Source organism: Leucobacter tardus (genome assembly GCF_017583045.1).
Classification (GTDB): domain Bacteria; phylum Actinomycetota; class Actinomycetes; order Actinomycetales; family Microbacteriaceae; genus Leucobacter; species Leucobacter tardus.
This window is the reverse complement of record NZ_JAGFBF010000001.1, coordinates 905997-963281: the sequence shown is the minus strand read 5'-3', so window position 1 is coordinate 963281 and position 57285 is coordinate 905997. Positions and strand designations below refer to the sequence as shown.

The window sequence follows — 57285 nt, the reverse complement described above, 5'->3', positions numbered from 1 at the left end:
CTTCTTCAATCGGCGACGATTCGCGTTCGACATCTCTTCGCCGCCCCGCGGCGCGTTCGCGGCGATGACCTCGTTGAGCGAGCGGTCGTAGACCTCGGGCACGAAGCGGTCGAGCGTCTCCCGGACTCCCATGAGCAGCCGCAAGTACACGCCGAGTTCGGAGATCGTCTCATAGGGGCGCATCGAGGTCTGCTCGATCACGTCGTTCGCGATGGAGACGAGGCGCGGCAGCTGCGATTCGGCCAGGTCGACCGCGAGCGCGTACGCGGCCTTCGCCTGCTCAGTCGTCGAGAAGCTCACGCCGTACCAGGGCGAGTCCTCCGGTCCGAACTGGAACTGGCCGAGGCGCGCGACCTCGGTGAGCTGCTCGGCGACCGCCGAACGGTCGAGCGTGAGGTGCCCGAGCGCGTGGTCGTCGAAGCGCACCGTCGTCGATGGGGCATCATCGGAGAGCACGAGGCGAGTGAGCGCCCGCAGCGCCTCCGTCGGCGAGACGCCGTACCGCTCGTCCGCGCGATCCATCGCCTGCTGGTAGTCGAGCAGCACCTTGCGGAGTCGCACGAGCGCATCGTCGACGTCGCGCATCTGCTCGGCCTGCGCCGCTTCGTTGCGCCCGATCGCCTCGACCAGGTGCCGGCGGAGCACCCGCGGTGAGACCGAGAGACCGCGGAGGCCGACCCGGGTCAGGCGATGCGAGATGCCGTCGAGCGTCGCCCGTCGCGGGGAGACGACGAGCACCCGCTTCCCGGCGCGCACGAGGCCGCCGATCGCATTCACGACCGTCTGCGTGCCGCCGGTTCCCGGCAGCGTGCGCACGACGAGGGAGTGCCCCGCCTCGATCTGCGCGATGACGTCATCCTGTTCGGCGTCGGCGTCGTACAGGTTGCGATCCGTATCGGTCGAACGCGTGTTGGGGTCGGGCGCCGTCACGGGGCGGTACGAGGATCGCAGCTGCGACCGCGCACTCTCGTCACCGCAGACGGCGCGCAGCACCGTCGTGTCGAGGTCGCGCGCGTCCTCGAGCGTGCGCTGCGCGATGCTGTGGAAGGTCGACACGACCAGCCGCGGCTGCACCGTGAACCCGGGAACGCCCGCAGCCATCTGCCGCAGGCGGTCGATCACCGGCTGCGGCTTGAAGACGCCCTCCGACTGCGAGAGCTCGACGAGCATGCGCGAGTCCACCCGGATGCCGAACTGCCGACGCAGCGCGGCCACCAGCTCGGGGTTCACCGTGGGGTTCTGCTTGAGCTTCAGCTCGAAGTCGCGCCCGTAGCGCCGGATCGCGAGCGGTCGCAGCAGCACGGGGGCGCAGAAGTCTTCGCCCTCGAAGCTCCACTTCGCCATGCCGATCGCGAGGTGCACCGTCTCGAGTCCGCGCACCGAGCGCATCTCGATCGACTTGTCGGTGACGCGGCCGGCGGCGAAACGGGCCTGACGCAGTGCGAGATCATCGCGGATCAGCGCGGACAGATGAATCTTCTGGCCGGTGATGAACTGCGGCAGCCCGCCGGGATGCGTCGTCGACAGCTCGATCCGATTCGCCGGTCCATCGTCGAAGAACAGCAACGGACTGCGCCCGCCGAGCTGCGCGAGCTCGGCCCGCCACTGCGCGAACTCGGCGTCGAAGGCGGCGGTGGCGTCAGCGGCGCCTGCCCCCTGCGTCGACGCCGCGGAGGCGTCGGCGGAGCCTGCGGAGACGTCCGCTGGCGGCGTGACGGGCGCGCCCGATCCGGTCGTCCCGGCTCCGCGCTCACCGCTCGCGGCGCCCGCGAACGGCGTCACGGGACGCGTCGGCTGCGCCTCCGTCACGTTCAGGTCTTCGGCGTCGGGACCCGACCCGGCCTGACGCGCAGAACCGGCAGCAGCGCCCGCTGACGGGGCGTCGTTCTCGCCACTCGTCTTTCCGCCGGACCGCCGGCGCCGCTCCACACTCCACACATCGCCAACCCTAAGCGGTGGCTCTGGAATTCACCCGAACCGCTGCGGAGTTTCGCGCGCTTCACCGCCGCCCGTCACCACGGGGTCCGCGAGTTCGGGCTCGCCGCCCCCGCGCAGTCGCGCGACCAGGCTCATGCCGTGGTAGACGGCGATCGCCGCGATCGTGCCGAGGGCGATGCCGTTGAAGACGACGGTGCCGAGTTCGAGCACGAAGTCGGCGATGCCGACGATGAGGGCGACCGCGGCCGTGAACTGGTTGATCGGCTTGCTGAAGTCGACACGGTTGTCGATCCAGATCTTCACGCCGATGAGACCGATCAGGCCGTACAGGGCAACGGTGACCCCGGCCAGCACGCCCGCGGGGATCGTGTTGATGACCGCGCCGATCTTCGGCGAGAAGCTCAGCAGGATCGCGATCGCCCCCGCCACCCAGTACGCCGCCGTCGAGTAGACCCGCGTCGCGGCCATGACCCCGATGTTCTCACCGTACGTGGTCGTTCCCGATCCGCCGCCGAATCCGGCGAGGATCGTCGAGACGCCGTCGGCGAGGAGAGCGCGCCCGGTCACGGGGTCGAGATCGCGGTCGATCATGAGGCCGACGCTCTTCACGTGGCCGACGTTCTCGGCGATGAGCACCAGGACCACGGGCAGGAAGGCGGGCAGCAGCCCCCAGAGCGTGGGGTCCCCGAACGGGTTGCCGACCGCATGGAAGTCGGGGAGTCCGACCCAGGACGCGTCGCGGACCGGGGCGAAGTCGACCTCTCCCATGCCGATCGCGGCGACGTAGCCCACAGCGACGCCGAGCACGATCGACAGGCGTCCGATGAGCCCGCGGAAGAGCACGGTGATGAGTAGCATCGCGCCCAACGTGACGAGAGCGACCCACCCCGAGAGTTCCGTGGCGTTCCAGTTGTTCTTCACGGCCGGCGCGAGGTTGAATCCGATGAGGGCGACGATGGCACCCATGACGACGGGCGGCATGAGGGCGTTGATCCAGCCCGTGCCCCACTGGTTGACGACGATGCCGACGATCGCCATGAGGATCCCGATCGCCAGGATGCCGAAGGAGGCCCGGGCGAGGCCCTCAGGCCCGCTGTCTGCGCCGGCGGTCGCGGCGGTGATCGGTGCGATGAAGGCGAACGACGAGCCGAGGTAACTCGGCAGGCGGTTGCCGGTGATCAGCAGGAAGAGCAGTGTGCCGAGCCCCGAGAAGAAGAGCGTGGCGGTGGGGCTGAACCCCGTGATGAGCGGCACCAGGAACGTCGCCCCGAACATCGCCACCACGTGCTGCGAGCCGAACCCGATGGTGCGGGGCCAGGCCATCCGCTCCTCCGGAAGCACGACCGCGTCGGGCGCCACCCGCTTTCCGTCTCCGTGCAGCTTCCAGGGCAGGGACATGTCGTTCTCCTCGCGATCGTGCGGTCCCCGTCGACACCCGGATCGGCGCCGCGCGGCCAACGTCAGAGTCTAGTCGCCCCGCGAGGCTCGCCGACGCTCACTCCCCCGAGAAGAAGGCCGCCGTCACCCGCGCGAGCCCGTGCAGGTCGTCGATGTGCGCGAGTTCGCGGGCCGAGTGCATGGACAGCAGGGGCACCCCCACGTCGACGGTACGGATGCCGAGTCGGGTCGCGGTGAGCGGCCCGATCGTCGACCCGCACGGCACCGTATTGTTGGACACGAACTCCTGCCCGGAGACGCCGGACGCGTCGCACAGGCGGCGCCACAGCGCGGCACCGTGCGCGTCCGTCGCGTACCGCTGATTCGCGTTGATCTTCAGGATCGGCCCGGCGCCCGGCCGGGGCCGCACCCGCGGATCGTGCTTCTCGGGGTAGTTGGGGTGCGCTGCGTGACCCGCATCGGCCGACAGGCACCAGGACTCGGCGAAGGCGCGCGCCGCAGCGTCGACGGCTTCGCGCGCATCGAGATCCGATGTGAGACCTGAGCGGAGTCGGGTCAGTACGTCGGCGAGGAGCGGCCCGCTGGCCCCGGAGCGGGTCTCCGACCCGAGCTCCTCGTGATCGAACGCCGCGAGCACCGACACGGTGCCGGGCGCCGGCTCCGTCGCCGTCAGCGCGACGAGACCGGCCGCCAGCGAACTCAGATTGTCGAGCCGTCCCGAGGCGAGCAGCTCGCGATTCGCGCCGATCCTGGCGGGCGGCTGCGTGTCGCTCAGGCGCACATCGATTCCGGCGATGTCGACGGTGGCGACGCCGGCTCCGCGCGCCAGCAGTTCGACGATGGAGGGCGTGTCGATGCCGTTCACGTCGGGCGCCGCGACGCCGATGATGGGCTGCACGTGCCGCTGCCGGTCCAGGGCGAGGCCCGAATTCACGTCGCGGTCGAGGTGGATGGCGAGCTGCGGGATGCGCGCCACCGGCCCCGTACGGGTCAGGTGCTCCATGCCGTCGGTCGTGACCAGGCGTCCGGCGAACTCGAGATCACGGTCGAGCCAGGAGTTCAGCAGCGGTCCGCCGTAAATCTCGACGCCGGCCTGCGCCCACCCCTCGGCACTGAAGTCGGGCTGCGGCTTCAGTGCGAAGCCGGGCGAGTCGGTGTGGCATCCGAGCACGCGGACGGGACTGTCGGGCGCGAGGTCCGCTCCGGCTCGCCACGCGATGAGCGCACCGTCGCGAATGATGAAGGCGCCCTCGCCTGCTGCGGGTGCCGGCCAGGGCGACCCCTCTTCGAGAAAGGCGAACCCGGAGGCGACGAGCACTTCCGCGGCTGTCAGCACCGCGTGATACGAACTCGGCGACGCTTCGACGAACCCGGAGAGGAACGCGGCGTAGTCGCCGCGATCCTCGAGGGCGAAGGAGGATTCGCTTCGTGGCATCATTCGGCTGTCTCCTGTCTCGGCATCCGCAAGGTGCCCGTCTCGGTCTCTTCGATCGCGGTGGAGTCGGATCCGATCGTGACTCCGGTGCGCAGTTCCGCGAGCCGGGCGAGGATCGCCGCGACGCCCTCCGGATCGTCGACGCGGTACTCGGCGACCGACTCGGCCGAACCGACGCGCACGCCGAGGTCGCCGGGTCCGAGCGTGCGCATGGCGTCCTCGTCCGTGACGTCGTCGCCGACGAACAGCACCGGCGCCTCCGGCAGGGCCTCCCGGATCTGCCGCAGCACGGTGCCCTTGTCTGCGGCGCGCACCGAGAATTCGAGCACCTGCTTGCCGCTTCGGGTGCGCACCTTCGGGCCCTTCGGGTCCAGTGTCTTCACCTCGGCGACGAGGTCGAGCAGGAGCCGCTCGGCGGCTTGCGGGTCCTCGGCCTGTCGCACGTGCACTGCGCTGCCGAGCGGCTTCTCCTCGAGCCACGCGCCTGGAACCGAGCGGACGCGACGGGAGAGCAGTGCGCGCAGGTAGTTGAGCTGCTGCCGTTCAGCCGCGGACGGCGGCGCCGGCTTGACCGCGTCGGGCAGCCCCATGAGCTCGGCGCCGTGCGAACCGGCGACGACGCGGCCTTCGGTCCGGATTCCCGTCGCGGCGAGGCTCTCCACCGCGCGGCCGGAGATGAGGGCGATCGAGACGCCGGGCGAGTCCTGCAGCACCGACAGCGCCTGTTCCGCTCGCTGCAGGATCCGCGCGTCCTCGGGACGCGAGACGATCGGGGCGAGCGTCCCGTCGAAGTCGCACGCGATGGTGAGCTGCTGCTCGGCGGCCAGTCGACGGAGCACCGCATCGATGCCGGTGGGAAGGAAGATCGGTGTCGTCAGCGTCGCGTTCTCGCCGTCGTCCGAGCCGGTGGTGAGTTCTCCGCGACTCTCGGCGGCGGTCTCCACGGCCCGGAGGAAGGCTTCGGACCAACGGGCCACGTTGTTGCGGAACACCACGCGTCGCATGGTCCGCATCCGCTGACGCTGTTCCGCCTCGGGCATGCGCAGCGCCGTGGTGAACGCCGCTTTCATGCCGTCGATGTCGTGCGGGTTCACGAGCAGCGCGCGTCGCAGTTCGTCGGCGGCGCCGGCGAACTCGCTGAGCACGAGCACCCCCTGCTCGTCCGTGCGGCAGGCGGCGTATTCCTTTGCAACGAGGTTCATGCCGTCGCGCAGCGCGGTCACCGCGAGCACATCTGCGGCGACGTAGAGTGCGGCCATCTCATCGCGCGGGAACCCGCGATGCAGGTAGGTGACGGGGCTGTGCGCGATCGTGCCGAAGTCGCCGTTGATACGGCTGACCGTGACTTCGATCTCATTGCGCAGCTGCTGGTAGGCCTCAACACGCTCGCGGCTCGGGCTGGCGACCTGGATGAGTGTGACGTCGCCGGCACCGAAGTCGCCGTCGCGCAGCAGCTCGGAGAACGCTTTGAGCCGGTGCCTGATCCCCTTGGTGTAGTCGAGGCGATCGACGCCGAGGATGATGCGGTCGGGGTTGCCGAGCTCTCGGCGGATCTCACGCGCCCGCTCCTGCACCTCGTCGGACTGCGCGAGTTCGGCGAAGGACTGCGCGTCGATCGAGATCGGGAACTCCTGCGCGAGTACGCGGCGCTCGGGCAGCGCGCGCTTGCCCCCGGCGGCCGGCCGTTCGGGCAGCATGATCATGTTGCCGTTCGACGGGTTGCCGACGTAGCGCCGCACCGCCGACCGGAAGTTCGCGGCGTCGGCGACGCGCTGGAACCCGATCACGTCGGCGCCCAGGAGCCCGTTGAGCACCTGCTTGCGCCAGGGAAGCTGCCCGAACAGTCCATTCGACGGGAACGGGATGTGCAGGAAGAACGCGATGACGAGGTCGGGCCGCATCTCGCGGAGCATGCCAGGCACGAGCTGCAACTGGTAATCGTGGACCCAGACGGTCGCCCCCTTCGCGGCGACCTTCGCCGACGCTTCGGCGAACCGGCGGTTGACGCTCACGTAGCGGTCCCACCACTCGCGGTGGTAGCCGGGAGGGGAGATGACGTCGTGGTAGAGCGGCCAGATCGTGTCGTTCGAGAAGCCCTCGTAGTATTCGGCGAACTCCACCGCGTCGAGCGCGATGGGACGGAGGTCGGTCTCGCCGATGCGGAACGGATCGAGTGCTTCATCGATGCTGCCGGGCCAGCCCACCCAGACGCACCCCAGGTCGCGCACCACGGGTTCCATGGCGGTGACGAGGCCGCCCGGCGAGGTGCGCCAGGCGACCGTGCCGTCGGGCTCGGTCACCCGGTCGACGGGGAGCCGGTTCGAGACGACCACGAAGTCGTGCGTGCCGCTGCGAGGGGCCTCGGCCCCCGATTCGGTGGCGGATGTGTCCTGACTCATCGTTCCCTCCTCGCAGCGGCGCACCGCGCCACTTCCGGCCTTACTCTACTTCGGTCGACGGCTTCTCGAATGCCGTCGCGAACTCTGCCAGCAGGCGTGCACCGAACCCCGTGGACCCGGTGGAGCGCCACAGGTCATCGGACTCCGATTGCATGGTGCCGGCGATGTCGAGGTGCCCCCAAGGGATGCCGTCGACGAACTCGTTGAGGAAGAGCCCCGCGAGGATCGCGCCGGCGTACTGGCCGCCGATGTTCGAGAGGTCCGCGACGTTCGACTTCAGCTGGTCGCGGTACCGGTGGTCGAGCGGCAGACGCCAGGTGGACTCGTCGGTGGCGTCGGCCGCGGCGAGCAGCTGGTCAGAGACGTCGTCGTTGTTCGCGAGCATCGCCGCGGTCCGGGTGCCGAGCGCCGCCTGCGCCGCGCCGGTGAGTGTGGCGATGTCGACGATCGCATCGGGTCGATGCGCCTCCTCGGTCGCGAGCACCAGGCCGTCGGCCATCACCAGGCGACCCTCGGCATCCGTGTTCTTGACCTCGACGGTGGTGCCGCCGCGAATCGTGAGCACGTCGCCGAGCTTGGTGGCGCTGCCAGACGGCATGTTGTCAGTGCACATGAGCCAGCCGGTGACCGCGGTCTGCGCGCCGAGATCGCGCAGCGCCGTCATCGATGAGAACACGCCGGCGGCGCCCATCATGTCGAACTTCATCGCAGCGTGCATCGCGTTCGACGGCTTCAGGCTGATGCCGCCCGAATCGTACATGATGCCCTTGCCGATGAGCGCGAGGTGCGCGGTGTCGTCACTTGCGGACTCGGGGCGGTAGGAGATCTTGATCATGCGCGGCTCTTCGGTGCTGCCGGCGTTCACTCCGAGCAGACCACCGGTGCCGAGGTCCATGAGCTGCTGACGGTCGAACACCTCGACCTCGAGGCCGAAGCGCGGGGCGAGTGCGGAGATGACCTCGGCGAACTTCACTGCGCTCAGGTGACGCGGGGGCGTGTTCGCGAGGTCGCGCGACAGGCTGGCGGTGCGCGCGAGCACGAGGCCGCGTTCGACGCCGGCCCGGGCCGCCTCGGTGGCATTCTCGGAGACCTCGAGTGCGAGCGAGTCGAGCACCACCGTCTTCGGATCGCTCTTCAGCGCGTCGTACCGGTAGCGTGCGAGCACCGCCCCCTCGACTGCGGCCTGCGCGGCGGCACCGGCGTCGATGCCGGTGGCGACCGCCTCGGTGAGATCCACTGTGAGCGCCCCGACCTCTGCGGCGGCGCGGGTGAAGGCGGCAACGGCGTCGCGCAGCTTCGCGGCTGTCGAGATCGGCTGATCCCCCGTGCCGACGAGCACGCGCAGCGGTGCACCCGGCACCTTCAGCGTCTGGTTCGCCGACGCCGTGAACCCGGCTGCGGCGAGCGCCTCGCGGGTCAGACCGCCGTCGGTGAGCGCTGCGGGGAGGTCGCCTTCCGATCCGACGAAGACCGCGGCGGCGGAGTCGGCGGAGCTGCGGCCTCCGGCGGCGGCGACGGTGACGTCGATGGAGCGCGAGAGGGAGGGAACGGGATCGAACGAAGCATCAATCACAACTGTCATGACCCCACCCTACCGACCCGCACCGTCATCCGTTCGGGCGCATGAATCGATGGCCGCCCAGGTCGCTCGAGACCCGGTCACCCGGTGTCCAGCGGGACCAGATATATTCATGGGAATAGAACTTTCACGCAAGCGTTGGAGTCACCATGAGAGCTTTTGGATTCTTGTCCTTCGGACACTACGCAGCCGTCCCGGGCAGCGCGACCCGCACCGCGGGCGACATGCTGCGGCAGACGGTGGAGATCGCCGAGGGCGCCGATGAACTCGGCGTCAACGGCGCGTACGTGCGGGTGCACCATTTCGCCAGGCAGGCCGCGTCGCCCATCCCGCTGCTCACCGCGATGGCCGCTCGCACGCGGCGCATCGAGGTCGGCACCGGTGTCATCGACATGCGCTACGAGAACCCGCTGTACTTCGCGGAGGAGGCGGCGGCGCTCGACTATCTCGCCGACGGCCGGATCGCCCTCGGCGTGAGCCGGGGATCCCCCGAGACCGCACTGCGCGGCTATGAGGCGTTCGGCTACACGGGTTCGGCCGATCCGCGAGGCGCGGACATCGCGCGCGATCACTTCTCGCGGTTCATGGAGGCGATTGCCGGCGAAACGGTCGTCGACAGCGACCCGCAGATGGGACCGGCGGGTCGCCTCGCGATCGAGCCCCGCTCCCCCGGACTGCGCGACCGCATCTGGTGGGGTGCGGGATCCATCGACACCGCCGAATGGACCGGCCGCCAGGGCCTGAACCTCATGAGCTCGACATTGCTCACCGAGGCGACTGGCGAACCGCTCGACGTGCTGCAGGCCAGGCAGATCGAGCAGTTCCGCACCGCGTACCGCGACGCCGGTCACACCGGCGCACCGCGCGTCTCGGTGAGCCGCAGCGTCTTCCCGATCACCACCGAGCAGGACGAAATGTACTTCGGCCTGCGCGACCGGAGTTCGCAGGACCAGATCGGCATCATCGACGGGTTCCGCTCCACCTTCGGCAAGACCTACGCCGACACCCCTGATCGCCTCATCGAGCAGCTGCAGCAGGACGCGGCGGTGCAGTCGGCGGACACCCTCATGCTGACGATCCCGAACCAATTGGGTAGTGCTTATTGTGTACATATCTTGGAGTCATTCGCCAAGTACGTTGCGCCTTCGTTGGGGTGGAAGCCGAACACCGAAGGGCCAGTCCGGGGCTACGCAATCTAACGCGCTGATTGACACGAGTCGCGTCGACATAGGCGGAACCTGCATCACCGTATGAGGCTCACGCCTACGATCAGCGAGCGCGCAAAAAAAGAAGGGCGGCGGGTGTTTCCACCTGCCGCCCTTACTTGTTGATTCATTCGTTCAGCCACGGTATGCGTGCCTGGTGCGTGCACTGGGCTTCCACCCGACCAATCAGCGCAGATTGGACCTCCCCTGCGGCAGTCTTTCCAGCAGTTCTTCCCCGATCAGGCACTCCCACGAGTCCCGGAACTTGAAGCGCATTTGGTCCAGGAGAGCCAAGTCATACACCTTTGTCTTCAATGGCCGGTTCTCGCGCCAAACTCCCTGCGTGATCGTGGGGTGAATGAAGTAGCGGCGCGCTCCAGGCTTCCCCGGAACTCGCTCATCGAAGCCGAACATGGCTTCTGGACCAACAACAGCCCGCACTCTGGCAACAGCCTCCTCGCCAGCAGACTCCCACCCCAAAAACATGCCCTCGTTCATGCGAGAACAGTACGCCGCACCACCGACAATCGGCGCGGATAGAACCTCGCAACGTAGGCGACAGCCTACGAGCCTCAACTTTCTGGGCCGCACATTCGTGCACCCGGAGCCTGCGAGCGTAAGAGGCTCGCACCTACGATCAGCGAGAGCGCAAAGAAGAAGGGCGACAGGTGAAAACACCCGCCGCCCTCTTTCGTATTGGTTCAGTCGTTTCAGCCACGATATGCGGGCCAGACGTACTCGCTGAAGGTGCGCATCTGCCACTCGACGTCGAAATGCGATCCCGCGTGGGTGTAGGTGTGAGTCATGGGCTCGATACCCGAATCCCCGAAGGACAGCGTTACCAGGTACTCCGTACGATCCGCTGCCTTCGCGGTCCTCGACATGGGCGACTGGGTCACCTCGGCGTCTTCTTCAATAGTCGTGAAGTCTGGGCCGCAGTCAGTGCTCTTGAGGATCTCTCCTGTTCTGGCATCCTTCACCTCGATAAACACGGGCGTACCTACGGGGTAGCTCGCGGCTGGGAAGGAGACATCCCAGCCGTGGAACTCCTCGCCGTCAGGGTCAGAAGCCAGATCGCATGTCGGTCCACCAATGATTGGGCCGCCACCTCCTCCAGGGGGAATGACCGAGCCGCACCCATCGCCACGTTTCGCTGATTGGCCGTCTTCATGCAGCGCAACCACGCAGTTCTCTCCGACCACAGAGGTTGTCACCTTCTCGTGACGCTGGTTGAACTCCGCCGAGGCTTCGGTTGGTGTCTTCGACTTCTCGTGGTTGAAGACATTTGCCGCGTCGTAGACCTGCTGGGCAGCAGCTTCGGTGACGGCGCGCTTCGCCTGATCGGTAAGGTTCCCGTAGCTCACGAAGCCACCAACGGCCAACGCGATCACGATGGCTATCGTCACGATCACATCGATGAGCGTGAAGCCTTCTTCCTTCCTGAGTATTCTTTTCATTTTGCTTGCTCCTATGGGCGTGATCCCCGAGTTGGAATCACGCCCAATATCAAGCTGGCCGAGAGAAGACGGCACAGGTGTGCGCGCATCAGTCGCCAGTGCAGCCCCTGCCGTGCTCTCCGAGACGCTCGCCATTGGCAGAAGCAACAACGCAGAATCGACCCGCGTTGCGGTCTGCCTCGTGGATGTCCTCGATACTTTTGGCAGGTGCCTCGTAGCTCTCGCTATCAGAGTCCAGGTGTGCGGCCAGGGTGGCAATCTTGCCTGAGCCAGGCTCTTCGACAGCGTGCGCGACGGCGAAGCCACCAGCGGACAGGCCGACAACGATGCTGATGCTCGCGATCAGGCTGACGATGCTGAAGCCGTTTTCTTTGAAGATGTTTTTGTTGGCGTTCATTTCACTGCTCCTAGTTGTGAAGCCCTCGAGGTGAGGGTGTGGTCTATATCAACTTGACTAAGAGGTGACAGTGAAGATGTGCGCACACTTCTACGAGAGAAGATCCAGGAGCACCTGCGCTCCGTCCCGCAGGACAGGCCGAAGCCAGAGCCAGAGGTCCAGTCCCGCTCTGCCAGCAGCTTCGGCGAGTTCGATCATGGAGTCGCTGAGGTTCTGCCAGGAGTCTTCGTCACGGTTGTTCATGGGGTGCCTCCATGATTCTCTGCGCCTCCTCGTCAACGATGTGGGGCGGACGACGGTAGAAGTAGAAGTCGAAGGGATGCCATCCCAGTAGTTCCAGAGCCCGCGTTTCATACACGCGGAGGAGTTCGAGCCGGATGCCCCGCTTCTCGTGGGCATCCGCCAGGTGCAGGACCAGCGCCTCCGCCAGTGTCAGGTTGTTCTCACTCATGCTTTCCCCTCAAACGAAGGAGCCCCAGCGCGAAGGCTGGGGCGCCTTGCGTTGCGACGCTAGTCCTGCCTCTTCAGCATGTCGATGCGATCAGCGAATTCGGACAGAGTTCGAACAGCGGCGTTGCGCTTGGCGATGGCCTCGTCCTTGCCGCGAGCGTAGAAGGGGCTCTTGCGGTTCGCATCGTCGACGAGCACGCCGACCTCGTGGCGCAGGCGGGAGAAGAGACGGGAGAGTTCCTTGCGGTCGAAGTCGGCGGGAACGTCCTTGCGCTCTGAGATGTTCTGGGTTGCCTGGGGTGCGGTGGTGGAAGCCATGAGATTCTCCTCGTGATCGGCGTTTTTGGGTTGGTATGGCCTAATGTATATGACGGTCCGAGGAAAGCAACCCCGGCCCCGAAAGAGATCTCCAGGCCCCAATTGGCACCTATTCCGCGCCTCTCATCGAGAGCGCTATTCGCGTCTCAGGCGCGCGAGCCTCACCCATGAATAGGTGTGACGCCAGGTGGACGAAAAGCGTCGGAGACTTGAACCTCATGCGAATACTCACAAACCCACATGGTTATGCACCGGCATGCCTGAGGCGAAGAAACATCCCCCTCTCTCATCGGCGCGGATAGGACCTCTCAATTCCCAGAAACACCTGTGGCCGCGATCCAGTCAGATCGCGGCCACGTTGGTGTGCGCACATCAGTCAGAGTCCGAGTCCTCTCTTCATGCGGTTGAGTTCTCTTGAGGCTTCGAGGTCATACCTTCTCTGCTTCATCTCTGCGAGCATGTTCGGGTACCTTCGTTGGATGTCTGGCTCCTGGAGTAACCAGCGCAGATAGGACCTATCGCGCACCACCTTCGCCAGGGGTTTACCCCGGTAGCGTCCGAACGGCATGGTTTTGAATACGTACTGCGATTCCATGAGTCATGGTCTCCTTCTTCCTCCCGCAGGGCGGGGTTCAATCGATGGGTTGTTTGTTATCTCGCGAAGCGGATGCCTCGAACGAAGTAGCGAGCCTTGGACGCCTTGGTGGCCGAGGTCTCGCGGTCATAAGGATTTGCGATCTCCTCTGGGAGCGGGGAGTGAATCAGGCCACTCGGCCTCTGCTGCTTGACGTACTCTGCATCGGCTTCCTGGAACAAGGCGTGGGACTCCAGCGCGGCCATAAACTTTGCCTTCGACTCTTCGCCCTTCCGACCGTTGTCCGCCAGAGACTGCTTGTAGGTTGTGTAGAGGTCAGGAACAGTGCAGTAGCTGTCCGTTCCGCTCTGAATCCACTCTTCCCACCAGGTGGCGATCTTGTCCTGACGCCCTCGCCATCCCCTGTGCTTGGCCAGCATCGCTTCTGGCTGAGGCAGTTCCGTTTCGTCTTGGTCAAACCAGATCATCGCGCCTTTCACGACCCAAGCAAGCGCTGCACGGCGGATGTCAGCATTGTCTTTCGCTCTCGTGAGTGCCGGGTTTCGGGGACGGTGATGTCCTGGTGAGGTATCGGCGTCATACTCGTGGGGGTCCACGAACTTGTAGGGCATGGGGAACACCTTGAGGCGCCTCCAGGTGCCGTCGTCGTTAGCGCTGACTTGAGGCAACTCGTTGGTGGTGATGAAGACTGTCGCGATCATGTCGAAGGTCTCTTCGTCCTGGAACTTCTTGGCCCCGCGCATCTTGTCGGTTCCCGCCAGCTTCTTGATGATCTTGTCGTCGAGCCACTGACTCTCTGCAGTCTCCTCCAGCAGTGCCATTCTCAACCCCTTGAATACACTCTTTGAGAAGCTGTCCGCGCCGCCCTTCATGAGGATGGAGGAGTCGGGAGCGTCGGCGTAGTCTCCGAACACGGCCATGATGACGTCCAGGAAGGTGGACTTGCCGTTGGAGCCCCCACCTTCGAGAAAGTGGATCGCGGAGTCGCTCGGCTGGTAGCCCGTCAATGCCTGGCCCATGATTACCTGGAGATAGGGCAGACACTCGGGATCGAAGGCCGACAGAATCTCCTCCCAGAGAGGATGGGTGTACCCAGGCAGATACTCCGCGGCGCCCGACAAGGTGAAGAAGTCGCTAGGCTTTGCCACCCTCTGAGTCCCGTCGCGCAGGGACACTGCAACACCGTCAGTCAGGATCTCGTCACCCCGAGGGTCGAAAATGTTGGCGGGTCTCATCACGGTGCCGAAGACGTACTTGGTGGCGTTCTTGCACGATGGCAGGTTCAGAAACCTTTGCGCCTTGGCTTGCTGCTTCTTCCTCACGTCCTGCGCCTCGGCTTTGGCCTTCGCATCATCTCCAACCGCGTCAACCTGCTTCTTGAGCTTCTTCTCGATTGCCGGGTACATCTCGTCGGCATACCAGGCCATGAAGTCCGAATCCACGACGGCGGGCTTCGTTCGCTCCCACTTGCCCGAGGCTCCCTGATACTTCGCCCAGGCGTTCCACTCGTCCACACTCAGGAGACGGTCCTCCTGTGTGCTGGCAAACTCTCGCGCCATTCCAATCTCACTGAAGAAGAAGGGGTCCAACTTCGGTAGTTTGATCTTCTTCTTCGACTTTGGCTCCCGCGCGATGTTAGTGCTGTAGGAGGGTGGCTCTGGCACGAAGGGTTGCCACACCTGCATACCGCTCTGGAATGCGTCCTCGACGCAGCCGCAGTTCTCGTCGTGGCCGGATGCGAAGGCCGCCGCCTGGATCTCTGGATAAACGGTCGCCTCAAGCTCTGGCCCAAAGAAGCACCCGGCATTGAAGGCGACGCGAAGGATTGTGGCGTGGCGCTCGCCAGCCTGCGCGCCTGAAAGCTCTCCACACATGGACGACAACACTTCGTGCTGCTTCTCGCTCAGGCTGTTGCCTGTGTGTCGTGGCCTGTACTCTCCAGCGCAGGGTGCGGATACACGCGCTCTTTTCTTGTCGGCGTAGTTCTCCTCGATGCGCTCCATGATTGCTTGCACCAGAACATCGGGCATCGAGGCGATCTCCGCATCGTTGCTGACCTCGTAGCGGCCAATCGAACCGTCCTCCAGAGTGCGCTTCGATCCTGGCCCAACAACCTGCTGATTCTGAGGGAAGACGTCAACCCCGGGCCACAGGTTCACTGACTTCTTGATCTCCCGCTCACTCAGAGCGTCGGGGAGTTGGAAGTAGTAGTGGAAGCCGCCCGTGCCCGTGGCGACGGTGAAAGTGTCGAGTCCATCGAGTCCAAGCTCTGAACATACTGTCGCCAGGCTCGCGTTTCCGTCCACACCGTTGTGCGTATCGATGTCCAGGACGAAGAGTCTGGATCGGGTCAGGCATACGCCGTAGCGCTTGTCGCCGGACTTGAGACCCTCTTCATGGGCGCTCCAGTTGAGCGGATACTTCCCTCGGCCAGGAGTCTTCTCATCGAGGATCGGTTCGCCGGTCTTCTTATCGATGGTGTCTTCATAGATTCCGTCAGCGTTCTTGGACTGTTTGACGGAGCCGAGTGCCTTGAGCGGGTGAAGGTGCGCGCCGTGCAACTGTTGAGGCACGAATGCGAGGTGTGCGTTGTCGTGTGCACTGCCGGTGAAGTTGGGGCAGGCATCTGTCTGAATGTTGGCCATGATCGGCTCCTTTGGATTGAGTCTTGTCGGCGCCTCTTGCGGGAGACACAGACCCATATCGCTTTGACTCAGAGGACCAACCGTCGAAGAGGAGAAACAAAAGCGGCCCGGTGTGGAAGGAGGACAAAGGTGCAATCCAAAAACACCACTCGACTTCCACACCGGGCCGCGAGCATTCGGGCGCAAATCCGAGCTCCCCCAGCGGGTTTCGACACAATATCGCTCTGGCCGTGTGTCGGGTAATGTCGCATCACAGCTCAGGAGTGCGCCCTGCATTCCTGGAGCATCGGCGCGGATAGAACCCCGCTGGCGGTCGTCGCCATCCCAGGCGCAATCTGTCACCGACTGTCACTACATCGGTGACAGCCCTAACGCACAAGAGATCGCATTTAGACGCGATCTGTCACTTGTCACCGATTTGGGGCAACCGCTTATTTATAGATCTACCTATTTCCTTCTCCCGAAATTTCCCATTTGTCTAAAAAACGGTGACTCGGTGACAGAACAGATAGAAGGGCGATCTCATCGAACGTGAGGCTGTCACCGCACCGGTGACAGATCGGTGACAGCGGTGACAGATCGGTGACACCCAACTCATCGCCCCACTCCAAGGGCGTAGATCATCACCTGAGCGCACATGTTCCAGGTGTCAGGCATCATTCATCGCCTGACACCTGGAACCACGTCAGCAGTACACCTCACACAAGCCTTGAAACCACTCCTTCAGATCGCCCATGAGTGTGCCGTTCTGGTACGAGTTCTCGAAGTCATTGAGATCGAAGCCAGTGATCTCTGCGGCGTACTCGAACAGCGTTTTACGATTGGAGTCGACATTCGCCCAACCTCGCCTATTCAGATCCTCATCCAGAGTGGGGGCGGCGAGAACAGCCAACCAGGCGTCGTTCGGTATGAGTTCGACCTCGACTACCCTCTCCACTGCTCCGGGTTCCTGGATCATAACCTTCGCGTTCATAGCCTTCTCTTTCCTCTTGTTGTTGGGCCGTCACCTTAACGAGGCGAGTGGCGATTTCAGGAAAGTGGCCAAACTTTTTTCAACGAGTTTGAGAATCCGCGAGACTATGCGGAAGCCTGCGGCGTGTCGCATTGGGCGGAGATGCCGCTTCAGCGCAGAGCGGGAGTGGCTCGTGGGTGGGCGCATAAGAATGGGCCGTGATCGCCCCGTTTCTTCGATTCCCGATCACGGCCCAGTCTCTCCACGCTAGGAGCAGCGGAGTACACCCGGAAGGTGTGCGAGTTCATATCGGCTCGCAGTCGCAACACCAGCCAGTGTGCGCACACCATCGAGTTCCTCCTCTCAGGATGTGGCCTAACGCGGCCTGAATAGCTGATCGCATCATTCAACGCGGAGATCGTCACCGCGTCGGAGACTGCATCCTCGCGCGCCTACGCTATGCCCGCACCCACCCGCGTCAGGCGAGCCCGAGTTGCTTATTTATCTCCCTGAACTTTGCACGCCATCCCTGACCATGCCCCACTGCCTGGCCACTCGAAGCGTGAGCGAAGCTGTGGCTGAGGAAGCGAGCGACCTGCCGCGTGCCCTTGCACATGAGCACTGCACTGGAGAGATGGAACTCCACCACTCCCCTGGCCCCACGAACAAAGGCAACTGCCCGCCGCTTGGAGCGGGTCCAACTCCTGAGCTGCGCCTTCATCCCCAGGAAGCCAGCGATTTCCTCGATGGCACGGCTGATGATCCTCGCCCTTGCTCGCCTTCTCTTCGCGCTCCAGCGCTTCTTCGGCACCGCGAGCATGACACGGTAGCTTGGCATCTGAGCGAGATTTGCCTGAAGCGCGCCATCGGCCTCCATGCGAGCAGTTGCCTTCAGTTCCTCCGCGTCCCGGAGATCCTGGTACTTCTCAGTCAGGCGCTCCATGGCTGCACTCTGGTACAAACCCGCACCGTTGTCTCTGCTCATCGCGAGTTCCTCCAGGCTTCCCATCGGAGTGGCCGAGTTCTGCGCGACGACGAGGCGCACCGCGGGGTCACGGTGTTGGGCGAGCTGTTGGAGAATCTTGGGGTTGCTCGTGCTTTCCGCAAGCTGGAGATCAGCCACACTGCCACGTAGGCCGGGTGCCTGAGCGATCGGCGCGGATAGAACCTCCGCCTCTTTCTGCTCCTGGAACTCGATGGGCTCCAGGGAGATTTTCCGCTGTTGTGTGGCATCACCCTGTTGTTGTGTCGCATCACTCTGCTGTTGTGCGACATCACCCTCGAGGGTGCGCTCACATTCTGCCCGCCAGGCTCTCGCTTCGGTTGGGGTCAGTTGGGTGCCGTCCTCTCTGAAGGTTCGTGTGCGCACATCAGTGCCCACAGAGTAGGCACCTGCGATCAGAGGTGAAACCGTCTGCTTCTGGGTGTGGCTGTGCAGACTCACCTCTGCGCCGCCTGCTGCTGCGAGCCCGAGCAGAGAAGTGTGCGCATCACCGTAGAGGCACTGCTTGGAGGCAATGCAGCGCGCGTAGCGCCCAAGCCTTGGGGAGTAGTGAAGTGTGGAATCTGTTGCTGTGGCCATGCCGGGCTCCTTGTTCGAAATGTGTGAGTGATATCGACGCAGTTAGAACAGGCACAAAAAGAGCCGCGACCCAAGCAGATCGCGGCTCTCAATTCCTATTTCAGCGCCTTCGCTTACTGACGGCGGGAGGGATCAGGTAGGGCTCCATCTGCATTTCGTAGACGAGCGCCGCTTCCTGCCAGCTGTCGGCATGCGGCTCCTTCGTGCAGGTGTCGATGTGCGCACACTTCCGCGGTCTTCCCTTGTCGTCCAGGTGATACCAGGTTCCTTCGCTCATGTTGTCCTCCTCTGAGCCGTTGTGTCACACATATATCGGCGTCGAAGGATCGCGGCGACCTCCTCTGCTGCTGTCTCTGTCTCATACCTGCACCAACCATCGACGCAGTTAGAACAGCGCCCCCAGCACAGCTCGATCAGGGCGTCTTCGTAATCGACGTGGAAGCCTACGAATTCGTGATTCATGGTGTTCACCTCAGTGCGGAATATCTGGTGCGGTGATCTGACTGAGGGCGGGCGCCGCTCAGGTAGAAGGCGCCCGCCCTCATAACACCGTCCGCACGAAACCGGACGACGCCCATATCGACCTGTTGGTCTCAGCGTCATCCTGTGATGAGTTGACGGAAAAAAATAAAATCACCGCCGACATGTCGCCGCTGCGCCTCGCTCCCGCCCGGAGCTCAGATCCTGTTAGTCGCTCATCGTTTGGAGCGGGTAGGGCTGCTGTGTGAAGGTGCCAGTCCTTGATGGCAGTTTCCAGCACTCATCGTGCTGTGGCAGATGTTCTGGTGGACGCAGAAGGGTTAGCGTCCTCTGAAGCCGGTGTGTGACACCATCGGCGTGGCTCCATCTGTGCGGTGTCGCAGGTGGCCAGCAGGATTGTAAGGAGGCCTGGCGGCCTCCTTGCGGGCAGATGTCTGAAGGTTGGCACCTTCAGGCTTCTTCCCCAAAGACGTTAGCGTCTTTGGCCGCAACAACGTGAAGCGTTGTTGCTGGAGAGAAGCGTCGCTTCGCTCCTGATCCCGCACACGGCGGGATCTGACCCTCTACACGAGAGGGTCTGGAGCTCTACACGAGAGCTCCTAGAGCAGCTTTGCTGCGCGCCTCTCAGCCTGTTGAGCCGAGCCTGCGATCACGTGTAGGCACATGCGGCGGTTGCGAAGGACCTGCACAAAGTGCGGGACAACCCAGGAGACACCGCAGACGCGCGTTTTGTCACACGAGATGTCTCGACATAGGACCCTAGCGCTGCGATATAACTCGCGACACGTCACAAAGGTCGAGACAGGCTCGCAGATCACTTCTCAGGACACAGCTGACGGTCAGAAGGAAGCCCAATCACAGAGGAGACTCATCATGTCCACACCTTCGACAGTGCCCAACTTCATGGAAGAGGAAGATTACAGCGATGGCCCGCAGGTAGTGCCCATCGCTCCCCCAGTGAACCCAATTCTCGACGGCGATGATCGCGAGTATGACGAGGACGACGCCCCCACGAGCGCATCTGTGCAGACTATCGGCGCAGTTAGAACAGACGAAGGACGCCAAGCAGATGCAGACTCATCGGTGGAGCAGCACAAGAAGACCGCCGCACCAAGGTACGGCAGGCGGCAATTGGGGGATCGAGATGACCTCGCGATGGCCTTCCTCAGGAAGTTCTCACTTGTCTCCTCAAAACAATTGGGCATCGTTCTGGGAGTGAAAGCACGCAGCGCCTACAAGCGGATGCTCGGGCTCCAAGACCTGGGGATGGTGAACACCGAGCGTCTGCCAGGCATGAATCAGCTGTGGTTCCTCACGCAAAAGGGCCACGACTTCTTGAACTTCCGCATGGTGATCGATGACCGAGTGCCGAAGCCTCACAAGGCTGGAAGAGTCTACTTCGCTAAACTCGGCCACTCTCTCGCTGTCGCTCAGGCAGGGGCTCAGCTTGTCGGGGGCGTCTCGCAGATACCCGAGTCCATCGGCGTAGAGCTCCCCGTAGGACTCGAAATGCTTCAGCTTCTGGTGCCTGAGCCCTACATGAATCGAACGTTCTCGGCAGCCTTCAGCGACCCCCAGGGAAAACTAACGCAGGGAGATTACGCCTGGAAGCAACAGCGCGAAGCGCGCGCCAGCATCGAGCAGGGGCGTCTCGGTCTTCGTGAAGCGATGCGAAAGATGCCTGAACTGTGGACGGTAGTACCGCCAGGAACAGTGCAAAAGGACACAAAGAGCAATCACCCGGCGGACCTCGTGATCGACCTCGAACACCTGCGCGAGGGTCTCGCAGAGCCTCGAAGCATTGCCCTGGAGGTGGAGCTTCACCTCAAGGATTCGAAGGAGTTGCAACGAATTGCGGGAGCTTTCGAAACACAGACCACAAAGGGAGCGATCCCGGTATTCGCTGAAGTCGTGTACCTCACCAACAGCAAGAGCATCGTGGAAGCAGTGATCTCAGCCGCGAAGCAAGCGAAGGCACAGACGCTCTTCAAGGCGCGAAAGCTCACGGATGCGGATGGCGCGACGTACTCGGGCAAGGCCTGGGAACTCTGAGTCGGTGAAATTCTCAAGGGCCAGGGGCCCTCAGTCCCTGGCCCTTCGTGACCTAATTGCTCGACTCCGCATCCGTGAATAATCGCTCAGAAGCGCTGGGCGATCTCGGCAATCTCCATGGTCGAGCTAGCCTTGGTCGTCTCATCGCTCTTGCGCCAGTAGACGTTGTCATTGAAGAAGGAGAGCTTGTCTTGCCCGGGAACCGGGAGAACAAGCACCCCAAATCCGTAGAAGTCGTTGTAAGTCATTGAGGACAAGACGGATGATTTGAGGTGACTTGAGAGGTCAGCGTTGGTAATCGCCGTCTTCCATCGAGCGACATAGTCTTCGACCGTTTCCCCGAGAGCCGCGGCTTCCCGATTGACACCCACCACCATGCGTTCAGGCCCGACTTCCATCGGGGTAATGCGGTCGAGTTCCTCTACACGCTGAGCGTCCCTCGCTTTGTCGGCGACACCGACGACGACTGCCCCCGAGCGACCCTTCCCATTATTTGCGATTCCACAGATGGTCTTCAACACCTGTTCAATCACCTCGTTGTCGAGCGTTCGCTGATCGTCGAGACGAAGTAGGCCCTGCTTCAGTTCGTAGTGAGCCAACTCGATACGAGAGCGCCGGATGATGTTCTCAATTTCCAGGGGACTCTGCTCGCCGTATATATCTCTGGATTCCGCGGGAACTAAGTAAGGGGCGAGGAGACCCTTGATCACGTTCGCGTGGTTGCGACGTTCGTCTGCAAGACCACCGCGCCGGCTTGTGTCGAGCCTCGCGTTCAAATTCTTCAACGCCAATGCCGCCCCGGCGTAGTCGCTGATTTTCTTCTTCTCTTCTATCAAGGCCTCGTGCAGGGCGATGAAGAGGACCGCGAACGTCGCTGCGAAGCCGTTTGTATTCCCTTTGGAGAAGAGCAAGTTGCGCAGCTTTGCACTGCCGCAGATCTTCTCGATCTCACCAAGGCAGTAGAGAAATTCCTGCTGAAAGACGGCGGCGCCCTTCGTTTCGAGCGCTGACGATACCCGAATGTTCTCTGATGAACCAGATTCGTAGATGGCGTCGAGCGCCTCGCTTGAGCGCGGTAGAACGGACCCGCCGACAACTGAAGCCGCAATATCCGCGATGCACTGCTCGTCTTCGCTCTTCCTCAGATCTGTCGACCTCAGGACACCCTGCTTAACCCAGAAGACGTCGGATGCCTTGACGGTGTAACCGTGTTTACTCATCGGCAAGTCGATACTGATCGAAGGCATTTCCGAGAGGTCGAGAACATTGGTCGAAACATCACCCCTGACCGCCGACGACAGCTCCCGAACCATCGAGGCGAACTTGTCTTCGACTCCGGCCTGCCGACGTTCCTGATCGCTGAGCCGGTGACCGTAGGTGTTGATCCTTGCGAAGACATCCTCAATCTCTGACTCTTCGGCACCTCGCATCGTAGTGACCGGCATCTCGTAATCGAGGTAAGCGATTAGCCGGCTGCGATCGAGAAGTTTCGCACCTTCGATCTTTTCGAAGAATCCTTGATCCGCTCGTTCTTGCGCGGTGGCGAAGCGAGAGACATCGAACTTCTCATCATCGGATGTAGGAAACTTCATCTCGATGAAAGACATCAGGGTGTGAAGCCGCTGAAGCCCATCGATGATCTCGTAGTTGTCACCTTCTCTCTCGGCCAACAGGACGGCAGGAACTGGATACTGATTCAACACCGACTCGACGAGCCGTTGTTTCTCTTCGAGGGTCCATACAAGTTTGCGTTGATACCGGCGGTTTACTGCAAGCTTTCCCTCGCTGTACCAGGAATAGAGCGATTGAAGTGACCGAGAGTTCGAAACGACGACTGCCATACGAAGATACTTCCATGGCAACACTCGTTGTACAAGTGGCACTTCTGAGTTGCTTGCTTGAGGCCTACTCGCAAACTCACGACCTGAGGCAACGATGGCTGAGCGGTTGCCACATAGCTCCGCTTGCTCTCGAACTTGGGGACTCCTGCCAGAAACCTTTGCCCCCTAGTAGAAGCGCAGATCGGATCCGCCTCTTCATCAAGTTGATATAGATCTCCATCGCACGATTCGCGATCCCTCAAACAACAGGAGCACGCTCATGAACACGAATCGCTACCCATCCACCGACAAGCACCTCATCGAGGATGGTGGAGTCTCACCCCGGAGCTACGGCCTTATCGCTGCCGCGCACCGCCTACTTGACGAGATCGTCCCCTGGGAGGCTCGCAGCCTGAGGACAATCCTTCGCAACATCCACGGCGAGCCCGTGGGCGCCTCGAGCACTGAGAGAAGAGCGCTGACGGCACTTCTGAATGCTGATCTTGTCCACAAGGTAGGCGCTGGCTCGGCCACGAAATACATCTACCCTGGCCAAAGGATCCGCTGAAACTGAAAGAGGCCCGGCACCAACGCGGTGCCGGGCCTCAGTTATGCGGGCTGTCAGCGGTGCGCCTTCCATGCCTCGTAGCCAGTCAGGCGCGATTGCTCCTTGTCGGCGTTTGTCTCATCGGTCTCTGGCTGTTCTTGCGTGAGACTCGATTCTCTGGGCGATCCGTATACGCGGGTCCGCCCGCCTTCGGCTCGTCGCTCCAGCCATTCCGCGCGCGTTCGTCGTCTCTGATTCATCACTTGCTCCTTCGTGTTGTTGGAGCAACAAATATCGGCGCAGATAGAACCTGCCGAAAATCATGAAGGGCCGACGATCGATCGATCCCCGGCCCTGTCGTTGTGTCGCGTCACTCCTGAGTCAAGCAGCGTCCCTTGCGTTGTGAGCGATGAGCACGCTTGAGATCATCTGCGAGACAGCACCTCTGTTGAGGTCACCGAATCCTTGCCAGGCGGCGGCATGGTTCAAACTCATGAGGTCCGCGAGGTAGTGCAGTTGCTCGCTGGTGGCAGGTAGCTCCCACCCGTTCTCCGCGTGCTCTTCCATCATTGCTCTCTGTTCTTCGATGGGATCATGCATCAGCGGCCTCCCTATCCTGGGCCTTCGCCTTGCTCCTCACGCGCCTCACTGCTTCCGCTGCCTTGATCATCTCTGCCCTGGCGCGGTCGTTGTGATCTTGCCACTCCTCGACAGTCATGCCGTAGGTGCCGTTGATCACTTTCTGAACTGTGGTACTGCTGATCGGTCGCTCCCGGCCATATTTCTTGCTGTAGACGCGTACCGCATTCGCGATGGAGTGAAATCCAAGCCCCTCTTCTCGCAGGGCGAGGATGTAGGCAACGTGGCTGTTGGAGAGCTTCGGCTTCTGGCCGAGCTTGAAGCCATATTTTTGCCTGAGCGTGAGACTTGTCTTCGTCCTCTTGCTGATCTCCACCCCCTCGTTGTGATCAGTGACTGCTCTCATGTTGAGCATGATTAGCTGAGTCAGGTTGTCGGGATCGTCGTAGGTGATCCCGCCTTCAAGGACGTGCACCGTAATTCCCGACTCCACGAGTGTTCCCACTGCGTAGACCACATGGTGATTCTTGCGCCCGAGCCTTGAGTGAGAGTTCACGATCACCTTGTCGCCTGCCTCAACCAAAGCGAGTAACTCGTGCCATTCGGTGTCCGTCTTCGCGATGTTGGTCTTGCCTGACTCGTCGTCGTCCACAAAGATGCGTTGGCATCCTGCTTCGACGAGCGCATCGCGCTGGGTTATGAGTGTGCCTCGTTGCTCTTCGGTAGAGGCACGGATGTAGCCATAGGTGTTTGCCATGATCGCTCCTTCGCTGGATTTTAAGTGACCGCGTTTCGTGTCACAGCGAGGAGATATCAACTAAGGGCGTGCGCTAAACCCACGTTTTGTAAACGGCGCGGTGTGCGCACACCACCTGTCGTCTATCCGGGTATTCTCAGGAGCGTGGTCGATACAACCCCAATGTCTCCGGAGCGCTACGCCCAACTTGATAGGGAAACCGCCAAATTGCTCCCACATTGCAAGCCCACTCTTCTACGAGTCACTCAGCAGAGCAAAAGGCTTGTGGACCCCGATCCAGATAGTTGGCTCGGTCGGGTCGATTCACTCACGACTCCTCTCAAACTGACCGCACATATCCATGCACTCGCTTTGATTGCCGCAGAGAACCTCCGCGAGGTCGATCGGATTCTGAGCCAGAGAGTTCCGGTTTTCGCTCTGTACTCCATGATTCGTTCGGCCGTTGAAGCTTCGTCCTTTGCCCTCTGGCTATTGGACTCAAGGAACGAGCAGCTTGCGGCAAGCCGGATCCTGCGTATCCATCGCCAGAACATTGAAGCAGATCGTCTGCTCTGGCTTTCGACAGATGTCGCGTCAACACTGCACGCAGACGTACTTGCCATCGCCCAAGATCGACACGCAAGGCTCAAAGGCATTCATCCAGATGATTTCAACAAAGCGGTCAAGTCCACACCCATAATCGAGTCCGTGGATAGAACGCATGATCTCCTGTATAGGAAGGAGGGCGATCTTCTCCACATACTCACCGGACTCCAGATCTGGAGAATGTGCAGTGCTGTCGCACACGGGAATACCCTGTCTCTCGAAAGTATCCTGGAGAGCATCCCCGGAGAGAAGCAGGGTGAGCCAGCTTCGGTGAAGTCGCGCCTTATGTTCCTCACTTCAAGTTACTCCAGCACACTCGGCCGCACGAATGACGCTATCGATGCCTACAGGAAGCGGTCCCACCCCCAACGCAAAGGTAGATAGATCGGTGTGCACACACCTGTCATTCAGTCCACCGAATCCGGTATCGCTTCTTGAAGGCCCCTGGATCGGTCGCCCGAGATACCGCCTTCTGGATCACGGTGTGATCTATGTAGAGCTCCAGCGTGACGTTGAACTCTGCCACGAATTCCGGCGTTGCACGCGGCAGTCGTTCGCCAACTTCGGTTCCCGGACAGTCCCGGAGTCCACGATCTGTGGTCATTTTTCTCTCTAGTACGGGCACGCATCGCCAAGCTGGGAACCAGGACGCTGACGGCCGGCACAAAATAGATTGTAGGTCTACACATAGATGACACGTGTCCTTCGCTCTCTTCTCTGCAAGAATGGCCGGAAGAAGCACAGTCGCTTCCCTTCGTCCACCATCGAGTACGGGGAATTACATGGGCCTTGACCAAGATGAGGTCTACTCGGAAGTGCAGGGTGTTTTTCGGCGGGGTCTGGTGGTCGTAGTCGGCTCAGGAGCTTCCTCCGCGCATGGACTCCCCGGAATGGGTAAGTTAGCGGATCATCTTATAAGCAATGTGCCTGCTCAAATCAGGTCGCAGGGGTTAGCCTGCACACCCGAGTGGGCCGCAATCGAGCAGTCCCTGCACTCAGGGAAGGGGCTCGAGGAGGCGCTTCACAGTGTGGCTGTCTCCAACGAGATGACCGATGTCATCGCCGAACAAGTCGCAGACTGCATCGCCGAACGCGAGATTCCCGCCATAAATGAGCTTTTAAGTGGGGCTCCCGTTCCAGCGTTCAGTCGCCTCTTTCAGCACATGCTTCATAGTGCTGAGCGTGTAGATGTCATCACGACGAATTACGACAGATTGCTTGAAGTGCAGGCTGCTCGCGTTGGGATTGGTGTCGACTCAATGTTCTATGGACACACAGTCGGAAAGTTCGACCCCGTACGGAGCAGGCAGGCTATGCTTCGCGCCGAAAACCAGACTGGTCGTGGGAGATTTGCATCAATGAAAGTCATTCCTCATGTGCGACTCTCAAAGCCCCACGGCAGTCTCGACTGGTTCACATTCAACAACGAGCACTTTCGAAGCGACTTGACGATTCCTGGGTCTCGACGAATAGTAGCCCCCGGAGGCAACAAGTACCGCCTAGGGTACGAAGTTCCCTTCGATCAGCAGCGAGAACAAGCTAATCGGGCCATCGATTCGGCGTCCGCACTCTTATTCGTCGGGTATGGCTTCAACGACGATCACTTACAAACGCACATCGCGAACAGGATTCAGCAAGTCCCATCGGTCGTCTTGAGTCGGACCATCACTCCGAATGCTCGCCGTTATCTGTCGACCAGCCCTTCCGCGTACGGGATAGAAGGACACATTTTAGACACTCAACACACGCGAGTAACAAGAGGGGAATACGAGATCAGCATCGATCGTCCCATTTGGGATTTGAATTGTCTTCTAGAAGAGGTACTAGGAAAATGAACAGCACGAACATTCTGGACTTTCCGCGCGACGCTGCACTCGGACGAGTCTTCAGAGTCGATACCGCTAGTGTCTGGGCCGAAGCGACTGACCACGATCGCTTGACCAGGGTTGGTGTTGGCAGCCTTGTCGCATTCCAAGGTTCCAACTCCTCCGAGTATTTGGTTGGCATGCTCGATCGAGTTACACGTGACCTACAAGATGAGGCGTTGCTGGATGATCTAGAAGAGGAAGGAGTCGTGCCCGTGGAGGCACGTCAGCGCGATCTCCTGCGAGTGGTCCTTCTTGGGACCTATAGAGAAGTAGATGGGACGAAGAGGAACACCTTCAAGCGCGGTGCCGATAGCTACCCCCTTGTTGAGTCGCCCTGCTGGGTGATCGATGGCACCAACTTGCAAGGACTCATGGGTTTGCTAACTCAACAGCTTGAGCCTGAGAAGCAGTTACGGCTCGGTACCTTCGTTGCCGACCCCACTGCTCGCGCTGTCGCGGACGGCGATAGGCTTTTTCAACGGCATGCGGCTCTACTTGGAAGCACCGGCTCGGGAAAGAGCTGGTCTGTCGCGCTCATCTTGGAGCGAGCAAAAGCTCTTTCGCACCCGAACCTGATTGTCTTCGATATGCACGGCGAATATGCGCCGCTGTGTGAAGGTCCCAATCCAATCGCGCAGGGTTTCAGAATCGCCGGCACCGGGGACTCCGACGCTGTCCACCATTCGCTCTATCTTCCCTGGTGGCTTATGAATCAAGAGGAAATGCAAGCGCTCTTATTGGATCGCTCAGAGTCGAACGCACCCAATCAGGCCGCTAGGCTCACTCACCACGTGCGCGATCTCAAGCGAGAAAGCCTGGTTGAAGCTGGCAAGGATCACGTTGCAGACCGCTTCACTGTGGACAGCCCCATTCCCTTCAGCCTCAGCGACCTCATCTCTCGACTTGAGGGCGACGATACAGAAATGGTCCCTGGTTCACGTGGGGACAAAGGTGGTCCATTCAACGGACGTTTGACTCGTTTCATCGCCAGGCTCCAGGCTCGAACCGAAGACCGACGTTTTGGATTTATGTTTAGCCCTCCGGACGAAGCTGTCGAGTACGAATGGCTCCACGACCTTGCGAAAAGCCTCCTGGGAACAGCTCCGGGCATCAAGGTCATCGACTTCAGTGAAGTGCCGGCTGATGTGCTGCCAATTGTCGTTGGAGTTCTTGCTCGGGTTCTTTACGAAGTACATTTCTGGACCGAAGAGAAGAAGCGCACTCCAGTCACATTCGTTTGCGATGAAGCCCACCTGTATCTTCCTGCGAACGCGGGCGGAGCCGCCGAAGTGCGTGCGCTCGATTCCTTTGAGCGAATCGCCAAAGAAGGTCGCAAGTACGGCATCTCTCTTCTTGTCGTGAGCCAACGTCCCTCAGACGTCAGCCGAACAGTTCTCTCGCAATGCAACAACTTCATCGCACTGAGGTTGACGAACGATCAGGATCAAGCAGTCGTAAAGCGCTTGATGCCAGACAGTATGGAGGGTATCGCGGCAGCGTTGCCGTTGCTAGACGTGGGAGAAGCTCTAGTCTTGGGCGACTCGCTTGTGCTCCCCACTCGAATACGACTGGACGCACCGTCGGTAAAGCCAAACAGCGCCACGAAGAACTTCTGGACTGAATGGAATGAATCAGAAGTCGAGGAGTCTGACCTCGTGGACGCTGTGGAGGCGATGCGGATGCAATCACGACCGTAGAGCACTCTTGGGTTTCGGCTCGCGGACAGCCCTGAAGACCACAATTTCCCACGGTTGCGCACTCGTATGCGCACACTTTCGTCTTCGCTGCGAGACAAAGCAGCTGGGGCGCTACCCGTAGTGAGTAGCGCCCCAGCTGCTTGGCTCAGGCAGCGATGTCTACTTGTTCAACGTGCCAATCGTCATGCAGGTCTTCCCAGGTGATCTCTCCCGCATCGAGAGCCTCTTGCGCCTCACCAGCCTCATTCATGAGCCTATGCATCGCTAGCGCGATGGCTGTCCGGAAGTGCCCCGCGGCTCCCTCGGAATGGAACAAATGTGCCATCAGTAGGATGTACCCGGTTCGCACCTGATCTGGCCACTCAACCAGTGGCGGGTTCGAGAGTTTCATCAACACCGATGGGAACTCGGCTTCGTCCAAGAACCGATGCTCTTCGCAGATTATGAAGCCAGGACGCATGTCGTCGAGCGCGATCTCACTGAGGATTCGCAAGACCGCGGCGTCATATGAAAGAACTTCATTGTGAAACGCAATGACGATGCTCTGCTGAAATCCTGCCGAGATCTCCTGCGGATGTAGCGACATGAGGTGATTCAAACGGCCACAGGACGTTAGTTCGCCCCAAACCTTTTCTCGCATCATTCGCGTCTTTCGGCTTGCTTCAGGGCTAAGCCCCTCCAGAGTCGATCGATTTTCAAGCTTCTTCTTCATGTTGTTCTCCTTCATCTTTCGGTTCTTCTTGTTGCGTGTCGTCTTACCCATAACGGGCTCCTTCTTGTTGTGGCTCGGTTGAGCCGGATTTTTTCGTGCGATTCGGTTTTCAAGGTCATAACCCAGTAAGGTCCCGGCTCCTCGTTTCCTCCCCGGGGTGGCTTATGTCTTCAACATTACGGACTGAATCTTGGACATTCAACGCGGTTCACGCGCCCCCGGAGGGCACTGCGAAAAGTGGTCATCCTGCCCCGTAATCACGCGGGCGAAATCTCAGAACTGCAAGAAAAAGAAAAACTTGATGCACCGCATTCGGCGTGTCGCGCCATTGAGGGAATTAGCGATTAGCATCGGAATCTCAAAGATTAACGCTCCACTGCCAGCGATGTGAAGTAGAATAAAGACGTGGCAGACGTAGTGATGAAAGTTGACGACCTTGACGGGACGCCGATCCCGCCGGGACAGGGCGGAACCGTGCATTTCGGTTTTCGTGGCGCGCAGTACGCCATTGACCTGACCTCGGAGCACGAGGAAGAGCTGGCGGGTCTTCTCACCCCCTACATCAGGAAGGCGCGCGAAGCCGAGTCTCTGGAGTCGCTCAACGGAGAGCCTCCATTGGCTACCGATGAAGCTGATCGAGAGATGGCCAAGCTGCTACAAGCCGAGGCGAAGCGAAACCTCAAGCTTGGCAAAAAGCCCTATGACACCATCGCGGCACGTGAATGGCTCACTGAGCGGGGCGTTGAATTCAATCAGATGGGGCGACTCGCGAAAGAGTATCGCGAGATTTACGAACGGCACTTCGGTTTACCGAGCTACGACCTCGCGGCGAAGCACTCAAAGGGTTGAACGCGCTCAGTCGCGCCACACGGGATCGATTCGCGATTCGAAACTCTCGCGTGACTGCCTGCCCGTCTTGCCTTTCTTGACGATCACCATCTCCAGTTCACCGCGGAGGAGCAGGTTCAGTTCTCTCGTTTCCTCATCGGTGGCAGCGAATGGCAATTCTTCGCGACGCCCCGGCGTCTCTTCGACCTCATCGTCACCCCATCTCTGCGACTCCACTGACTTCGGGCGATTGGGGGTGTAGCGCAGGAATTGCCCCTGCACTTCAAGCAGCCATTCCAACGCCTCGCTGCTCCGGCGCAGAACGCTTGGCGGCGCATCTTCTTCTGCCAGGAACTCGTCGAGTTCTCTCTGCAATACAATTTGGCGCTGGTCGAGTTCATCCACCTGCGGGAACACGATGCCACCAGATAGCTCGCCATTTTTGTAGGCAGCCATCAGCTCCGCGATTTGCTCCCGCACTCTCGCAAGCTCCCCGTGGTGCGGCCAATCGGTCGCCTGCTTGCGGCTATCCTCGCTTTCCCGAACTGCACCGGCTTCTTCGCGAACGGCACGCTCGATCACTCTTTCGATGACGAGTTGTTCGAGCAATCCAGCTGAGACACCCACGTGACCTTTCTTGCATGCGTAGAGCGCACGGCTTCGCGTGCCAGATGGAAGCTGCCCGTAGAGCGGCTTCGTGCACTCACCGCAGCGGAGCAACGAGGCGAGGGGCCAGCTTCCCGTGCGAAGCTTCTTCCGAGAGAGCTTGCCGAGCATGGTGAGCGCTTGCTCTCGATCCTCCGCGCTAATGATGGGCTCCCACGAGCCGCGCACGAGTCGCCCCTCCGAATCCCGCAGCGGCTTTCTGTGGCGGGTGCGAACCCCCGCCGTTCGCCAGCCAAGGAGTACGCGGTAAACGACCGACCATTCCCACTCTCCACTCGGCTTCTCCTCTTTTCTGGATTGGCTCGGGTCGACAGCGGTGCGAACCCCGGCGCGGTTCCACTCGTGCTGAATGCTCGCAATCGAGGCGCCAGCCTTAACCTTCTCGACGGCGCCGCGAATGAGGCTTGCTTCGCTCTCGCGGATGTGGATTCCATCTTCTTCCCAGCCAAAGGGTCGCTGTCGCTGCCGCTTGGGCTTGCCCGCATACGCATGACGTTCGAAGGTGGCTTTCTGGCGCTCAGAGATTGTGCGCGCCTCCCCTGCCGCGACTGCTCCGAGTATGCGAGCCGCCATGATGCCCTGATTGCTGGAGAGATCGTAGTGCTCGAATCGATGAGTGCGGATCTTGATTCCAGTGGTCTCGACGAGCTGGATCAGCTCTTCCAGTTCAGCGGGTCGTCTTGTGAGACGGTCGTCCGCGTAGGCGAGGATGTAGTCAAACTCGCCCGTTCGTGCCGCGGCGAGCATCTTGTCGTACTCAACGCGACTCTTTGACTGAGACCGCTCGGATGCGCCTGTGCCATCAGATTCACGGTATGTCGCAACAACGGTGAGTCCATTCTTCACCGCGAGCTTCTCGCAGAGCTCGATCTGACCGTCGAGCGTTTCGCCCTCATCCTTCTTGTCGCGGCTGATTCTCGCGTAGATTACTGCTCGGTTCCCGCTGCGCTCCGTCACGAATTCAATGTACATCAAAGTCAATGCCCAATCAGTTGGGACCGGAGTACAACCTGCACGTGCTCGAGTCGTTCGCGCAGCACGTCGCACCCGCGCTCGGCTGGAAGCCGAACACCGAGGGGCCGGTCACGGGCGACGCGATCTGAGCGCCCCCGCCCCCGCCTGAACCCCGCTCCGAGATCCGTCTGCTTCCTCGGTGCGGGGTTCAGGCTGCCCTCGCGAGACTCACCGACGCAAGATACGGTGAAAGGCGTGGAAGATCGACGTACCGTCCGCGTGCTCAGCAAAGGCGCCATGCAGCGCGCAGACGTCCAAGCCCTCATCCGGCTCGCTTCAGACGCCGACGGCGAGCGCCTGCGACGACTCATGCTCGATGAGCTCAGGCACCTCTCGGTACTCGGGATCACCGACGAGGATCGCGTCGTCGGATTCGTCGCGTTCGACGTCGATCGCGACCCGGCAGTGATCGAGTACATGGCGGTGGCACCAGACCAGCAAGGGCGCGGTCACGGCTCCACGCTCGTGCAGGCGACTCGTTCGGCGGCCCGAGACGGCGCCGTGTACGCGGAGACCGACGACGATGCCGTGGAGTTCTATCGCCGACTCGGGTTCGCGGTGGTACCGCGGGATCCCGATCCGCGCTGGCCCGACCGTCAACGCTACGCGTGTCTCCTCGGCGCGGCAGCGGGAGGGTGATGCCCCCGCCCGCGCCGCGCTCGAATGGTCGGAGTGACCGAAGTCAGTAGGCGACGGTGAACCGCTGGCGGCGATGCTCGGGCCGCTCGATCTCGGTGACGAACGCGTCTGCGAAATCGGCGCCTGAAATCTGGGATTCACCGGACTCGTCGACGAGCAGCACGTCACCGCCGATGCGGTAGGTGCCGGTCGCCTCGCCTGGCGCCCACTCGCCGAACCCGCCCGCCGGGCTCACGTAGAACCAGTCGAGTTCGGTCGATGAGGCCAGCAGGTCCTCGAGCACGGCTGCCAGCTCGGCTGCCTCCGGCTTGATGGCGTCGGGGAAGTCGGGGGTGTCGGCGACGCGCGGCCCGCCCTCGGCGACGACCAACGATCCGGCGCCGCCGACGACGCCGAAACGCACACCGGCGCGCTCGGCCTCTGCGGCGATCTGCTGTTCGATGGCGCGCAGCTTGCCGGTCCCCTCGAGCTCGCCCCGCGGTGAGAGCGTCGACACGACCACGTCGGTGTCGGCGACGGCCGCCCGGATCACCGAAGCGTCCTGCACGTCCCCGGTCCGGTACTCGACGCCGACGATTGGCGATTCGGGTGCGCGTCGGCTGTACGCCGTCACGCTGTGGCCGCGTTCCGCGGCGACGCGAACGATGTTGCGGCCGGCGTAGCCGGTGCCGCCGAGAACGGTGATGCGAGTCATGGGAGCTCCTGTCGATGCGTGGAATGCGGTCCGTCGGGCCCGATCGGTCGTTCTCCGATCATCGGCCCCTCCATGAGTTACTATAGGTAACTAGATACCTGTACGCAACTTGGTATCATGAGAAAGTCCCGAGTGCCCGCGATCGCCGAGAGGAGCCGCTATGTCCGACGCCGAATGGGATCCCTACAATCGGGACTGTCCGAGCCGAACCCTGCTGGATCGCGTCTCGAACCGGTGGAGCATCCTGGTGATCGGCACGCTCGCATCGGGTCCGAGGCGTTTCAACGAGATCGCCGCTGCGGTCGACGGCGTCTCGCAGAAGATGCTCGCCCAGACACTGCGCGGCCTCGAGCACGACGGATTGGTGACGCGCACCGTAACGGCCCAGGTCCCGGTCAGAGTGGACTACGCGCTGACCGAGGCCGGCCAGTCTCTGCGGGAGCCGCTCGCCGCCCTCGAGGGCTGGGTGCGCGCGCACATGTCCGATGTCGCGGCGGCGCGTGGCGAGACCGCGGGAGTCGCGTAGGCGTCAGCCCGCGAGCGGATGCTTGGCGCGCTCGAGGTAGGTCTCGATCAGCGCCGGGAAGTAGTCGTCGAAGTGCGGGTGCTCCGCATCCTCGGTCGCGGCCACGAGCATGTCGAGGTAGTACTCCCAGCCGGGCCCCACCGCCCCGACGTCCGTGTCGGCATCGAGATGATGCACGAATCCGAGCAGGCTCTCATCGTCGCCGTCCGCTTCGAGCACCAGCTCCAGGCGCCACGACCCCATCTCATCGGAGGTCTCGATCGCGAGCCGGTGCGGTGCCTCGCACGCGACGATCCTCGCCTTCGCCGCTGGGGCTTCCTCCTCGAACGCCATCCGAATGCGAATCGCCCCGCCGGGACGACCATCGCCCTCCCACTCCCCGAACCAGAGCGCGGTGCGCTCGGAGTCCGTGAGGAACTGCCACGCTTCCTCGAGCGGAACCGCGAGCGACCGAACGAGACGAAGATCGCGCCCCTCGGGCGTTTCGACAACCTGACCGGTGACCTCGGGCATGTGGCGACCTCCTTGCGTGCGAGTGAACAGGCGAACGGTCGGCGATGCGGATCGCCGGCCCGCGATCCAGGGTACGCCACCGCGCTGACCCCGCACTCTTGACCACCGCCTCAGATTTGTTAGAGTTCCGGTGTGAAGTCTTGAGCATCGATGAACCCCTGCGTCCGCGGCAGTGCCCGGCAGGGTCGATCTCGACCTCGAGGAACACATGTCGTTCTCTGCACTCTCCGCTTCCGCGTCCGCCCAGCCCACGACCCAGCTCCGCGTCGCGGGCCTCTCGCACGCCTACGGCGCCCGCCGCGTCCTCACCGACATCTCGTTCACGGTGCCCCCGGGCGAACGGTTCGGCCTGATCGGCGAGAACGGGTCGGGCAAGTCCACGCTGCTCCGCGTCCTGGCGGGAACGCTCCCCGCCGACACCGGCGTCGTGCACGCGATCGCGTCGGGTGGCGGGAGCCCCCGCATCGGCCTCCTGCAGCAGGAGCCACCGTTCGGCCCGGACGAGACGGTCGCCGCCAGTCTCGACACCGCGATCGCGCCGGTCCGCGAGGCGATCGATCAGGTGGATCGATGTGCGCAGCTGCTCGCACAACGCCCCGACGACCCCGCGTCCGCCGACGCCTACGCCGCAGCCCTCGACACCGCGGAGCAGTTGTCGGTGTGGGACGTCGATGCGCGCGTGGATGCCATGCTTGCGGGCATGGGGCTGGCGAGCATCGCACGGGACCGCCCCACCGGGACCCTGTCCGGCGGCCAGCGCGCGCGACTCTCCCTGGCGTGGTTGCTGCTCAACGCGCCCGACGTGCTGCTGCTCGACGAACCGACGAACCACCTCGACGACCGGGCGACGACGCATCTCCTGCGCGTGCTCGAGCGCTGGCGCGGGCCGGTGCTCTTCGCCAGTCACGACCGAGCGTTCCTCGACGACGCCGCGACGTCGCTGCTGGACCTCGATCCGGCACCGCGTCCGCACGCCGACACCGGACCGCTGGTCCAAGGCGGAACGGGAACCGGCATCGGTGCCACCCGCTTCACGGGCGCCTACTCCGAGTATCTGACCGCGCGCGCCGCGGATCGACAGCGCTGGGAGCAGCGCTATCGCGATGAGCAGGGAGAGATCTCGAGACTCCGTGCCACCGTCCGCGGCGGCCACCTCGTCGGGCACGCCGACTGGACACCCCGCACCGAGCAGCGCGGGGCCCAGAAGTTCTATGCCGACCGCAATGCCAAGGTCGTCTCGCGGCGAGTCAACGATTCTCGGTCACGACTCGACGCGCTTGAGGAACAGCAGATCCGCAAGCCTCCGACCGAACTCACGTTCGCGGGACTGACGGTCGGCGCGGACCGGATCGCCTCGGTCGCGCACACCGCGTCGAGCGGCGGCCCCGTCCTCACCGCGACGGGACTCACCGTGCGCGATCGGCTCGCCCCGGTGGATCTCGCGGTGAGTGACGGCGAGCGCTGGCTGCTCACCGGCCCGAACGGATCGGGCAAATCGACGCTGCTCGGCGCGCTCTCGGGCAGGATCACGCCCACCGCCGGGGCGGTATCGGTGCGCGGCGGCGTGCGCATCGGCGTGCTCGCGCAGGAGGTCGACCTGCCGGATCCGCAGGGACGGGGGCACTCGCGCACCGTCCACGAGGTGTACGCCGACGGGGTCGGGATCCCCCGGGCCGACTCGGTGCCCCTCGCGACGTTCGGGCTCATCGCCGGTCGCGACGAGCACCGGCCGGTGGGCGAGCTCAGCGTCGGCCAGCAGCGGAGGCTCGCGCTCGCGATCCTGCTCGCCGACCCGCCCGACGTGCTGCTCCTCGACGAGCCCACGAACCACCTCTCCTTGGCGCTCGTCGAAGCCATCGAGGCGGCACTCGTCGAGTACCCCGGGACCGTGGTCGTCGCCTCGCACGACCGCTGGTTGCGTCGCCGTTGGGAGGGGCGAGTGCTCGCGCTCAACGGACGTTGAGCGCCCGTTCCGAGTTCGCCATGTCGAACTCGGGACGGCGGCACCACGACGTCGCGAGGACGCTACTGCCTCACGCGCGAACGTTGCTAGCGTTGCCTCACGTGCCAGACATCGATATCTCCCAGCCCCACGACTACGACCACCGCCACGCGGACGTCTCGTCCGGTTGGTTGCGCGCCACCGTCTTCGGCGCGATGGACGGGCTGGTCTCGAACATCGGCCTGATCGCGGGCATCGCCGCGGCCGGTGCGCCGCGTGGAGTCATCGTCCTCACCGGTGTCTCAGGACTCATCGCCGGCGCCATCTCGATGGCCCTCGGCGAGTACACGTCGGTGCGCACCCAGAACGAGCAGCTCGACGCCGAAGTGAACATCGAACGCGCCGCGCTCGCGCGCAACCCCGAAGGTGAAGAAGCAGAACTCGCGGCGCTCTTCCGTCGCCTCGGCATGTCGGACGATGTGGCCGTGCAGGCCGCGGCCGAGGTGCACACCGACGGCGAACGCGCCCTGCGCGTGCACCTGGCGCACGAGCTCGGGCTCAACCCGGAAGAGAAGGCGTCGCCCTGGGTCGCGGCGTTCTCGTCGCTCGCCTCGTTCAGCATCGGCGCCTTCATTCCCGTGGCCCCGTTCATCTTCGACTTCGGCTCGATCTGGTCGGGTCTCGCCTTCGGCGGGGTCGGCCTGCTGCTGGCCGGCGGACTCGCCGCAGGCTTCACGAGACGCAACCGCCTGCTGGGCGCGGCGCGACAGTTGCTCTTCGGAGGTATCGCCGTCGCAGTGACGTACTCGATCGGCATGCTCCTCGGGGTCTCCGAGTTCTGACGTACCCTTGAGGGATGCCGTCCGCTGAGTTCGTGGAAGACGTCCTGGACGTCGTCGCACGCATCCCCGCGGGCCGGGTCATGACATACGGCGACGTGGCGCACGCGATCGGCTCGAATGCGCCCCGCGCTGTGGGGCGGGTCCTCGCCCACTACGGGCACGCGGTCCCGTGGTGGCGGGTGGTGCCGGTGAGCGGCGACCCGCCGCAGGGGCACGCCCGTCTCGCGCTGCCGCACTACCGGAACGAGGGCACGCCGCTGCGCGAGCCCGTGACGGATCCCGATCGCTACCGACTCGCCCTCTCGACCGCGCGACTGCGCTTCGACCACGACATCTACCGGCGGGAGACGCCATGACTTCGCACCCTCCGATCAGGCTCGGCTTCGCACGAGGTGTGGCCCCGAACACCTGGGCGAGGCGGTGGACCGCAGCGCGCCCCGGATCCCCGCTGGAACTGGTTCCCGTCGACGTGGCCTACGGCGCGGCGCCAGCTGCAGCCCTCGACGCCCCCATCGATGTCATGATCGAACGCACCCTCCCCGGGCGGCGACCCGAACAGGACGAGGCCGCACCCCGGCACGCCATGCACCTCTACACCGAGCAGACCGCGCTGGTGCTGCCCCGCGATCACGAACTCGCCGAGGCGACCGGGATCCCGGTCGCCGACCTCGCACTCATCACGCTCCTGGCGCACCCGGATCACCCGCCCGAGTGGGGAGCCCCGCACCCCTGGGCGGATCCCGCACTGGCACCGAAGCATGTGCCGGCGGCTCTCGATCTCGTCGCCGCGGGACTCGGCGGCATGCTGTTGCCGCTCCCCCTCGCCCGGCACCTGACGCGCAAGCGCGAGCACGCGATCCTCACCCTCATCGGCGATCCCGTCCCCCCGGGGGCCGACGTGTGGGCCACCTGGTCCGTCGCCCGCGACGCGGAGGACGTGCAGCAACTCGCCGGAGTGCTGCGCGGTCGCACCGCCCGCAGCGCGCGTGCCGAACGTGAGACCGCTGATCCGGAACCCCCGCGGGCCTCGTCGCCGACCCGCAAGCCGAAACCGGCGTCGAAGAAGGCCGGTCCGCCTCCGGGGTCCCGCGGCGCGCAGCTCGCCGCCGCGAAGCGCCGGAAACGGCGCTAATCCCGAGCCGGATTACGCCGCGGAACCCTCACCCGCGAACCGGTCGGTGGCACGGACGAGGGCGTCCACGATGCCCGGCTCGCTCGCCGCATGACCCGCATCCGGCACCATGACGAAGTCGGCCTCGGGCCAGGCGCGGTGCAGATCCCAGGCCGTGCGCGGCGGCGTACACGCGTCGTACCGACCCTGCACGATCACCGCCGGAATCCCGCTGAGCGTGGTCGAGGCGTCGCGGATCAGCTGCCCCTCCTCGAGCCAGCCGCCGTTCGAGAAATAGTGGTTCTCGATCCTCGCGAACGCGACCGCCGAGGCCTCATCGGCGCGCGCCTCCGCGATCGACGCCTCATCGGGGAACAAGCGGATCGTCGAGTTCTCCCACACCGTCCACGCGACACCCGCAGGCACGTGGACCGCCGGGTCGGTATCGAAGAGTCGCCGATGGTACGCGGCCACGAGGTCGCCGCGCTCCTCCTCCGGGATCGGGGCGAGGTACTCCTCCCAGGCGTCCGGGTACAGGTGCGAGGCCCCGTTCTGATAGAACCACTCGATCTCACTGCGTCGCAGCGTGAAGATGCCGCGCAGCACCAGCTCGGACACCCGATCGGCGTGCGTCTCGGCGTAGGTGAGCGCGAGCGTCGACCCCCACGACCCGCCGAACACCTGCCAGCGGTCGATGCCAAGGTACTCGCGCAACCGCTCGATATCGGCTACGAGGTGCCACGTGGTGTTGGTCGAAAGGTCGGCGTCGGGCGCGCTCGCGTGCGGCGTGCTGCGCCCGCACCCGCGCTGATCGAACAGCACGATCCGGTACCGCGACGGGTCGAAGTAGCGGCGGTGATCCGGAGCGCAGCCGCCGCCAGGGCCGCCGTGGAGGAAGACGACCGGCTTGCCGGCGGGGTTGCCGCACTCCTCCCAGTAGATCTCGTTCCCGTCGCCGACGAGAAGCTTGCCGAACCGATCAGGCTCGATCGGCGGGTACAGGGAGCGCAACTGATCCGTCATGCTCCCACCCTATGCCCGCCGCCGGCGTCAGCCCGCGGCCACACCTTCAGCAACTGCCTCGGCCACGTGGGTCGTCTGCGCACGCTGCTCGCGCTGCCGCTGCTTGCGCAGCTCCTTCTCGTGCACCGGCCGGGTGCCCGCCGCGATCTGCGCATCCACGTACGCCTGCGCCTCGTCCTGCCGCTCCGCTTCGATGCCGGTCGCGATCTCGGCTCGCAGCACCTCGGGACTGATCCCGAACACTTCGACGAGGTCGAGCGCCTGGTGCCTGAGGCGACCGATGAGTCGGTCGACGTATGCCGTGACCGCATCTGCGCGCTGCGCGCTCAGGCGTCCGCGCATGAGGTACCAGGCGAGGTTCTTCTCGACGAGGCTGAGACCGAACAGGTCGCGCAACCAGGTGAGCACCCGCAGGGTGTCGGGGTCTTCGACGCGTTCGAGCGCCTCGGTGAACGCCTCCCACTGCAGGAGTTCGGCGTGCGACCTCGCGGCTTCGATGAGGGTGTGCTGCTGCGCGTTGAACGCCGCCTCGGTAGCCACGGCGCGCTCCTGACCGGAGACGCCCGTACCCGCCGATTTGAGCGCGAGCGCGACCTCGGCGACCATCGACTCCACGCGGTCCGTGAGCAGGGCGCGCTGGGTATCGGTGTTCCGCAGGTTTTCGACCGAGCGCCCCACCTGTCCGAAATCGGCCACGCTCTGGGCAATACGCCGCAGGCCGAACCGGGTGACCCGCTCACCGATCTGCCCGGCGGCGGCGCGGGCGAGCGCCGCCCGATCCGCACCCTTGAACTGGGCGGCGTAATCGGTCAACAGCCGTTTGCCGACCAGCTGCAGCAGGACCGTGTTGTCGCCCTCGAAAGTCGCGTAGATATCGAGATCGGCGCGGAGAGACGTGAGACGGTTCTTCGCGATGAATCCCGCTCCACCGCAGGCTTCGCGCGCCTCCTGCAGCGTGTCGAGCGCGGCCCAGGTCGAGAGCGGTTTCAGCGCGGCAGCGAGTGTCTCGAGATCCTGACGGTTCTCGTCGGTGTCGTGCTCACCCGAGAACACCTCATCGAAGACGGTGAGCAGTCGCTCGCTGGCGAACGCCATCGCGTACGTCTGCGCAAGTCGCGGGATCAGGCGCCGCTGGTGCTGGCCGTAGTCGAGCAGCACGGTGTCGCGACCGTCGGCCCCGGCGAACTGACGACGCTCGTTCCCGTACGTGATGGCGACAAGCAGCGCCGCCTCCATCGCGCGCACCGCGGAACCGTCGAGCGACACCCGGCCCTGCACCAGCGTGCCGATCATCGTGAAGAAGCGTCGACCCGGGCTCTCGATCGGCGAGCTGTACGTGCCGTCCGCAGCGACATCGCCGTAGCGGTTCAGCAGATTCTCGCGCGGGATCCGCACGTGCGTGAAGTGCAGTCGCCCGTTGTCGATGCCGTTCAGACCGCCCTTCACTCCGTCGTCCTCGGCGCCGACACCCGGCATCAACTCGCCTTCGGGCGTGCGGATCGGCACGAAGAACGCGTGCACGCCATGATTCACTCCGCGGGTGATGAGCTGCGCGAACACGACCGCGGCCTGTCCGTGCACCGCGGCGTTGCCGAGGTAGTCCTTCCAGGCGCCGGTGAACGGCGTGTGGATCTCGAACTCCTGCGCGTCGGGATCGTAGGTCGCGGTCGTGCCGACGGCGTCGACATCCGATCCGTGGCCGATCTCCGTCATGGCGAATGCGCCCGGCAGCTTGAGGCTGATCACGTCGGGCAGCCAGCGCTCGTGGTGCCGCTGCGTGCCGAGGTGCAGGATCGCCGCACCGAACAGGCCCCACTGCACGCCGCTCTTGATCTGCAGCGAGGGATCCGCGAGCACGAGCTCCTGGAACGCGGCGATGTTGCCGCCGTGGTTGTCGCCGCCGCCGACGCTGCGGGGGAACGCCCGCTGAATGGCGCCTTCGTCGACCAGCACCTGGAGCTGCTCGAAGACGCGCGCACGATGCTCGTCCATGGTGATGCCCGGAGGGGACTGAACGCGCGGGTCAGCAGCGAGCTCGCGGGCCTCCAGCCGCTCCTGCTTCCATTTGCCCAGCAGCAGGTCGCTCACCAGGTCGGTATCGATACGGGGGTCGTTCTGTGCCACGTGTCCTCCTTCGCACGGCCGCGGCACTTCGCGCCGCGGAGATCGCGATCGGCCTGCGATCGCCAGATGCCCTCAGCGTAAGCCGAGAGGTGCGCAGCACGAATCGGGCCTGACTGGGCAGACAAATGGGGAGCGGCACACACCGCTCCCCATTTGTCGATCATCTCCAATCGCGCGCGACCAGCACTGTGGGAACCCTCCGGAATCGAGCATCACTCCCGTCGGACTCCTGGAGCACGCGCGCCCCGCATCGGGCACCGGATCGGTGTCAGCTGCGCTCGCGGAGGTAGGGGATCACGAGCGCCGGCTTGAAGACGCGTCGGTCCGCCTGGACCGTGCCCATGATGGTGAACACGAGGTGCGTGATACCGGTGGCGAGAATCACGAGACCGCCGATGGCGACGATCACGAACGCGATGCTCGGGTTGCTGCCGCTCGACTGCAGCGACGCGCCGGTGGCACCGCCGATGATCATGAGGATGATCGCGCCCACGATGAACGTCGCGACACTGAGCGCCCAGTTCGCCGCCCAGCGGGCGTTCTCACGAACAACGGCGTTCGCGTCGCGCCGGGCGCTCGCGTTCATGGCGAGTGCGACGATCAGGAAGACGATGAACCCGACGTACGGAATGTAGGTCAGGAACCCCATCGCCCAGAACCGGCGACCGCTCGGCATGACGTACCCGTAGGGCGCCTGAGCATACGGAGCCTGTCCGTAGGCCGGTTGCGCATACGGCGCGTTCGGATCCTGCGGGGGCTGGTGGCCGTATCCGGGCTGCTGCCCGTACGGAGGCTGCTGTCCGTACGGTGGCTGCTGCGGGGGCTGTTGGCCGACGGGAGCCTGCTGACCATACGGTGCCTGCTGGCCGTAAGGAGCCTGCTGGCCGTAAGGAGCCTGCTGGCCGTAAGGAGCCTGCTGACTGTAGGGGGGCTGCGGCTCGTGAGGTGCTTGCGGTTCTCGCGGCTCGTACGGCGGTGGCACACTCGCTCCGGCGGTCGGCGGCGCGTACCTGGGCTGCTGCTCCTGCGGTTCGTTCTCTGGCTGTTCGTTCTCAGGCACGGTGCCTCCTCGAGTGACGGTGGTGCGAAATCAGTATTGGCTCAGAGTTGCTGGCCGGGAACGAAATCCTGGAAGACTTCCGGTTCGATCCCAGCCTCATCGAGCATCTCCCGCGTGCGCTTCTGCCTGGTGCGCGGGATCACGGTGATCACCTCTCCCCGGTTGCCCGCGCGGCCGGTGCGTCCTGCGCGGTGGAGGTAGGTCTTGGCCTCATCCGGCGGATCGGCCTGCACGACGAGTTCCACGTCGTCGACGTGGATGCCCCGTGCCGCCACGTCCGTGGCGACGAGCACGTCGGCCTTGCCCTCCGAGAACTTGGCGAGTCCGCGCTCGCGCACCGCCTGCTTGAGGTCGCCGTGCAGAGCGACGGACCGCACCCCGGCGTCGGCGAGCATGCCGGCCACGCGTTCCGCGTAGGCCCGCGTTCGCGTGAACACGATGGTGCGTCGACGGTGCCGCGCGAGCTGCACGAGCACGTCGTCCTTGTGCTCTCTGAGCACGACGAATACGCGGTGCCTCGTGTCCTCGGGTGCCTCGGACGCGACTTCATGGACAACGGGATTGCGGAGGAACTCTTCCACGATCGCGTCGACATCGCGGTCGAGCGTCGCTGAGAACAGCAATCGCTGCCCACCGCGCACGGTGTCCCGCAGGATCCGCTGCACCGGCTCGAGGAACCCGAGCTCGCACATGTGGTCGGCCTCGTCCACCACGGTGATGAGCACTTCGCGCAGGTCGAGTTTCCGGCGCTGTACGAGGTCTTGAATGCGTCCGGGCGTGCCGATGACGATGTCGATCCCCCGTTCCAGCGCGTGAATCTGCGGATCGATCGGCACACCCCCGACGAGTTGCGCTGTGTAGAAGCCGACGGATCGCGCGATGGGTTGCACGGTTCGATCGATCTGCAGCGCGAGTTCGCGCGTGGGGGCGAGGATCAGAGCCTTCGGGTTTCGCGTGCGCGCTCGCGTGCCGCGCTGACGCTCACCCCGTTTGAGTGGTGCTTTCGACTTGTGGGGTGCGGCGTCTGCCGCGAAGGCGCCCGACGCCTTCAGGTGCAGCATGCGCTCGACAAGGGGCGCGGCGAAGGCGATCGTCTTACCGGATCCCGTGCGTCCTCGTCCGAGCACGTCTGTTCCGGCGAGCACATCGGGGATCGTCGCCGACTGGATCGGGAACGGTCGATCGGCGCCGAGCTCTCCGAGGGTGCGCACGATATTGCCCCCGAGGCCGAGTTCCGCGAACGACGCGTCAGCGGGAATCGTACGATCACTGCCTCGCGCACTCGACTGCGGTCCGGGTTCGCCGTCGGCTCCGAAGGTGAACACCCGGGCGGAGCGCTGGTGCGGCGGCGGGCTCGATGTCGTGCGCGGCTCACGCACCTCCGCGGGCTTCGCCGGCCGACCGGCTCGGGACGGCGCTGGCGCCGATGAACGCTCTCCGCGTTGCGTGCGCTTCGAGCCCGCAGCGGGCCTGCGCTCATCGCGCGGGGCGGACTTCCGCCCGGCCGGCTCGTCGCGCGAGGCGGATTTCCGTCCGGCGTTCTCGTCGCGCGGGTCAGCGCCTCCGCGGGGCGCGGGATCCTCGCCCCGCGCGAATCGGCGAGGTTTCTTGCCGCGATACGGCTCGTAATTGCCGGGCGCTTTGTATCCGCGTTTCTTCCGCTGGGTCATCGGCGCTCGCCCCCCGCGTCAGTGTCCGAGGACCGTTCTTGGCCGTCCTCGTCCTCGTCCTCGTCCTCGTCCTCGTCGTCCTCGTCGTCACTCGTGACGAACAGATCCTGCAAGAACGCCGCCGCAGTATCCGGACCGGCTACGCCGTCATCATCATCCATCGAGGAACCGGCGGTGTCATCAGCGTGCTCCGCAGGGACGGCCGTCGCACCGGGAAGGGGAGGTCCGGGCAACGTCAATGGTGTAATCGTCTGAGTATCGTCGCGTGCCGTCTCGTCGTCGCGGTCATCAGCATCGCCGGTTTCGGGAAGGATGAAGAACTCGGGCTCGAGTCGCTGTCCGCCGTCGGTCTCGGACGCGTCCGCGACCGGGGACGTCGGTTCGGGATCGGGCTTCGGCTCGGGCTCGGCTAGAGGTTCGGGCTCCGGCTCCGGCTCCGACTCCGGCCCGGCCAGAGGTTCGGTTTCGGGGTCGGTCTCCGGGTCGAGCTCGAGTGCCGATTCAGGTTCGGATCGGAGTTCCGGAGCGACCACGGCTTCCGGCTCGATGTCCGCCTTGAGCGCCGCCTCGGACTCGTCCACGTGATCAACGTTGAGATCCTCGCCCACCGTCTCATCCGCTGCGTCGTGCACATTTTCCTGGCGCTCGACCTCTCGGTGCGACTCCATTTCGCTCACGGTCTGCGGGTGATGGAGCTGCGTGTCCCGATAGGCCTCGGCCATGAGCGCGTCCCAGCCGAGTTCACCGGTCGCCGGCGACGGCACGTCGTCGATCGGCGCGCGACGCGCCCAGGGGTCGGACTCGGGTTCGGTGTCCACGATCGCCGCGGGATGCTGCTCGGGCTCGGGCTTGGGCTCCGGCTCGGGCTCGGGCTCGAGTTCGGGCTCCGGCTCGGGCTCCGGATCCGGCTCGATGAGCACCGCCGTCACCGGCTCCGGCTCCGTGGTCTCCGGGTGCACCGGGTGCACCGGGTCCGCGTCGACCTGATCCGCGTCGACCTGATCGGCGTCAATCGGGTCGGCGTCGACGGGCTCGTCAGCAGCGAGCTCATGGGCGACGGGATCCGTGGTCACCGGTTCGCCGTCGGTCGAGACGGTTTCTCGCTCGTCTGCTGCGACCGCTTCACGTGCGGCGGCGGCCTGGCTTGCGGCGAGGAACGCGCGGTAGTCCGCTTCGGCCTGCGCGGCGGCGTGAGACGCGGCATCACCCGGTGCTTCTGCACCGTGCTCCGGGGTGTGCTCGGCACCGCGCCAGAACAACCGACCGCCTCGACCGATGACGCGGCTGCGGCGCCCTTCCGGAGTGTCAGCGCCGTGCGCGGCGTGGTGCTCGCCGTCGTCCGGGGTCTCGGAACGTGCATCGGCCAGGGCTCCAGCACCGATCGCGGCGGCGCCACCGGCGATCGCACTACCGGCGACCGCGCCACCGGCAGCCGCACTTCCGGCACCCGTGCCCTCGGTGGCAACTTCGCCGACCGGGTCGACACCGTCGGCATCCACCGGCAGCGCCGCACCGCGTCGGGCCCGCCGAGCGCGGCGGCTCTCGCGAGTTTCGACGCGCTCCGGGGTCGCCGCTCCCGCGCCGGCCAGCGTCGGGACCACGGCGTCCCCGCCAGGACCCGCTGGCGCCGGGCCGTCGGTGTCCGGCCCGCCGGGGCCCGACCCGTCCGGGCCGTCTCCGCGGCGCGCGCGACGGCGCTCGGCCCGCTGCTCGCGGCGCCGTTCGACGATGTAGTAGAGCGTCGGCAGCACCACGAGCGTGAGCACGGTCGACGAGAGGAGTCCGCCGATGACGACCACCGCAAGCGGCTGCGAAATGAACCCGCCCTTGCCGGTGATGCCGAGCCCCATCGGAGTGAGCGCCAGGATCGTGGCGAGCGCCGTCATCACGATGGGACGCAGCCTCAGCAGCGACCCGTGCTCGACCGCTCGCTGCAAACTTTCGCCCCGCGACCTGAACTGATTCACCAGGTCCACGAGCACGATCGCGTTCGTCACCACGATACCGATGAGCATCAGCACGCCGATGAGCGAGGCGACGCCGAGCGGAATGCCGGTGACGACGAGGAGCAGGATCGCGCCGGTCGCCGCGAACGGCACCGAGACGAGCAGCAGCAGCGGCTGCAGCAGGCTCTTGAACGTCGCGACCATCACCACGTAGACGATGAGGATCGCCGCCAGCAGGGCGATGCCGAGCTGCTGGAACGCCTCCGACTGCTGCGACATGACGCCACCCACGCTGGCCGACGCCCCGTCGGGCAGCTCGACGGCGTCGAGGGCTTCCGAGACCTGCGTGCCTGCGGTGCCGAGATCGTCGCCCTCGGGCAGTGCCGACACCGTCACCATGCGCACAGTGTCTTCGGTGCGCACCGTCACCGGGCCGTCCGCGATGTCGACCTCGGCGAGGCTGTCGAGTCGCTGTTCGCCCTCGGGGGTCTGCAACTGCAGTGCGCGCACGCCGTCGACGTCGTCGGGAGTCGCGCCCTCCGAGACGTAGACGCTCACGGTGTTGGCATCCATCGTGACCTGCCCGACCTCGGTCGGCTGCATCCGCTGGGAGATGATGCCGGCGAGTGCCGCCTCCGTCAGCCCGGCGTCGGCGGCGGCTGAACGGTCCACGGCGATCCGCAGGTAGGGGCGGGAGGTGCCGAGGTCGCTCTCGACCTGCACGAGTCCGGGGCGGTCGCTCAGTTCCGCGACGACCGCGTCGCTCGCCTGGGCGAGCGTCTCCTGATCCGGTGCCGAGACGTTGACCTCGATCGCACTGGACGCCGTGACGCCGCCGTCGGACGAGCCCAGCGAGAATTCACCCGCGTCGTCGAGACCGTCGACCGCGGAACGGATCCGATCCTGCACGTCCGTCTGCTGCGCGTCGGGGTCGGTCGTGATCGAGTACGTGATCGTGCCGTCGCCTCCGCCGCCGAAGATCGATGCCATGCCTCCGGCATCTCCGATCGTCACCTGAACGGTGTCGACGTCAGCGACGTCGGTGAGGGCGTCCTCCACGCGCTCCGCCTGCGCCAACTGGGTGTCGAGGCTGGTGCCGGGCTCGAGCGCTTGCGTGAGCCCGACGGAGTTCTGCTCGTCGTCACCCAGGAAGTTGGTCTTCATGAGCGGGCTCAGCGCGATGGTGCCGCCGAAGACCAGCGCGGCGATGACGAGGGTGATTGCCGGGCGGCGCAGCGTCCAGTCGATGATGGGCCGGTACGCGCGCTGCAACGGCGTCACGTGGTCGGGATCGCGCTCGGCGGCGACCATTTCTTCCACCGAGGCGTTCTTGCGGCGTAACCATTGGGGGCGCCGCGCGTAGCTCGCCGGCCTGAGGAACCAGTAGGCGAGTACGGGAACGATCGTGAGCGACACGAGCAGCGATGCCGCGAGCGCGAGGGCTGCGGTGAACGAGAACGGGCGGAAGAGTTCTCCGACCATGCCGTCGACGAAGGCCATCGGTAGGAAGACGGCGATGGTGGCCACCGTGGACGCCGTGATCGCTCCGGCGACCTCACGCACCGCTCGCACGATCGTGGGCCCGCGGTCGGCGGCCTCGGTGAGGTGCCGTTTGATGTTCTCGATCACCACGATGGAGTCGTCGACCACACGGCCGATGGAGATCGTCAGGGCGCCGAGCGTGAGCAGGTTGAGGGTGTAGTCGGCGAAGTTCAAGCCGATGATCGTGATCAGCAACGACGTCGGGATCGAGATCGCCGTCACCAGTGTGGCGCGCACCGACATCAGGAAGACGAGGATCACGATGACCGCGAAGACCAAGCCGAGGAGGCCCTCGGTGCTCAGTGTCTCGATCGACTGCTCGATGTAGGGGGCCTGGTCGAAGACGACCTGCAACTCGGCGCCTCCGAGCGCCGATTCGACCTCAGGCAACGCGTCCAGCACCGCGTGCGAAACCTCGACGGTGTTCGCCGCCGACATCTTCGTGATCGCGATGGTGATCGCCGGCTCGCCGTTCACCCGCGAGATGCTCTGCTGCGGATTCGGCTCGAGCGCGACCTCTGCGACGTCACCGATGTTGACGGGTTCCGGTTCGACCGCGGTCTGGTCCTGCTCGGGGATCTGCGACGGATCGATGGCGGTGTCACCACCTGCCGCATCGCCGCCCGGCACCTCTCCCCCGGGAGTCTGCTGCTGCAGCGCGGCGAGATCTTGCGCACTGCGCGCGACGGGAAGCGCAGCGATGTCATCGGCCGAGGTGAGCTCGCTGCCGACCTGCACCGCGAGCGAACGATCCGCATCGGGAACCGTTCCCGCTGCGACGAGCACGCCGCTCTGCTGCAGCGTGTCCGTGATCGACTGGGAACTGACCCCGTTCTCCGCGAGGGCGTCGGTGTCCGGCGTGATCGTGATCCGGTCGCCCCTGGCACCGGTGAGCTGCGCCTCGCGGACCCCGTCGAGATCGGAGAGCTCGGGAATCGAGACGCGCTCGATGAGATCCGCGGTCTCCTCCGCGTCCGTGCCCTCCGGCGGGGTCACCGCGATCTGGACGACGGGGAAGTCGTCGATGCTCCCGGAGACCACCTGGCTGTCCGTCGCTTCAGGCAGTTGCTCGGAGATGCGACTGATCGCGCGCTCGACGCGCTGCTCGGTCGCCGTGACGTCGACGCCGTAGGTGAACTCGGCGAGCACCATCGACGAACCGGTGCTCGATGTCGCCGTGGTGGTCTCCAGATCGGGGACGCCGCGGAGCGCCGTCTCGATGGGCTCGGAGACGTCGTTGTTCACGACGTCGGGCGACGCCCCGGGGTACGTCGTGAGCACGGCGATCGTCGGGAACTGAACCGATGGCATGATCTCCTGCTTCAAGGAGCCCATGCTCAACACTCCGAACACCGCTGCGACGATGGTGACGAGGGCGATGAGTGCGCGGTTCTTCAGGCTGGCAGCGGTGAAGAGGTGCATGAGGTCCAGTATTTCACGCTTCGGCGTGCATAATGGCGGAGTGACAGGCTCAGCGCGACGGACCCTCGGTGCGGTCTCCCCCGACGACTTCGAACGCCTCGCCCAGCTGCGTCGAATGCAGAAGATCGCGTTGGCCCTGCTGGTCTTCATGGCGATCGTCTTCGCGGTGTCGTTCGCGCTGCAGGATCACTATCCCTGGTTGGGTTACGTGCGGGCCGCGAGCGAGGGCGGCATGGTCGGCGGACTGGCGGACTGGTTCGCCGTGACCGCGCTCTTCCGCTATCCGCTCGGCATCAAGGTGCCCCATACGAACCTCATCGCCCGCAAGAAGGACGATATCGGCGAGGGTCTCGGCAGCTTCATCGAAGAGAACTTTCTCGCCGACGACGTCGTGCACGACAAGCTCTCGCAGATCAGCGGAGCGCGCGCCGCCGGTGACTGGCTGCAGCACGAGCGCAACGCATCGCACCTCTGCGATCTCGCATCCTCGGCCGGGCTCGGCATGCTGACGGTCCTCGATGACTCCGATGTCCAAGAACTCCTCGAAGCCCTCGCGCGCCGCCACCTGCTCGAACCCGAGTGGGGTCCGCTCTCGGGTCGCGCGGTCGAGACGGCGATCGACGGCGCCCATCACCAGACGCTGATCGACATCGCGGCGGATCGACTGGCCGGCTGGCTGCGCGAACACCCGCAGGCATTCGACCGGATGGTCTCGGCCCGCCTCCCCAGCTGGATGCCGAGCATCGTCGACCGATTCGTGGACCAGCGCCTCCACACTGAAGCGGTGCGGTGGGCCGAGGCGGTTGCGGCGGATCGCGAACACCCGTTCCGCATCGCCACGAGCCGATTCCTCGCAGACTTCGCGCGAGACTTGCAGCACGACGGCACCCTGCAGTCCCAACTCGAGCATCTGAAGCATGAGGTGTTCGACAGCCCCCGGGTGCGCTCGCTCGCCGCGATGGTCTGGCAGTCGGCCCGCGAGGCGCTCGTGACGATGCTGCAGGATCCGCAGAGCGATCTGCGCCTCCGCATGCTGCGCGCGGCGCAGGATCTCGGCGTCCGCCTGCGGGAGGACGCGACCCTCCAGTACAAGGTCGACGTCTGGGTGATGAGCGTCGTCGAGCACCTCGTCGATCGCTATCGTCACGACCTCGCAAGCGTCGTCACCGACACCGTGCATCAATGGGACGCCCGCGAGGCCGCCGAGAAGATCGAACTGCAGGTCGGCAAGGATCTGCAGTTCATCCGGATCAACGGCACCGTCGTCGGGTCACTCGCCGGCGTCGTGATCTACGCCGTCGCGAACCTCGTCATCGCCCCGCTCGCCGCCTGACGGACGAGCGCTGGCCGGCGCGGAGCGCACCGGCCTACCTGAATGCCACCGGCAGCTGCATGTCTTGCACCCGGTCGCGGGCGGCGGTGTGGTCGGCTCTCGTGGTGATCGCGCAGCGCTGTTCGCGGCAGTCGAGTCCGTCGTCCGCCGCGAGTGGAACCGTGAGCCGAGCAGTGAACGCACCGGTCGTCGCTTCGTCGTAGCGCTGAGTGGCGAACGCGCGCCACGCCCAGTCGTCGGTGATCCACACGCTCGTCAGTGCCTGATCGGTGCCCTCCGCACCCCCGGTCTCCGCCCCCTCCGGGATCCCGCCGAGACAGGGAGTCGGCTTCTCACCGGTCTCGGGAATCGCACACACGGACACATATATGCCGATACCGGCATCGAAGCCTGTTCCGCGCACAGTGAGCGTCTCGCCGGGCGTGAGTGCGGTGAGGTCGGCAGGCGATCCGGTGGAGTCCTGCACCTGCAGCACCCGGGTACGACCATCGGCGCCCTCGGCCTGCGACTCCGCGGCGAAGTTCTCCGGCAGACGTTGTCCCGACGGGCCGGCACTGCTGTGCGACAGGATCGGAATCGTCACGGCGATCGCGGCGACCAGGGCGAGAACGGCACCCCCGAGGAGCCCGAGCCACAGAGCTCGAAACCGGGTGGAATGCGCCATGCCTTCATGGTAGTCCGCTGCGAGTGCGGGGTGCGGCACGTGGTAGGCTTTGGCCCATACGTCTACTCGAATAAGGTCCTGCCTCGCGTCATTTTTGCGCGGGGCCCGAATGTGTAAGGGGGTCACGCATGGGGCGCGGCCGTCAGAAGGCAAAGCACACCAAGGTCGCACGGGAGCTGAAGTACTACAGCCCGGCGACGAACTACTCCGAACTGGAACGTGAGCTCGCCTCGAAGCAGAGCCATTCCGACGAGGATGCTTGGGCTGAGTATGCGGACAAGTACAACGTGGATGACGACGAGGACGACGCGGCGAACGACGACCGCTGACCGTCGTCAGCCGCGCGATGCGGTGCCGTTTCGACCAGGGCGCGTCGTGCCGCAGCCGAAACGGCGGGCACTCCTCAGTCGGCGTATGAGCCGACGAGCTTGACGGCCCCGCCGTCGACGCCCTTCGCCCCCTGCTCGAAACCCTCGAGGTCACGCTGAGCGCCGGAAATGGTGCCGACCTGCCAGGTGCGCAGCCCCTCGGCCTCGAGCTTCGCCGCGACCTGCTCGGCGCGCGCCGCGTCCACCACGGCGAACATACCGACACCGAGGTTCCACGCCGATTCCAGCGACGTCAATTCGTGGCCGCCGAGCGCGGCCAGATGCCGGAACACGGGGAGGGGCGACCAGGTCGAGCGATCCACCTCGGTCCAGACGCCGTTCGGGAGCACGCGGGCCAGGTTGGCCGCGATCCCGCCGCCCGTCACGTGGCTGAGCGAGTGGATCGCGCCGTCGAGCTCGGGATCCTCGATGACGCGCAGCAGCGGCGCGGTGTAGAGCGCCGTCGGTTCGAGCAGTGCCTCGCCGTAGGTCGCACCCAGCTCGTCGCTGCGATCGGTCATGAGCACATCGCGTCCGGCAAGAATGTGCCGGACGAGTGAGAAGCCATTGGAGTGGAGGCCGGATGCGGCCATCGCGAGCACGACGTCACCGTTCTGCACGCGATCCGGACCGAGGACGCGGTCCGCCTCAACCACACCCGTCGCGGCGCCGGCCACATCGTACTCATCGACGCCGAGCAGTCCTGGATGCTCGGCCGTCTCGCCGCCGACCAGGGCCGTTCCGGTCGCCTCGCATGCCGCAGCGATACCGCGCACGATGTCGGCGATCCGCTCGGGAACCAGGCGACCGCAGGCGATGTAGTCGGTCATGAAGAGCGGCTTCGCACCGACGACCACGATGTCGTCGACCACCATCGCCACCAGGTCCTGCCCGACGGTGTCGTGCTTATCGATGGCCTGCGCGATGGCGACCTTCGTCCCGACGCCGTCCGTCGAGCTCGCGAGCAGCGGTCGTCGGTAGCCGAGCAGCGCTGAAGCGTCGAAGAGCCCGGCGAAACCGCCCACTCCCCCCAGGACCTCAGACCCCTGGGTCCTGGCGACCGCCGACTTCATCAACTCGACCGCGACATCACCCGCCTCGGTGTCCACTCCGGCCTGGGCATAGATCGACGCATTCTCGCTCACTCTCCCCACTCTACAGGGGTACACTGGGGTGGCCTCTTGATCTAGAGCCACCCCGTCCTCCAGGGAGCAACCACTCAGCATGTGCGGCATCGTCGGTATTGTCTCGTCCGAGCCCGTCAACCAGCAGATCTACGACAGCCTCCTGCTCCTGCAGCACCGCGGTCAGGATTCCACCGGCATCGCCACCGCAGAGGGCGATCGCTTCCACATGGTGAAGGCGAAGGGCCAGGTCCGGGAGGCATATCGTACGCGCGACATGCGCGCCCTCCGCGGCAATGTCGGCCTCGGCCATGTGCGGTACGCGACGCGCGGTTCGGCGTTCACCGAGGAGGAGGCGCAGCCGTTCTACGTCGGCGCTCCCTACGGCATCATCATGGTGCACAACGGCAACCTCACGAACACCCGCGAGCTCACCGAAGAGCTCTACACGCTGGACCGCCGTCACCTGAACACGCACTCGGACACCGAGCTGCTGCTCAACGTTCTCGCGAACGAGCTGCAGCCCGCTGCAGCTGACCGCGGCCTGGAACTCACTGCGGACCAGGTCTTCGACGCCGTCTCACGCGTCCACGATCGCGTGACCGGTTCATACGCCGCCATCGCCCTCATCTCCGGGCACGGGGTGCTCGCCTTCCGCGATCCGTTCGGCATCAGGCCCCTCGTCCTCGGTGTGCGCACCGGGCCCGACGGCGGCGAAGAGTGGATCGTCGCCTCCGAGTCCCTCGTGCTCGAGTCGGGCGGGTACACCATCGTGCGCGATGTCGAGCCGGGCGAGGCGATCCTGATCGCACCCGACGGCACGATGACATCGCGGATGTGCGCGCAGCGGACCGAACTCGTTCCGTGCGCCTTCGAGTACATCTACCTCGCGCGCCCCGACTCGGTGCTCGACGGCATCTCCGTCTACGACGCCCGTCTGCGGCTCGGCGACGTGCTCGCCGAGAAGATCGCCGACGAGATGCGGGAACTCGACATCGAGATCGACGTCGTGATGCCCATTCCCGACTCGGCTCGTCCGAGCGCGATGCAGGTGGCGCAGAAGCTCGGCATCGAGTACCGCGAAGGCTTCTTCAAGAACCGCTACGTCGGTCGCACCTTCATCATGCCGGGCCAGTCGGTGCGCAAGAAGAGCGTGCGGCAGAAGCTCAACGCGATGAGCGTCGAGTTCGTCGGCAAGAACGTGCTCATCGTCGACGACTCCGTCGTGCGCGGCACCACCTCGCGCGAGATCATCGAGATGGCGCGCACCGCGGGCGCGAAGTCGGTCATCTTCGCGTCGGCCGCGCCGCCGGTCGTCTTCCCCCACGTCTACGGCATCAACATGCCGAACCGGAGCGAGCTCATCGCACACGATCGCACCGCCGCCGAGGTCGCCGAGGTGCTGGGCGCCGACCACTTCATCTACCAGACGGTCGAAGGCATGAACCGTGCGATCCTCGATGGACAGGATCACGTCACGCGGCTCGAGCAGAGCTGCTTCACGGGCGAGTACGTCGCCGGCGATGTGAACGCCGAATACCTCGAGTGGGTCGAGCAGACGCAGGAGAGCTGAGAGACGCCAGGGGGCGCACCGCAACGCGGTACGCCCCCTGGCGTTCAGCCTCGCCGAACGCTCACGAACGGCTCAGGCGCGGTCGTCTCGCTCATCCGGTCGGGACTGCACGGCGTCGGGTCCCGGGGCTCCCGGGCTCTCCGCTCCGGGCGAGGCCGCGGTCCCGGGCGTCTCCGCGCCCGGTGCGGCAGTTCCGGCGGCAGGAGCCGGCCCGGCGGTCGGCGCCTGCTGCTGCGTCTGACGTCCGTCATTCTTGGCGTCGGCGGCGTCGCCGTCCTCGGATGAACGGACCTCCTTCTTCAAGATCTTCATCGACTGCCCGAGGCTCTTCGCCAGAGCCGGTAGTTTCGGGGCACCGAACAGCAGCAACACGATGAAGACGATGACGAGCAGCGTCGGGCCGCTGAGATTTCCAAACATGAGGCGTGGGCTCCTTGGTTCGAGTTCAGGGCCATTCTGTCACGCCGCCCTGAACGGCGCTCAAGCTACTTCGGGAGGTCGTTCGGCACTGCGGGGGACTGGGCAGGGCTCGCCGGCTCCGCATCGTCCGCTCGCGTATCGGGAGTCCCGTCGTCCGTCGACACTTCGCGCTTGAAGATGCGCATGGACTGGCCGAAGTTCTTCGCGAGGAGGGGCAGCTTGGGCGCGCCGAACAGCAGGACGATGAGAAACACGATCGCGACGAGGTGGGCTCCACCGAGATTCTGCAGCATGATCTGACTCCGTTCGCTCGCAGACGTCGTGATTATCGCACGTCAGCCTGCACGGCGACACCCGCTCCGCGGCGACGTTTGACGGCCGCGCCGAGAATGAGGCCCAGCACGCTGCCGAGCGCCAAACCGAGCACGGCGCCGACAACGGCCATGAAGCCCGCGATCTGGCCGACGGTGTACTCCGATTCGGGTGCGACCGGGAACGCGAGACTGGCCAGTGCGAACGCGACGGCTCCGAGCACAGCGCCGACGATCAGCAGGCGCGTGTACCGCACCGAGCGCTGCAGCGAAACTTCCACCCGAGTCTCGGTCACCTCGGGCACCACCTCCGCCTCCGGCACTTCCGCAGCGTGCCCGTCGACCCGGTCGGGGGCCGAAGCGGTCGCGGCTGAATCGTGCGGGGTCGGATCGGTACTGCTCATAGAGACTATTGTCTCAGCTGCTGACTGGTGATATGCGCAGACTCTCGAGATCTCGCGCGCGGCGCACTCACGGTCTCCGGACGAGTGGCAGGATCCCGTCCAGATTCGCACGAGCACCGGAAGCCGTGACCCGCGACTGCGCCCGCGCCTCCTCCCAGGAGAGCCGCCCGACGGCGAGCATGACCCAGGTCTCCGGATCCGTCTCGATGACGTTCGGCGGCGTTCCGCGCGTGTGGCGCGGCCCCTGCACGCACTGCGTCGCCCCGAACGGCGGCACCCGCACCTCGACCGTGTTGCCGGGCGCGATGACCGCGAGCTCCTCGAGCAGGAATCGCGTCGCCATCGCGATCGTCGCGCGGTCGCGCGCACCGTCGAGCATGCGGTCGAGCGCGCTCATGCCGTCCGCTTCGCTGATCTTTCGCCGAGCCACACGATCACCATACGGGATCGGAGGGCCGAGGGCGTTCGGTAGTGTGGGGTGCGTGAAGATCCTCGTGATGGGCCCAGGTGCACGTGAACACGCCATCGTCCGCGCTCTGCGGTCGGAGCCGGACGGCCACGAGGTGGTGTGCGCGCCCGGCAACGCCGGAGTGGCCGCGGAGGGCGTCGACACCCCCCAGCTGGAGACGAGCGACCCGGTCGCGGTCACCAACTTCGTGCAGCAGCACGGGTTCGAGCTCGTCGTCATCGGACCCGAGGCTCCGCTCGTCGCCGGCGTCGCCGACCCGCTCCGCGAGCGCGGCATCCCGGTGTTCGGTCCGGGCCGAGCGGCCGCTCAGCTCGAGGGGTCGAAGGCGTTCGCGAAGCGGATCATGGCGGAAGCGGGAGTCCCGACCGGTCGCGCCGCACCCGTGTCGACGGCGGAGGAGGCCGCAGTGGTGCTCGACGAGTTCGGTGCGCCCTACGTGGTCAAGGCCGACGGGCTCGCCGCGGGGAAGGGTGTGCTCGTCACCGAGGATCGAGATGCGGCGATCGCGCATGTGACGACGTGGGCACCCCACGGCGAGGTCCTCATCGAAGAGTTCCTCGACGGTCAGGAGGTCTCGCTCTTCTTCTTCGCAGACGGACACGACGTCGTCGCCCTGACACCGGCGCAGGACTTCAAGCGCATCTTCGACGGCGACGAGGGCCCGAACACCGGGGGCATGGGAGCGTACTCCCCCCTCCCCTGGGTCGCCGATGACTTCGTCGACGAGATCACGCGCACCGTTGCCCTGCCGACCGTTCGGCAGCTCGAGAGCGAGGGCACGCCGTTCATCGGTCTGCTCTATTGCGGCCTCATCGTCACCCCGGCGGGAGTGCGCGTCATCGAGTTCAACGCGCGTTTCGGCGACCCCGAGACCCAGGTCGTGCTGCCGCGTCTCACGTCGCCGCTCAGCCGGTACCTGCACGCCGCCGCGTCCGGCACGCTGCAGGCGCAGCCGGCTCCGGAGTTCTCGGACGAGCCCGCAGTGATCGTCGTGCTGGCGAGCGAGGGCTACCCCAGTTCGGTCACGACCGGGCGGGTCATCTCCGGTCTCGAGGAGGCGGCGGAGCTTCCGGGCGTGCACATCGTGCACGCGGCGACGGAGCGTCGGGACGACGGTTCGTGGATCGCCACCGGCGGCCGCGTGCTCGGCGTCGTGGGCCGCGGGGCCGATCTCGCGACGGCGCGGGCGCGCGCATACGAAGCGATGTCGCTCATCTCGCTCGAGGGCGGCCAGTTCCGGACCGACATCGCCGCCCGAGTGTAGCGAGGGGATCGGAGCGTCTCAGCGCCCCCGCAGAAGACGATCGAAGTCGGTCGAGGCGTCGATCTCGTCGTCCTCGCCGTCGCCCGGCGCTGCGCCGTTCACCGTGATGCTCACGCCGCTCGCGGCCCACGCGGCGGATTCGGAATCGATCTCGCCGTCGGGCAGCTCGACCGGCTCGTCGGGCTCCACGCGCTCCAGGTCGTGAGACGGTGCCTCGACCGCACCCTCGGCGCCTTCGTCCGCCTCGAGATCGGCCGCGTCATCGTCGCTGACGGCCTCCTCGAGCTCGGCTGTCTCCGGCTCGGCGTCTGCACCCTCGGCGCGTTCGGGATCGGCATCCTCGCCG

52 protein-coding genes and 1 pseudogene (2 of these 53 running past the window's edge) are annotated in these 57285 nt (G+C 64.7%); 18 read left to right on the top strand and 35 right to left on the bottom strand.

Annotation, left to right across the window (positions count from 1 at the left end; genetic code table 11):
- From J4H85_RS04600 to J4H85_RS04580, 5 genes are all read right to left on the bottom strand, one after another.
- Positions 1-1929, bottom strand: partial view of an AAA family ATPase gene (locus J4H85_RS04600; protein WP_307863408.1) — the 5' portion only. It extends 2007 nt beyond the left edge of the window; 1929 of the gene's 3936 nt are visible here — the first part of the coding sequence; its start codon is at positions 1927-1929; its stop codon lies off the left edge, out of view.
- Positions 1930-1968: 39 nt separating this feature from the next.
- Positions 1969-3336: a uracil-xanthine permease family protein gene (locus J4H85_RS04595; RefSeq protein WP_208237206.1), complete on the bottom strand. Its 1368-nt coding sequence runs from the start codon at positions 3334-3336 to the stop codon at positions 1969-1971.
- Between the two features lie 97 nt (positions 3337-3433).
- A complete protein-coding gene (locus J4H85_RS04590; protein WP_243893320.1) occupies positions 3434-4774 on the bottom strand; it encodes a M18 family aminopeptidase in 1341 nt (446 codons plus the stop codon).
- Positions 4771-7170 (bottom strand): bifunctional alpha,alpha-trehalose-phosphate synthase (UDP-forming)/trehalose-phosphatase, encoded by a 2400-nt coding sequence (locus J4H85_RS04585; RefSeq protein WP_208237205.1) that lies wholly within the window; start codon positions 7168-7170, stop codon positions 4771-4773. Before J4H85_RS04585 ends, J4H85_RS04590 begins: the two co-directional genes overlap by 4 nt.
- 40 nt (positions 7171-7210) lie before the next feature.
- Positions 7211-8752: a leucyl aminopeptidase family protein gene (locus J4H85_RS04580; protein WP_208237203.1), complete on the bottom strand. Its 1542-nt coding sequence runs from the start codon at positions 8750-8752 to the stop codon at positions 7211-7213.
- 146 nt (positions 8753-8898) lie between these two features.
- On the opposite strand from J4H85_RS04580, the gene J4H85_RS04575 reads away from it, so the two are divergent.
- Positions 8899-9948 (top strand): LLM class flavin-dependent oxidoreductase, encoded by a 1050-nt coding sequence (locus tag J4H85_RS04575; RefSeq protein ID WP_208237201.1) that lies wholly within the window; start codon positions 8899-8901, stop codon positions 9946-9948.
- 192 nt (positions 9949-10140) lie between these two features.
- Here J4H85_RS04575 and J4H85_RS04570 read toward each other — a convergent pair whose 3' ends face one another.
- From J4H85_RS04570 to J4H85_RS04520, 11 genes are all read right to left on the bottom strand, one after another.
- Positions 10141-10452, bottom strand: coding sequence for a hypothetical protein (locus J4H85_RS04570; RefSeq protein WP_208237199.1), 312 nt, complete (start codon positions 10450-10452; stop codon positions 10141-10143).
- A 212-nt stretch (positions 10453-10664) separates the two neighbouring features.
- Positions 10665-11411: a type II secretion system protein gene (locus J4H85_RS04565; RefSeq protein WP_208237197.1), complete on the bottom strand. Its 747-nt coding sequence runs from the start codon at positions 11409-11411 to the stop codon at positions 10665-10667.
- An 88-nt stretch (positions 11412-11499) separates the two neighbouring features.
- Positions 11500-11808, bottom strand: a complete 309-nt coding sequence (locus J4H85_RS04560) for a hypothetical protein (protein WP_208237195.1) — start codon at positions 11806-11808, stop codon at positions 11500-11502.
- Positions 11809-11898: 90 nt separating this feature from the next.
- Positions 11899-12051: a hypothetical protein gene (locus tag J4H85_RS04555; protein ID WP_208237193.1), complete on the bottom strand. Its 153-nt coding sequence runs from the start codon at positions 12049-12051 to the stop codon at positions 11899-11901.
- Positions 12038-12259: a hypothetical protein gene (locus J4H85_RS04550; protein ID WP_208237191.1), complete on the bottom strand. Its 222-nt coding sequence runs from the start codon at positions 12257-12259 to the stop codon at positions 12038-12040. The genes J4H85_RS04555 and J4H85_RS04550 overlap by 14 nt, the downstream gene beginning before the upstream one ends.
- Positions 12260-12318: 59 nt before the next feature.
- A complete protein-coding gene (locus J4H85_RS04545; RefSeq protein WP_208237189.1) occupies positions 12319-12576 on the bottom strand; it encodes a hypothetical protein in 258 nt (85 codons plus the stop codon).
- Positions 12577-12952: 376 nt separating this feature from the next.
- Entirely contained in the window at positions 12953-13171 is a 219-nt protein-coding gene (locus J4H85_RS04540) for a DUF3820 family protein (RefSeq protein WP_208237187.1), read from the bottom strand.
- A 56-nt stretch (positions 13172-13227) separates the two neighbouring features.
- Positions 13228-15816: a phage/plasmid primase, P4 family gene (locus J4H85_RS04535; RefSeq protein ID WP_208237185.1), complete on the bottom strand. Its 2589-nt coding sequence runs from the start codon at positions 15814-15816 to the stop codon at positions 13228-13230.
- Between the two features lie 685 nt (positions 15817-16501).
- The gene (locus J4H85_RS04530; protein WP_208237183.1) at positions 16502-16789 is read right to left on the bottom strand and encodes a hypothetical protein; all 288 of its coding nucleotides are present in this window, start codon (positions 16787-16789) and stop codon (positions 16502-16504) included.
- A 457-nt stretch (positions 16790-17246) separates the two neighbouring features.
- Positions 17247-18350, bottom strand: coding sequence for a hypothetical protein (locus J4H85_RS04525; protein ID WP_208237181.1), 1104 nt, complete (start codon positions 18348-18350; stop codon positions 17247-17249).
- Between the two features lie 100 nt (positions 18351-18450).
- Complete coding sequence (locus J4H85_RS04520; RefSeq protein WP_208237179.1) at positions 18451-18627, bottom strand: hypothetical protein; 177 nt, start codon at positions 18625-18627, stop codon at positions 18451-18453.
- A gap of 1076 nt (positions 18628-19703) precedes the next feature.
- Between J4H85_RS04520 and J4H85_RS04515 the strand changes: the two genes are divergently transcribed.
- Positions 19704-20882, top strand: coding sequence for a replication-relaxation family protein (locus tag J4H85_RS04515; RefSeq protein WP_208237178.1), 1179 nt, complete (start codon positions 19704-19706; stop codon positions 20880-20882).
- Positions 20883-20968: 86 nt separating this feature from the next.
- On the opposite strand, the gene J4H85_RS04510 is transcribed toward J4H85_RS04515, so the two are convergent.
- Positions 20969-22723, bottom strand: a complete 1755-nt coding sequence (locus J4H85_RS04510) for a DUF262 domain-containing protein (RefSeq protein ID WP_208237177.1) — start codon at positions 22721-22723, stop codon at positions 20969-20971.
- A 259-nt stretch (positions 22724-22982) separates the two neighbouring features.
- Here J4H85_RS04510 and J4H85_RS04505 point away from each other — a divergent pair, with 259 nt between their 5' ends.
- Positions 22983-23270 (top strand): hypothetical protein, encoded by a 288-nt coding sequence (locus J4H85_RS04505; protein ID WP_208237176.1) that lies wholly within the window; start codon positions 22983-22985, stop codon positions 23268-23270.
- 360 nt (positions 23271-23630) lie between these two features.
- Here the strand turns inward: J4H85_RS04505 and J4H85_RS04500 are convergent, their stop codons facing one another.
- Positions 23631-23849, bottom strand: a complete 219-nt coding sequence (locus tag J4H85_RS04500) for a hypothetical protein (RefSeq protein ID WP_208237175.1) — start codon at positions 23847-23849, stop codon at positions 23631-23633.
- On the bottom strand, positions 23842-24585 hold the full coding sequence (locus J4H85_RS04495) for a recombinase family protein (protein ID WP_208237174.1): 744 nt from the start codon (positions 24583-24585) through the stop codon (positions 23842-23844). The genes J4H85_RS04500 and J4H85_RS04495 overlap by 8 nt, the downstream gene beginning before the upstream one ends.
- A 144-nt stretch (positions 24586-24729) precedes the next feature.
- Here J4H85_RS04495 and J4H85_RS04490 point away from each other — a divergent pair, with 144 nt between their 5' ends.
- From J4H85_RS04490 to J4H85_RS04480, 3 genes are all read left to right on the top strand, one after another.
- The gene (locus tag J4H85_RS04490) at positions 24730-25554 is read left to right on the top strand and encodes a hypothetical protein (protein ID WP_208237173.1); all 825 of its coding nucleotides are present in this window, start codon (positions 24730-24732) and stop codon (positions 25552-25554) included.
- Between the two features lie 644 nt (positions 25555-26198).
- Positions 26199-27005 (top strand): SIR2 family protein, encoded by an 807-nt coding sequence (locus J4H85_RS04485; protein ID WP_208237172.1) that lies wholly within the window; start codon positions 26199-26201, stop codon positions 27003-27005.
- Entirely contained in the window at positions 27002-28735 is a 1734-nt protein-coding gene (locus tag J4H85_RS04480) for an ATP-binding protein (protein ID WP_208237171.1), read from the top strand. Before J4H85_RS04485 ends, J4H85_RS04480 begins: the two co-directional genes overlap by 4 nt.
- A gap of 145 nt (positions 28736-28880) precedes the next feature.
- Here J4H85_RS04480 and J4H85_RS04475 read toward each other — a convergent pair whose 3' ends face one another.
- The gene (locus J4H85_RS04475) at positions 28881-29498 is read right to left on the bottom strand and encodes a hypothetical protein (RefSeq protein ID WP_208237169.1); all 618 of its coding nucleotides are present in this window, start codon (positions 29496-29498) and stop codon (positions 28881-28883) included.
- Positions 29499-29852: 354 nt separating this feature from the next.
- Here J4H85_RS04475 and J4H85_RS04470 point away from each other — a divergent pair, with 354 nt between their 5' ends.
- The gene (locus tag J4H85_RS04470) at positions 29853-30296 is read left to right on the top strand and encodes an Lsr2 dimerization domain-containing protein (protein WP_208237168.1); all 444 of its coding nucleotides are present in this window, start codon (positions 29853-29855) and stop codon (positions 30294-30296) included.
- Positions 30297-30302: 6 nt separating this feature from the next.
- Here J4H85_RS04470 and J4H85_RS04465 read toward each other — a convergent pair whose 3' ends face one another.
- Complete coding sequence (locus tag J4H85_RS04465; RefSeq protein ID WP_208237167.1) at positions 30303-31913, bottom strand: recombinase family protein; 1611 nt, start codon at positions 31911-31913, stop codon at positions 30303-30305.
- Between the two features lie 5 nt (positions 31914-31918).
- Here J4H85_RS04465 and J4H85_RS04460 point away from each other — a divergent pair.
- Positions 31919-32044 (top strand): annotated as a pseudogene (locus J4H85_RS04460) (LLM class flavin-dependent oxidoreductase); the annotation flags it as partial.
- 106 nt (positions 32045-32150) lie between these two features.
- Positions 32151-32594: a GNAT family N-acetyltransferase gene (locus J4H85_RS04455; RefSeq protein WP_208237166.1), complete on the top strand. Its 444-nt coding sequence runs from the start codon at positions 32151-32153 to the stop codon at positions 32592-32594.
- Between the two features lie 43 nt (positions 32595-32637).
- On the opposite strand, the gene J4H85_RS04450 is transcribed toward J4H85_RS04455, so the two are convergent.
- A complete protein-coding gene (locus J4H85_RS04450) occupies positions 32638-33288 on the bottom strand; it encodes an NAD(P)-dependent oxidoreductase (RefSeq protein WP_208237165.1) in 651 nt (216 codons plus the stop codon).
- Between the two features lie 160 nt (positions 33289-33448).
- Here J4H85_RS04450 and J4H85_RS04445 point away from each other — a divergent pair, with 160 nt between their 5' ends.
- Entirely contained in the window at positions 33449-33814 is a 366-nt protein-coding gene (locus J4H85_RS04445) for a winged helix-turn-helix transcriptional regulator (protein ID WP_208237164.1), read from the top strand.
- 3 nt (positions 33815-33817) lie between these two features.
- Here J4H85_RS04445 and J4H85_RS04440 read toward each other — a convergent pair whose 3' ends face one another.
- The gene (locus J4H85_RS04440) at positions 33818-34327 is read right to left on the bottom strand and encodes an SRPBCC family protein (protein WP_208237163.1); all 510 of its coding nucleotides are present in this window, start codon (positions 34325-34327) and stop codon (positions 33818-33820) included.
- 208 nt (positions 34328-34535) lie between these two features.
- Here J4H85_RS04440 and J4H85_RS04435 point away from each other — a divergent pair, with 208 nt between their 5' ends.
- The 4 genes from J4H85_RS04435 (at position 34536) to J4H85_RS04420 (ending at position 38243) form a co-directional block, all read left to right on the top strand.
- Complete coding sequence (locus J4H85_RS04435; protein ID WP_208237162.1) at positions 34536-36290, top strand: ABC-F family ATP-binding cassette domain-containing protein; 1755 nt, start codon at positions 34536-34538, stop codon at positions 36288-36290.
- A gap of 101 nt (positions 36291-36391) precedes the next feature.
- Positions 36392-37111 (top strand): VIT1/CCC1 transporter family protein, encoded by a 720-nt coding sequence (locus J4H85_RS04430; protein WP_208237161.1) that lies wholly within the window; start codon positions 36392-36394, stop codon positions 37109-37111.
- Positions 37112-37125: 14 nt separating this feature from the next.
- Entirely contained in the window at positions 37126-37467 is a 342-nt protein-coding gene (locus tag J4H85_RS04425; protein ID WP_208237159.1) for an MGMT family protein, read from the top strand.
- Positions 37464-38243, top strand: a complete 780-nt coding sequence (locus J4H85_RS04420) for a LysR substrate-binding domain-containing protein (RefSeq protein WP_208237157.1) — start codon at positions 37464-37466, stop codon at positions 38241-38243. Before J4H85_RS04425 ends, J4H85_RS04420 begins: the two co-directional genes overlap by 4 nt.
- Before the next feature lie 12 nt (positions 38244-38255).
- Here the strand turns inward: J4H85_RS04420 and pip are convergent, their stop codons facing one another.
- From pip to J4H85_RS04395, 5 genes are all read right to left on the bottom strand, one after another.
- On the bottom strand, positions 38256-39245 hold the full coding sequence (gene pip, locus J4H85_RS04415; RefSeq protein ID WP_208237156.1) for a prolyl aminopeptidase: 990 nt from the start codon (positions 39243-39245) through the stop codon (positions 38256-38258).
- 27 nt (positions 39246-39272) lie between these two features.
- On the bottom strand, positions 39273-41369 hold the full coding sequence (locus J4H85_RS04410; protein ID WP_307863403.1) for an acyl-CoA dehydrogenase family protein: 2097 nt from the start codon (positions 41367-41369) through the stop codon (positions 39273-39275).
- 268 nt (positions 41370-41637) lie between these two features.
- The gene (locus J4H85_RS04405) at positions 41638-42429 is read right to left on the bottom strand and encodes a DUF4870 domain-containing protein (RefSeq protein WP_208237155.1); all 792 of its coding nucleotides are present in this window, start codon (positions 42427-42429) and stop codon (positions 41638-41640) included.
- 41 nt (positions 42430-42470) lie between these two features.
- Positions 42471-44099, bottom strand: coding sequence for a DEAD/DEAH box helicase (locus tag J4H85_RS04400; protein ID WP_208237154.1), 1629 nt, complete (start codon positions 44097-44099; stop codon positions 42471-42473).
- On the bottom strand, positions 44096-49009 hold the full coding sequence (locus J4H85_RS04395) for an efflux RND transporter permease subunit (protein WP_208237153.1): 4914 nt from the start codon (positions 49007-49009) through the stop codon (positions 44096-44098). The genes J4H85_RS04400 and J4H85_RS04395 overlap by 4 nt, the downstream gene beginning before the upstream one ends.
- A gap of 40 nt (positions 49010-49049) precedes the next feature.
- On the opposite strand from J4H85_RS04395, the gene J4H85_RS04390 reads away from it, so the two are divergent.
- Positions 49050-50342, top strand: a complete 1293-nt coding sequence (locus J4H85_RS04390) for a DUF445 domain-containing protein (RefSeq protein ID WP_307863402.1) — start codon at positions 49050-49052, stop codon at positions 50340-50342.
- Positions 50343-50376: 34 nt separating this feature from the next.
- Here J4H85_RS04390 and J4H85_RS04385 read toward each other — a convergent pair whose 3' ends face one another.
- The gene (locus J4H85_RS04385) at positions 50377-51006 is read right to left on the bottom strand and encodes a hypothetical protein (protein WP_208237152.1); all 630 of its coding nucleotides are present in this window, start codon (positions 51004-51006) and stop codon (positions 50377-50379) included.
- Between the two features lie 128 nt (positions 51007-51134).
- Here J4H85_RS04385 and J4H85_RS04380 point away from each other — a divergent pair, with 128 nt between their 5' ends.
- Complete coding sequence (locus J4H85_RS04380) at positions 51135-51335, top strand: DUF3073 domain-containing protein (protein WP_208237150.1); 201 nt, start codon at positions 51135-51137, stop codon at positions 51333-51335.
- A gap of 74 nt (positions 51336-51409) precedes the next feature.
- Here J4H85_RS04380 and purM read toward each other — a convergent pair whose 3' ends face one another.
- Positions 51410-52519 (bottom strand): phosphoribosylformylglycinamidine cyclo-ligase, encoded by a 1110-nt coding sequence (purM, locus tag J4H85_RS04375; RefSeq protein WP_307863401.1) that lies wholly within the window; start codon positions 52517-52519, stop codon positions 51410-51412.
- 79 nt (positions 52520-52598) lie between these two features.
- On the opposite strand from purM, the gene purF reads away from it, so the two are divergent.
- The gene (gene purF, locus J4H85_RS04370) at positions 52599-54071 is read left to right on the top strand and encodes an amidophosphoribosyltransferase (RefSeq protein ID WP_208237148.1); all 1473 of its coding nucleotides are present in this window, start codon (positions 52599-52601) and stop codon (positions 54069-54071) included.
- A gap of 72 nt (positions 54072-54143) precedes the next feature.
- Here the strand turns inward: purF and J4H85_RS14155 are convergent, their stop codons facing one another.
- The 4 genes from J4H85_RS14155 to J4H85_RS04350 all read right to left on the bottom strand — a co-directional run bounded on the left by J4H85_RS14155 (position 54144) and on the right by J4H85_RS04350 (position 55636).
- Positions 54144-54491 carry a Sec-independent protein translocase subunit TatA/TatB gene (locus J4H85_RS14155; RefSeq protein WP_208237146.1) on the bottom strand — a complete coding sequence of 116 codons (348 nt, stop codon included), beginning with the start codon at positions 54489-54491 and terminating at the stop codon, positions 54144-54146.
- 65 nt (positions 54492-54556) lie between these two features.
- Positions 54557-54784 carry a twin-arginine translocase TatA/TatE family subunit gene (locus J4H85_RS04360; RefSeq protein WP_208237144.1) on the bottom strand — a complete coding sequence of 76 codons (228 nt, stop codon included), beginning with the start codon at positions 54782-54784 and terminating at the stop codon, positions 54557-54559.
- 32 nt (positions 54785-54816) lie between these two features.
- Complete coding sequence (locus tag J4H85_RS04355; RefSeq protein ID WP_208237142.1) at positions 54817-55206, bottom strand: hypothetical protein; 390 nt, start codon at positions 55204-55206, stop codon at positions 54817-54819.
- Between the two features lie 67 nt (positions 55207-55273).
- Positions 55274-55636, bottom strand: a complete 363-nt coding sequence (locus tag J4H85_RS04350; protein WP_307863399.1) for a sterol carrier family protein — start codon at positions 55634-55636, stop codon at positions 55274-55276.
- A gap of 52 nt (positions 55637-55688) precedes the next feature.
- Here J4H85_RS04350 and purD point away from each other — a divergent pair, with 52 nt between their 5' ends.
- Positions 55689-56939, top strand: coding sequence for a phosphoribosylamine--glycine ligase (gene purD, locus J4H85_RS04345; RefSeq protein ID WP_208237140.1), 1251 nt, complete (start codon positions 55689-55691; stop codon positions 56937-56939).
- Positions 56940-56957: 18 nt separating this feature from the next.
- Here the strand turns inward: purD and J4H85_RS04340 are convergent, their stop codons facing one another.
- On the bottom strand, positions 56958-57285 hold the final stretch of the coding sequence (locus J4H85_RS04340) for an SRPBCC family protein (RefSeq protein ID WP_208237138.1). The gene runs 509 nt beyond the window's last position; 328 of the gene's 837 nt are visible here — the last part of the coding sequence; the start codon falls outside the window, past its right edge — the gene reads right to left on this strand; it ends in the stop codon at positions 56958-56960.

Coding starts and splice junctions, on each gene's coding strand:
- J4H85_RS04595 (WP_208237206.1), bottom strand. CDS start 3,336: ATGTCCCTGCCCTGGAAGCTGCACGGAGACGGAAAGCGGGTGGCGCCC.
- J4H85_RS04590 (WP_243893320.1), bottom strand. CDS start 4,774: ATGATGCCACGAAGCGAATCCTCCTTCGCCCTCGAGGATCGCGGCGAC.
- J4H85_RS04585 (WP_208237205.1), bottom strand. CDS start 7,170: ATGAGTCAGGACACATCCGCCACCGAATCGGGGGCCGAGGCCCCTCGC.
- J4H85_RS04580 (WP_208237203.1), bottom strand. CDS start 8,752: ATGACAGTTGTGATTGATGCTTCGTTCGATCCCGTTCCCTCCCTCTCG.
- J4H85_RS04575 (WP_208237201.1), top strand. CDS start 8,899: ATGAGAGCTTTTGGATTCTTGTCCTTCGGACACTACGCAGCCGTCCCG.
- J4H85_RS04570 (WP_208237199.1), bottom strand. CDS start 10,452: ATGAACGAGGGCATGTTTTTGGGGTGGGAGTCTGCTGGCGAGGAGGCT.
- J4H85_RS04565 (WP_208237197.1), bottom strand. CDS start 11,411: ATGAAAAGAATACTCAGGAAGGAAGAAGGCTTCACGCTCATCGATGTG.
- J4H85_RS04560 (WP_208237195.1), bottom strand. CDS start 11,808: ATGAACGCCAACAAAAACATCTTCAAAGAAAACGGCTTCAGCATCGTC.
- J4H85_RS04555 (WP_208237193.1), bottom strand. CDS start 12,051: ATGAACAACCGTGACGAAGACTCCTGGCAGAACCTCAGCGACTCCATG.
- J4H85_RS04550 (WP_208237191.1), bottom strand. CDS start 12,259: ATGAGTGAGAACAACCTGACACTGGCGGAGGCGCTGGTCCTGCACCTG.
- J4H85_RS04545 (WP_208237189.1), bottom strand. CDS start 12,576: ATGGCTTCCACCACCGCACCCCAGGCAACCCAGAACATCTCAGAGCGC.
- J4H85_RS04540 (WP_208237187.1), bottom strand. CDS start 13,171: ATGGAATCGCAGTACGTATTCAAAACCATGCCGTTCGGACGCTACCGG.
- J4H85_RS04535 (WP_208237185.1), bottom strand. CDS start 15,816: ATGGCCAACATTCAGACAGATGCCTGCCCCAACTTCACCGGCAGTGCA.
- J4H85_RS04530 (WP_208237183.1), bottom strand. CDS start 16,789: ATGAACGCGAAGGTTATGATCCAGGAACCCGGAGCAGTGGAGAGGGTA.
- J4H85_RS04525 (WP_208237181.1), bottom strand. CDS start 18,350: ATGGCCACAGCAACAGATTCCACACTTCACTACTCCCCAAGGCTTGGG.
- J4H85_RS04520 (WP_208237179.1), bottom strand. CDS start 18,627: ATGAGCGAAGGAACCTGGTATCACCTGGACGACAAGGGAAGACCGCGG.
- J4H85_RS04515 (WP_208237178.1), top strand. CDS start 19,704: ATGTCCACACCTTCGACAGTGCCCAACTTCATGGAAGAGGAAGATTAC.
- J4H85_RS04510 (WP_208237177.1), bottom strand. CDS start 22,723: ATGGCAGTCGTCGTTTCGAACTCTCGGTCACTTCAATCGCTCTATTCC.
- J4H85_RS04505 (WP_208237176.1), top strand. CDS start 22,983: ATGAACACGAATCGCTACCCATCCACCGACAAGCACCTCATCGAGGAT.
- J4H85_RS04500 (WP_208237175.1), bottom strand. CDS start 23,849: ATGCATGATCCCATCGAAGAACAGAGAGCAATGATGGAAGAGCACGCG.
- J4H85_RS04495 (WP_208237174.1), bottom strand. CDS start 24,585: ATGGCAAACACCTATGGCTACATCCGTGCCTCTACCGAAGAGCAACGA.
- J4H85_RS04480 (WP_208237171.1), top strand. CDS start 27,002: ATGAACAGCACGAACATTCTGGACTTTCCGCGCGACGCTGCACTCGGA.
- J4H85_RS04475 (WP_208237169.1), bottom strand. CDS start 29,498: ATGGGTAAGACGACACGCAACAAGAAGAACCGAAAGATGAAGGAGAAC.
- J4H85_RS04465 (WP_208237167.1), bottom strand. CDS start 31,913: ATGTACATTGAATTCGTGACGGAGCGCAGCGGGAACCGAGCAGTAATC.
- J4H85_RS04450 (WP_208237165.1), bottom strand. CDS start 33,288: ATGACTCGCATCACCGTTCTCGGCGGCACCGGCTACGCCGGCCGCAAC.
- J4H85_RS04445 (WP_208237164.1), top strand. CDS start 33,449: ATGTCCGACGCCGAATGGGATCCCTACAATCGGGACTGTCCGAGCCGA.
- J4H85_RS04440 (WP_208237163.1), bottom strand. CDS start 34,327: ATGCCCGAGGTCACCGGTCAGGTTGTCGAAACGCCCGAGGGGCGCGAT.
- J4H85_RS04435 (WP_208237162.1), top strand. CDS start 34,536: ATGTCGTTCTCTGCACTCTCCGCTTCCGCGTCCGCCCAGCCCACGACC.
- J4H85_RS04425 (WP_208237159.1), top strand. CDS start 37,126: ATGCCGTCCGCTGAGTTCGTGGAAGACGTCCTGGACGTCGTCGCACGC.
- J4H85_RS04420 (WP_208237157.1), top strand. CDS start 37,464: ATGACTTCGCACCCTCCGATCAGGCTCGGCTTCGCACGAGGTGTGGCC.
- pip (WP_208237156.1), bottom strand. CDS start 39,245: ATGACGGATCAGTTGCGCTCCCTGTACCCGCCGATCGAGCCTGATCGG.
- J4H85_RS04400 (WP_208237154.1), bottom strand. CDS start 44,099: ATGACCCAGCGGAAGAAACGCGGATACAAAGCGCCCGGCAATTACGAG.
- J4H85_RS04395 (WP_208237153.1), bottom strand. CDS start 49,009: ATGCACCTCTTCACCGCTGCCAGCCTGAAGAACCGCGCACTCATCGCC.
- J4H85_RS04385 (WP_208237152.1), bottom strand. CDS start 51,006: ATGGCGCATTCCACCCGGTTTCGAGCTCTGTGGCTCGGGCTCCTCGGG.
- J4H85_RS04380 (WP_208237150.1), top strand. CDS start 51,135: ATGGGGCGCGGCCGTCAGAAGGCAAAGCACACCAAGGTCGCACGGGAG.
- purF (WP_208237148.1), top strand. CDS start 52,599: ATGTGCGGCATCGTCGGTATTGTCTCGTCCGAGCCCGTCAACCAGCAG.
- J4H85_RS14155 (WP_208237146.1), bottom strand. CDS start 54,491: ATGTTTGGAAATCTCAGCGGCCCGACGCTGCTCGTCATCGTCTTCATC.
- J4H85_RS04360 (WP_208237144.1), bottom strand. CDS start 54,784: ATGCTGCAGAATCTCGGTGGAGCCCACCTCGTCGCGATCGTGTTTCTC.
- J4H85_RS04355 (WP_208237142.1), bottom strand. CDS start 55,206: ATGAGCAGTACCGATCCGACCCCGCACGATTCAGCCGCGACCGCTTCG.